This window comes from Salipiger mucosus DSM 16094 (genome assembly GCF_000442255.1).
GTDB lineage: Bacteria > Pseudomonadota > Alphaproteobacteria > Rhodobacterales > Rhodobacteraceae > Salipiger > Salipiger mucosus.
In genome coordinates this window covers 1-56,947 of the sequence record NZ_KE557287.1, presented here as the reverse complement: position 1 = coordinate 56,947, position 56,947 = coordinate 1, and the positions used below count along the sequence as shown (strand labels likewise).

49 protein-coding genes and 1 pseudogene (1 of these 50 cut by a window edge) are annotated in these 56,947 nt (G+C 69.0%); 37 read left to right on the top strand and 13 right to left on the bottom strand.

The features are described 5' to 3' along the window. Positions 1–1,006, bottom strand: partial view of an ABC transporter substrate-binding protein gene (locus SALMUC_RS25735; RefSeq protein ID WP_051156034.1) — the 5' portion only. The gene continues 530 nt to the left of window position 1, outside the view; the window shows 1,006 of its 1,536 coding nt (coding positions 1–1,006); its start codon is at positions 1,004–1,006; its stop codon lies off the left edge, out of view. Positions 1,007–1,211: 205 nt separating this feature from the next. On the opposite strand from SALMUC_RS25735, the gene SALMUC_RS28595 reads away from it, so the two are divergent. The 3 genes from SALMUC_RS28595 to SALMUC_RS25720 all read left to right on the top strand — a co-directional run bounded on the left by SALMUC_RS28595 (position 1,212) and on the right by SALMUC_RS25720 (position 4,542). Continuing rightward, positions 1,212–1,859: a GntR family transcriptional regulator gene (locus SALMUC_RS28595; RefSeq protein WP_020041185.1), complete on the top strand. Its 648-nt coding sequence runs from the start codon at positions 1,212–1,214 to the stop codon at positions 1,857–1,859. A gap of 389 nt (positions 1,860–2,248) precedes the next feature. Then, entirely contained in the window at positions 2,249–3,442 is a 1,194-nt protein-coding gene (locus SALMUC_RS25725) for a CaiB/BaiF CoA transferase family protein (RefSeq protein ID WP_020041186.1), read from the top strand. Continuing rightward, positions 3,439–4,542: an extracellular solute-binding protein gene (locus tag SALMUC_RS25720; protein WP_020041187.1), complete on the top strand. Its 1,104-nt coding sequence runs from the start codon at positions 3,439–3,441 to the stop codon at positions 4,540–4,542. Before SALMUC_RS25725 ends, SALMUC_RS25720 begins: the two co-directional genes overlap by 4 nt. 7 nt (positions 4,543–4,549) lie before the next feature. Here SALMUC_RS25720 and SALMUC_RS25715 read toward each other — a convergent pair whose 3' ends face one another. Together SALMUC_RS25715 and SALMUC_RS25710 are read right to left on the bottom strand one after the other, a co-directional pair. Further along, positions 4,550–5,395, bottom strand: coding sequence for an amidohydrolase family protein (locus SALMUC_RS25715; protein WP_020041188.1), 846 nt, complete (start codon positions 5,393–5,395; stop codon positions 4,550–4,552). 36 nt (positions 5,396–5,431) lie between these two features. Then, positions 5,432–6,229: an IclR family transcriptional regulator gene (locus SALMUC_RS25710; RefSeq protein WP_037372959.1), complete on the bottom strand. Its 798-nt coding sequence runs from the start codon at positions 6,227–6,229 to the stop codon at positions 5,432–5,434. A gap of 153 nt (positions 6,230–6,382) precedes the next feature. Between SALMUC_RS25710 and SALMUC_RS25705 the strand changes: the two genes are divergently transcribed. From SALMUC_RS25705 to SALMUC_RS25640, 14 genes are all read left to right on the top strand, one after another. Then, entirely contained in the window at positions 6,383–7,690 is a 1,308-nt protein-coding gene (locus SALMUC_RS25705; protein WP_020041190.1) for an ABC transporter substrate-binding protein, read from the top strand. A 68-nt stretch (positions 7,691–7,758) separates the two neighbouring features. Then, positions 7,759–8,655 (top strand): carbohydrate ABC transporter permease, encoded by an 897-nt coding sequence (locus SALMUC_RS25700; RefSeq protein ID WP_020041191.1) that lies wholly within the window; start codon positions 7,759–7,761, stop codon positions 8,653–8,655. Continuing rightward, on the top strand, positions 8,655–9,521 hold the full coding sequence (locus SALMUC_RS25695; RefSeq protein WP_020041192.1) for a carbohydrate ABC transporter permease: 867 nt from the start codon (positions 8,655–8,657) through the stop codon (positions 9,519–9,521). The genes SALMUC_RS25700 and SALMUC_RS25695 overlap by 1 nt, the downstream gene beginning before the upstream one ends. Before the next feature lie 3 nt (positions 9,522–9,524). Continuing rightward, positions 9,525–10,616, top strand: a complete 1,092-nt coding sequence (locus SALMUC_RS25690) for an ABC transporter ATP-binding protein (protein ID WP_020041193.1) — start codon at positions 9,525–9,527, stop codon at positions 10,614–10,616. Then, positions 10,616–11,737, top strand: a complete 1,122-nt coding sequence (locus tag SALMUC_RS25685; protein ID WP_020041194.1) for a mandelate racemase/muconate lactonizing enzyme family protein — start codon at positions 10,616–10,618, stop codon at positions 11,735–11,737. Before SALMUC_RS25690 ends, SALMUC_RS25685 begins: the two co-directional genes overlap by 1 nt. Then, positions 11,734–12,063, top strand: a complete 330-nt coding sequence (locus SALMUC_RS25680) for an L-rhamnose mutarotase (RefSeq protein WP_020041195.1) — start codon at positions 11,734–11,736, stop codon at positions 12,061–12,063. Before SALMUC_RS25685 ends, SALMUC_RS25680 begins: the two co-directional genes overlap by 4 nt. Then, positions 12,053–13,099, top strand: coding sequence for a Gfo/Idh/MocA family protein (locus SALMUC_RS25675; RefSeq protein WP_020041196.1), 1,047 nt, complete (start codon positions 12,053–12,055; stop codon positions 13,097–13,099). The genes SALMUC_RS25680 and SALMUC_RS25675 overlap by 11 nt, the downstream gene beginning before the upstream one ends. Further along, on the top strand, positions 13,100–13,552 hold the full coding sequence (locus SALMUC_RS25670; RefSeq protein WP_020041197.1) for a MaoC/PaaZ C-terminal domain-containing protein: 453 nt from the start codon (positions 13,100–13,102) through the stop codon (positions 13,550–13,552). It begins immediately after the preceding gene. Next, positions 13,549–14,271, top strand: coding sequence for an SDR family oxidoreductase (locus SALMUC_RS25665; protein ID WP_020041198.1), 723 nt, complete (start codon positions 13,549–13,551; stop codon positions 14,269–14,271). Before SALMUC_RS25670 ends, SALMUC_RS25665 begins: the two co-directional genes overlap by 4 nt. A 10-nt stretch (positions 14,272–14,281) precedes the next feature. Then, positions 14,282–15,127 (top strand): fumarylacetoacetate hydrolase family protein, encoded by an 846-nt coding sequence (locus tag SALMUC_RS25660; RefSeq protein ID WP_020041199.1) that lies wholly within the window; start codon positions 14,282–14,284, stop codon positions 15,125–15,127. Then, entirely contained in the window at positions 15,124–16,392 is a 1,269-nt protein-coding gene (locus SALMUC_RS25655; protein WP_020041200.1) for an enolase C-terminal domain-like protein, read from the top strand. The genes SALMUC_RS25660 and SALMUC_RS25655 overlap by 4 nt, the downstream gene beginning before the upstream one ends. A 283-nt stretch (positions 16,393–16,675) precedes the next feature. Then, complete coding sequence (locus tag SALMUC_RS25650) at positions 16,676–17,656, top strand: C4-dicarboxylate TRAP transporter substrate-binding protein (RefSeq protein WP_020041201.1); 981 nt, start codon at positions 16,676–16,678, stop codon at positions 17,654–17,656. Between the two features lie 80 nt (positions 17,657–17,736). Next, positions 17,737–18,264 (top strand): TRAP transporter small permease, encoded by a 528-nt coding sequence (locus SALMUC_RS25645; RefSeq protein ID WP_020041202.1) that lies wholly within the window; start codon positions 17,737–17,739, stop codon positions 18,262–18,264. Next, complete coding sequence (locus tag SALMUC_RS25640) at positions 18,255–19,538, top strand: TRAP transporter large permease (protein ID WP_020041203.1); 1,284 nt, start codon at positions 18,255–18,257, stop codon at positions 19,536–19,538. The genes SALMUC_RS25645 and SALMUC_RS25640 overlap by 10 nt, the downstream gene beginning before the upstream one ends. A 95-nt stretch (positions 19,539–19,633) precedes the next feature. Here the strand turns inward: SALMUC_RS25640 and SALMUC_RS25635 are convergent, their stop codons facing one another. Continuing rightward, positions 19,634–20,464 (bottom strand): phytanoyl-CoA dioxygenase family protein, encoded by an 831-nt coding sequence (locus SALMUC_RS25635; protein WP_020041204.1) that lies wholly within the window; start codon positions 20,462–20,464, stop codon positions 19,634–19,636. Positions 20,465–20,577: 113 nt separating this feature from the next. Here SALMUC_RS25635 and SALMUC_RS25630 point away from each other — a divergent pair, with 113 nt between their 5' ends. The 6 genes from SALMUC_RS25630 (at position 20,578) to SALMUC_RS25605 (ending at position 27,194) form a co-directional block, all read left to right on the top strand. After that, positions 20,578–21,462: a LysR family transcriptional regulator gene (locus SALMUC_RS25630; RefSeq protein ID WP_020041205.1), complete on the top strand. Its 885-nt coding sequence runs from the start codon at positions 20,578–20,580 to the stop codon at positions 21,460–21,462. A 139-nt stretch (positions 21,463–21,601) separates the two neighbouring features. Next, positions 21,602–22,561 (top strand): cytochrome c oxidase subunit II, encoded by a 960-nt coding sequence (gene coxB, locus SALMUC_RS25625; protein WP_020041206.1) that lies wholly within the window; start codon positions 21,602–21,604, stop codon positions 22,559–22,561. 7 nt (positions 22,562–22,568) lie between these two features. Continuing rightward, positions 22,569–25,127, top strand: coding sequence for a cytochrome c oxidase subunit I (ctaD, locus tag SALMUC_RS25620; RefSeq protein WP_020041207.1), 2,559 nt, complete (start codon positions 22,569–22,571; stop codon positions 25,125–25,127). Next, the gene (locus SALMUC_RS25615) at positions 25,124–25,546 is read left to right on the top strand and encodes a hypothetical protein (RefSeq protein WP_020041208.1); all 423 of its coding nucleotides are present in this window, start codon (positions 25,124–25,126) and stop codon (positions 25,544–25,546) included. The genes ctaD and SALMUC_RS25615 overlap by 4 nt, the downstream gene beginning before the upstream one ends. Continuing rightward, positions 25,540–26,118 (top strand): cytochrome c oxidase assembly protein, encoded by a 579-nt coding sequence (locus SALMUC_RS25610; RefSeq protein WP_020041209.1) that lies wholly within the window; start codon positions 25,540–25,542, stop codon positions 26,116–26,118. The genes SALMUC_RS25615 and SALMUC_RS25610 overlap by 7 nt, the downstream gene beginning before the upstream one ends. Further along, on the top strand, positions 26,115–27,194 hold the full coding sequence (locus tag SALMUC_RS25605) for a c-type cytochrome (protein ID WP_020041210.1): 1,080 nt from the start codon (positions 26,115–26,117) through the stop codon (positions 27,192–27,194). The genes SALMUC_RS25610 and SALMUC_RS25605 overlap by 4 nt, the downstream gene beginning before the upstream one ends. A 68-nt stretch (positions 27,195–27,262) precedes the next feature. Here SALMUC_RS25605 and SALMUC_RS25600 read toward each other — a convergent pair whose 3' ends face one another. Beyond that, a complete protein-coding gene (locus SALMUC_RS25600; RefSeq protein ID WP_020041211.1) occupies positions 27,263–28,216 on the bottom strand; it encodes an aldo/keto reductase in 954 nt (317 codons plus the stop codon). Positions 28,217–28,453: 237 nt separating this feature from the next. Between SALMUC_RS25600 and SALMUC_RS25595 the strand changes: the two genes are divergently transcribed. After that, the gene (locus SALMUC_RS25595; RefSeq protein ID WP_020041212.1) at positions 28,454–30,157 is read left to right on the top strand and encodes a dihydroxy-acid dehydratase; all 1,704 of its coding nucleotides are present in this window, start codon (positions 28,454–28,456) and stop codon (positions 30,155–30,157) included. Between the two features lie 26 nt (positions 30,158–30,183). On the opposite strand, the gene SALMUC_RS25590 is transcribed toward SALMUC_RS25595, so the two are convergent. The 5 genes from SALMUC_RS25590 to SALMUC_RS25570 all read right to left on the bottom strand — a co-directional run bounded on the left by SALMUC_RS25590 (position 30,184) and on the right by SALMUC_RS25570 (position 35,485). Then, positions 30,184–31,032 (bottom strand): shikimate dehydrogenase family protein, encoded by an 849-nt coding sequence (locus SALMUC_RS25590; protein WP_020041213.1) that lies wholly within the window; start codon positions 31,030–31,032, stop codon positions 30,184–30,186. Continuing rightward, on the bottom strand, positions 31,029–32,546 hold the full coding sequence (locus SALMUC_RS25585; RefSeq protein WP_020041214.1) for a tripartite tricarboxylate transporter permease: 1,518 nt from the start codon (positions 32,544–32,546) through the stop codon (positions 31,029–31,031). Before SALMUC_RS25585 ends, SALMUC_RS25590 begins: the two co-directional genes overlap by 4 nt. Next, positions 32,546–33,121: a tripartite tricarboxylate transporter TctB family protein gene (locus SALMUC_RS25580; RefSeq protein WP_020041215.1), complete on the bottom strand. Its 576-nt coding sequence runs from the start codon at positions 33,119–33,121 to the stop codon at positions 32,546–32,548. Before SALMUC_RS25580 ends, SALMUC_RS25585 begins: the two co-directional genes overlap by 1 nt. 299 nt (positions 33,122–33,420) lie before the next feature. Next, positions 33,421–34,425 (bottom strand): Bug family tripartite tricarboxylate transporter substrate binding protein, encoded by a 1,005-nt coding sequence (locus SALMUC_RS25575; RefSeq protein WP_020041216.1) that lies wholly within the window; start codon positions 34,423–34,425, stop codon positions 33,421–33,423. A gap of 118 nt (positions 34,426–34,543) precedes the next feature. After that, on the bottom strand, positions 34,544–35,485 hold the full coding sequence (locus SALMUC_RS25570; RefSeq protein WP_020041217.1) for a LysR family transcriptional regulator: 942 nt from the start codon (positions 35,483–35,485) through the stop codon (positions 34,544–34,546). A gap of 115 nt (positions 35,486–35,600) precedes the next feature. Here SALMUC_RS25570 and SALMUC_RS25565 point away from each other — a divergent pair, with 115 nt between their 5' ends. Beyond that, a complete protein-coding gene (locus SALMUC_RS25565) occupies positions 35,601–37,292 on the top strand; it encodes an FAD-dependent oxidoreductase (protein ID WP_020041218.1) in 1,692 nt (563 codons plus the stop codon). Further along, positions 37,289–38,095: a sugar phosphate isomerase/epimerase family protein gene (locus SALMUC_RS25560; RefSeq protein ID WP_020041219.1), complete on the top strand. Its 807-nt coding sequence runs from the start codon at positions 37,289–37,291 to the stop codon at positions 38,093–38,095. The genes SALMUC_RS25565 and SALMUC_RS25560 overlap by 4 nt, the downstream gene beginning before the upstream one ends. Positions 38,096–38,110: 15 nt before the next feature. Here the strand turns inward: SALMUC_RS25560 and SALMUC_RS25555 are convergent, their stop codons facing one another. Next, the gene (locus SALMUC_RS25555; RefSeq protein ID WP_020041220.1) at positions 38,111–38,863 is read right to left on the bottom strand and encodes an SDR family NAD(P)-dependent oxidoreductase; all 753 of its coding nucleotides are present in this window, start codon (positions 38,861–38,863) and stop codon (positions 38,111–38,113) included. 377 nt (positions 38,864–39,240) lie between these two features. Between SALMUC_RS25555 and SALMUC_RS31380 the strand changes: the two genes are divergently transcribed. The 3 genes from SALMUC_RS31380 (at position 39,241) to SALMUC_RS25540 (ending at position 40,754) form a co-directional block, all read left to right on the top strand. Then, positions 39,241–39,918 (top strand): hypothetical protein, encoded by a 678-nt coding sequence (locus SALMUC_RS31380; RefSeq protein ID WP_245584747.1) that lies wholly within the window; start codon positions 39,241–39,243, stop codon positions 39,916–39,918. Next, on the top strand, positions 39,893–40,291 hold the full coding sequence (locus SALMUC_RS25545; RefSeq protein WP_020041222.1) for a DUF2306 domain-containing protein: 399 nt from the start codon (positions 39,893–39,895) through the stop codon (positions 40,289–40,291). Before SALMUC_RS31380 ends, SALMUC_RS25545 begins: the two co-directional genes overlap by 26 nt. Before the next feature lie 244 nt (positions 40,292–40,535). Beyond that, complete coding sequence (locus SALMUC_RS25540) at positions 40,536–40,754, top strand: hypothetical protein (protein ID WP_020041223.1); 219 nt, start codon at positions 40,536–40,538, stop codon at positions 40,752–40,754. Between the two features lie 219 nt (positions 40,755–40,973). Here the strand turns inward: SALMUC_RS25540 and SALMUC_RS25535 are convergent, their stop codons facing one another. Then, complete coding sequence (locus SALMUC_RS25535; protein WP_020041224.1) at positions 40,974–42,599, bottom strand: acyl-CoA dehydrogenase family protein; 1,626 nt, start codon at positions 42,597–42,599, stop codon at positions 40,974–40,976. A 168-nt stretch (positions 42,600–42,767) separates the two neighbouring features. Here SALMUC_RS25535 and SALMUC_RS25530 point away from each other — a divergent pair, with 168 nt between their 5' ends. Together SALMUC_RS25530 and SALMUC_RS25525 are read left to right on the top strand one after the other, a co-directional pair. Next, a complete protein-coding gene (locus tag SALMUC_RS25530; RefSeq protein ID WP_020041225.1) occupies positions 42,768–43,532 on the top strand; it encodes an aspartate/glutamate racemase family protein in 765 nt (254 codons plus the stop codon). A gap of 109 nt (positions 43,533–43,641) precedes the next feature. Beyond that, a complete protein-coding gene (locus SALMUC_RS25525; RefSeq protein ID WP_020041226.1) occupies positions 43,642–45,336 on the top strand; it encodes a thiamine pyrophosphate-binding protein in 1,695 nt (564 codons plus the stop codon). Between the two features lie 258 nt (positions 45,337–45,594). Here the strand turns inward: SALMUC_RS25525 and SALMUC_RS25520 are convergent, their stop codons facing one another. Next, entirely contained in the window at positions 45,595–47,919 is a 2,325-nt protein-coding gene (locus SALMUC_RS25520; RefSeq protein WP_020041227.1) for a Tex family protein, read from the bottom strand. Between the two features lie 506 nt (positions 47,920–48,425). On the opposite strand from SALMUC_RS25520, the gene SALMUC_RS25515 reads away from it, so the two are divergent. From SALMUC_RS25515 to SALMUC_RS25495, 6 genes and pseudogenes are all read left to right on the top strand, one after another. Further along, the gene (locus tag SALMUC_RS25515) at positions 48,426–50,111 is read left to right on the top strand and encodes a glycine/sarcosine N-methyltransferase (protein WP_020041228.1); all 1,686 of its coding nucleotides are present in this window, start codon (positions 48,426–48,428) and stop codon (positions 50,109–50,111) included. Between the two features lie 79 nt (positions 50,112–50,190). Beyond that, complete coding sequence (gene metF / locus SALMUC_RS25510; protein WP_020041229.1) at positions 50,191–51,069, top strand: methylenetetrahydrofolate reductase [NAD(P)H]; 879 nt, start codon at positions 50,191–50,193, stop codon at positions 51,067–51,069. Between the two features lie 12 nt (positions 51,070–51,081). Then, on the top strand, positions 51,082–52,155 hold the full coding sequence (locus SALMUC_RS31930) for a homocysteine S-methyltransferase family protein (protein ID WP_020041230.1): 1,074 nt from the start codon (positions 51,082–51,084) through the stop codon (positions 52,153–52,155). Further along, positions 52,152–54,824: a methionine synthase gene (gene metH, locus SALMUC_RS25505; protein WP_020041231.1), complete on the top strand. Its 2,673-nt coding sequence runs from the start codon at positions 52,152–52,154 to the stop codon at positions 54,822–54,824. The genes SALMUC_RS31930 and metH overlap by 4 nt, the downstream gene beginning before the upstream one ends. 43 nt (positions 54,825–54,867) lie before the next feature. Next, positions 54,868–56,057: pseudogene (gene metK / locus SALMUC_RS25500) on the top strand (methionine adenosyltransferase). Between the two features lie 90 nt (positions 56,058–56,147). Next, a partial coding sequence (locus SALMUC_RS25495) for an adenosylhomocysteinase (RefSeq protein ID WP_037372951.1) occupies positions 56,148–56,947 on the top strand: 800 nt, incomplete at its 3' end.

Sequence of the window (56,947 nt, the reverse complement as noted above, 5' to 3'; positions counted from 1 at the left end):
CGTAGGGATGGGCCTCGAGGTCGGGGTTGTAGCCGAAGTAGTCCTCGGAAAGCGGCTGGCACCGGGCGACCTCGCCGTAGCCGTCCCAGAGGCTGTCGATGATCAGGTTCTTGTCGACCGCGTAGTTCATCGCGCGGCGCAGCATCGCGTTGCCCTGGAAGGGCTCGACCTTGCTGTTGAACCGCAGGAACATCGTGCGCGTGCTCGCCACCGCGTCACCCGAGGTTCCCTCGTTCTGGTTGGTGCGCTCGATCTCGGAGGTCGGGATGGAGGTCACGAAGTCCACCTCGCCCGCCAGCAGTGCCGAGATGCGGGTCGATTCCTCGGGGATGAAGCGGAAGGTCACCTCCTCGAACTCGGGCGCGGTGCCCCAGTAGTCCTCCTTGGCGGACAGGGTGATGAAATTCCCTTCCTGGAACTCGACCAGGTCATAGGGGCCGGTGCCCAAGGCCATGCGGTTGGTGTCGTTTTCCGCCGACCATTCCGGGGGCAGCAGGAAGAACATCGACAGCTGGTCGGGCAGCGCAGGATAGGGCGCGGAGGTGACGATATCGACGGTGGTCTTGTCGATCACGTTGACCTCGTCCACCAGCTCGAACCAGGGCTTGATCCGGGCGCTGGTCTCGTCGGCCAGCACCCGTTCGATGTTCCACTTGACCGCCTCGGCGTCCAGTGCCTCGCCGTTGGGGAAGGTGACGCCGGGATGCAGCTGGAAGCGCCAGGTGGTGTCGGCGGTGGCGGTCCACTCCTCGGCCGCGTCGGGGGCGAGCTCGAGGTCCGGGCCGCGCGTGACAAGCGCGCTGTAGAGGTGGCTCGCGATGTTGAGGTCGGTGAACACGGTCGCCGACATGTGCGGGTCGAGCGTCACGACGGTTCCGGGCAGCCCGACGGTGAGGTCCCTGGCACTCGCCGCGCTCGCGGTGAGGGTGAGAGCCGTGGAAACGAGCAGGCCGAACATCGCCTTGCCGGCCGTGGCTTTCATCGTCTTCATAGTGTGCATTTTCATGCGCCTCTCCTGCTTGCCATTTATGTCGCCTTTGATGGCGCCATTTTTGCAAGCTCATTTCGCGCCATCGTTGACATCACGTCAAGGCCCACGTTAGGAATCTCGAAACAAAAGCACGCGCCGCCTCAGGATGAGGCATTCCGCGAGGATGAGCACAGTGTCGAACACACGCCCGAAAAAGGGTAGTCGGGCAGGTCAGAACCAGATGCTGGTCGCCCAGATCGAACGGGACATCAGCTCCGGCGAGCTCCATCCCGGTGGCTGGCTGAAGCAGAACGAACTTCAGGAAAAATACAATACCACCCGGCTGGCGATCCGTCAGGCGCTCGATCACCTCACGGTGTCCGGCAGCATCGTGCACCGGCCGAACCGGGGCTATCAGGTGCAGGTCTACGACGAGAAGCGGATCCGCGATATCTCCTTGGTCCGGGCCGCGCTGGAAGTCGCGACGCTGGACGACATCATCAGGAACATCACCGATGAGTCGATGGAGCGCCTCAAGGTCCTGGCCGAGGAGTTCCGCGTCGCCACGGTGCAGGGGACCGCGAGCGACCGCATCGAGGCGAATTCCCGCTATCACGCCGAGCTGATGTCGAACTGCGACAATACCGAGCTCGTCGAGCTTGCCTTGTCATACCGTTCGAAGCTGCCGACCTCGGTGCAGGAAAAGAAGAACACGCCGCTGCTCATGGCCAAGAGCGCCGACGAGCATTTCAAGCTGATCGACTCCCTGAAGGCGCGGAACCTCGACGAGGCCAAGCGTCTTCTGTGGGTCCACATCATGGGCTTCTATACCGACGGGGACGAAGCGTCCTCGGAGCAGGCGAAGCCGAAGAGCGCCGGCCCCGGCTAGGACCGACGGCGGGCGCAACCGCGCGCGGCCTCCGGACAAGGGCTCAAGCGCCACGCTCAAAAGCATTGACCGGGGCGCGCAGGCCGCGAGGGCAGCTGTCCCGCGCGAATTGGTGCATCGCTGACGGCGGCGGGCGGCCCGCCCGCATCCGTTTCGATCCGCACCGTCTTGCTCCTCCGTCCTTTCAGTGCTCGGTCCCGACCCGAGCCCACGAGGCCGCCGGTGCCCGGTTGCCGCTGTGATCCTCGATCAGGAGACCCGCGAGTCCTGCCTTGGCCGGGGGCAGGCAACCCGGTCCTTCCCTGACGATCTTGAGCATGGGGCTTGACGACAGGCAGGCAAACAGATCATTCATATGTAAGAAGGCCATTCACAGAAGAATACACCATATGACCAGACCAGCCGACGCCGCAGCCCAAACGCCACCGGACGCGACGCCGCCCGAGCGACCGCTCGAGGGACTGCTGGTGCTCGACCTCAGCCAGTTCCTGTCGGGCCCCTACTGCTCGCTCCGGCTGGCCGATCTGGGGGCGCGGGTCATCAAGGTGGAGCGCGCCGGCGCCGGCGACCTGTCCCGGCAGCTCTACCTGTCGGACACCGAGCTGGGTGGCGATTCCACGATTTTCCACGCCATCAACCGCGGCAAGGAGAGCCTCGCGCTCGACCTCAAGGACCCCGAGGACCTCGCGGCCCTGCACCGGCTCGTGGCGCAGGCCGACGTGATGATCCAGAACTTCCGCCCCGGCGTCGCCGAGCGCATCGGCATCGGCTGGGAGGAGATGCACGCGCTGAACCCGGGGCTCGTCTACGGCTCGATCTCGGGCTACGGCGATGACGGCCCCTGGGTGAAGCTGCCGGGCCAGGACCTGCTGGCGCAGGCCCGCTCGGGGCTGATGTGGCTGACCGGCGACGCGCCGCAGGGGCCGGTGCCCATGGGCCTTGCCGTGGGCGACATGTTCGCGGGCGTGGCCCTCAGCCAGGGCATCCTCGCCGCGCTGGTGCGGCGCGGCATCGACGGCATCGGGCGGCACGTGCAGACCAGCCTGCTCGAGGCGCTCGTCGACCTGCAGTTCGAGGTCCTGACCACCTGGCTCAACGACGGCCGCCGCCTGCCGCAGCGCTCGCAGGCGAATGGCGCCCACGCCTATCTCGGGGCGCCCTATGGCGTCTACGCGGCCAGCGACGGCTACCTCGCGCTGGCGATGACCCCGCTCGACAAGCTGGCAGCGCTCATGGACCTGCCCGAGCTGGCCGGCCGCGATCCCGGCGACGCCTTCCGCGACCGCGACGGGATCAAGGCCCGGCTGGCCGAGCGCGTCGCCGAACGCAGCGTCGAGGACTGGCTCGCCATCCTGCAACCCGCCGACATCTGGTGCTCGGAGGTGCTGAACTGGTCCGAGCTGGTCGACACCGAGGCCTTCCAGCGGCTCGACCTGCTGCAGACCGTCTGTCGTGGCGACGGCGTGCGCATCGACACCACGCGCGCGCCGCTGACCATCGACGGACGGCGGCCCGCCACGCCCCGCGCGGCGCCGCGCGTGGGTGAACACAGCGCCGCCATTCGCAAGGAGTTCGAGCTATGATCACCCTCAAGGGCATGACCTGGGACCACCCGCGCGGCTACGACCCGCTTGCCGCCCTGTCCCGCGACTGGGAGGCCGAGCACGGCGTCTCTATCACATGGGACCGCCGCTCGCTGCAGGATTTCGAGAGCTACCCGGTGCTCGAACTGGCGAAGTCCTACGATCTCATCATCATCGACCACCCGCACGTCGGCCAGATCACCGGCGAGGCCTGCCTGCATCCCCTGCCCGAGGCGCCCGAGATCGCGCAGGGCTCGCTCGGCCGCTCCTTCGAGAGCTACACCTGGGACGGCAAGCAATGGGCCTGGCCGGTCGATGCGGCGGCACAGGTGCAGGCCTCGCGGCCCGACCTGGTTGCGCCGGCGAAGGACTGGCTGGGGGTCATGCGCCTGGCCCGCGAGGGGAAGGTCATGATCCCGCTGCGCCCGCCGCACGTGCTGATGAGCTTCTACACGCTCTGCGCCAACCTCGGGCATCCCTGCCGCGTCGGACCAGAGGGGCCCTTCGTCGACCGCGACGGCGGGCGTCCCGCCCTCGAGATGCTGCAGGCGCTGGCGCAGCAGGTGGACCCGGCCTGCTTCGGCATGGACCCGATCGCCGTGCTCGAGGCCATGGCCGACACAGACGACATCGCCTGTTCGCCGCTGATCTACGGCTACATCAGCTATTCGCTGCCCGATACCGCGCGCCGGCGGGTGACCTTCCACGACATCCCCGAGGCCGCGCCGGGCGCGGGGCCGCGCGGCAGCGCGCTTGGCGGAACGGGGCTCGCGGTCTCGGCCTTCTCGAAGCACCCCGACGAGGCCGCCGCCTTTGCCCGGCACGCCGCCGGCCCCGAGGTGCAGGCCGGGCCCTGGGCCGAGGCGGGCGGCCAGGCCGGGCACCGCACCGCCTGGACCACGCCGAAGACCGACGCGGCGGCCGGCCACTTCTATTCCGGCACGCTGGCGACGCTCGACGCGGCGTGGATGCGGCCGCGCCACGACGGCTACATGCCCTTCCAGCAGGAGGCCTCCGAGCGTCTCAACGCCGCGCTGAAGGACGGCGGGTTCGAGGCCGCGATGGACGACCTCGACCGCATGTTCGCGGCGACCTTCTGAGGCCGCCTCAGAGCTTCCAGATCCGCTCGGCCGTGCCGCCGTAAAGGGCGGCGCGGTCGGCCGCGCTCCAGTCCGCGACAATCGCCCGCGTGGCCGCCATCCAGGTCGACAGCCCGCCGCCCAGCGTGCAGACCGGCCAGTCGCCGCCCCAGCAGATCCGCTCGGGGCCGAAGGCTTCGGCCGTGTGCATGACCCAGCGCGTCAGCTGGTCCAGCGTCCAGTCCTCGCCGCCGTAGGCGATCACGCCCGAGATCTTGGCGCTCACGTTGGGCCGTCTGGCCAGCTCGGTGATGTCACGCGCCCAGCTGTCCCAGCCTCCGCCCGCGATGTCGGGCACGCCGCAATGGTCCAGCACGAAGCGCACCTCGGGCGCGGCGTCGGCCAGCTCGATCGCCAGCGGCAGCTGCCGGGCCAGCACGCAGAGGTCAAAGGGCAGGTCCGGCCCCGCCAGCCGCCGCAGGTTGGCGCGGAAGATATCGCCGCGCGACAGCTCGTCGGGCACCACGTGCAGCGGTCGGCGAAAGCCCACGACGATGTCGCGTCCCACGGCGCGTTCGAGAAAGGCCTCGAAGTCCGGCGACTCGGGCCGGCAGGCGGCGATGGCCCCCCGGATCGGAAAGACGCCGGAGGCTGCCAGCTCCTCGATCCAGCCGGTCTCGGCCTCGATCAGCGGGTCGGCGACGTCGACCTCCATATGCAGCGCACCCCCGATGCCGAGGCGCCGCGCCTCGCGCGCGTAGTCCTCGAGCGTCCAGTCGCGGTCGAGCGGCGGCGCGCCCGACAGCCACGGGTAGTCGAGCCGCCCGCGGTCCACGAGGTGCAGGTGCGTGTCCAGGATCGGTGTATCCGTCATGTCGTCCTCCCTGAGTGAAATTCACCCGAGAATGGATCATTCAGATACGAATGTCTCCCCCTCGCTGGAGCACCCGCCGAATTCCGACAGCGCCGTGGTCGTCTCGACCAGCGCCGCGGCGGCCTCGTCCATGCTTGGGGCACCCTCGCTGTCGACCAGCGGCAGGTAGGGGATCGTGACCGCCGCCAGCGGCTCGCCATCGGCGGAGAGCACCGGCGCCGAGATGTTCGTCACGCCGACCGTCTGTGCCGAGGGCATGGCCTCGTATCCCCGCGCGCGGATCTCGTCGAAGCGCGCCTCCAGCGCGGGCGGGATGTCGCGGGCCGGCGCCCCGGTGTCGCGGTTCTCGGCCACCATCATCTGCCGCCGCTCGGGGCTTGAGAAGGCCAGCAGCACGTGACCCGAGCCCGTGTCAAAGAGCCCGATGTGGCTGCCCACGCGGATCGAGATGCCCCAGTAGCCGGGCGCCTCCTGCTGCGCGATCACCACGGCGTTCCCGCGGTCGAAGACCACCAGCTGGTTGGCCTGGCGCGTGCGCTGCGACAGCTCGCGCAGAAGCGGCGTCGCCAGCGAGGCCAGCCGCCGCGTCGGCGCGTGGAACTGCGCCAGCCCGAACATCTTGAGCGTCAGCGCGTAGCGGTCGCCGTCGACCCGCGTGACGTAGCCGCGCCGCGCGAGGCGGTCGAGCATGCGGTAGAATTCGTTCGGAGACCGCCCGAGCGCCTTGGCGATCTCGGACTGGGTCAGGCCGCCCTCAATGCCCGCGAGCAGCTCGAGAATGTCGAGCCCCTTGTCGAGCGCCGGCGCGCGGTATCGGTCTGTGGTGTCGGTCATATGATCCTCGATGAAGCGCGCCATTCATCAACGAATACGACATGCAAATCCAGCGGAAATTCTTGACAGCGACGGCATGTCAGTATTCTTTTATGAATAGAGTATCCATATTTGAGGGCAATTCGACCCTCGGGGAACTTCAGGGAGGAAAACATGAAACTTCTGACGACCGTATCGTCGGCCGCGCTCGCGCTCGCCTCGGTGGCTGCCGCGCAGGACCTGCCCGGCAGCTTCGAGGGCGTGACCATCGAGGCCAAGCTCATCGGCGGGCAACAGTACGAGCCGCTCTATGCCCGCATCGCCGAGTGGGAGGAGGCCACCGGCGCAACCGTCGACGTGATCTCGAAGAAGAACCACTTCGAGCTGGACCGCGAGATCAAGTCCGACATCGCCATCGGCCAGCTGGACTGGTGCGTCGGCTCGAACCACTCGTCCTTCGCCCCGCAGTATCCTGGCATCTACGTCGACCTGCGCGACTACCTCCCCGAGGAGGCGCTCTCCGACTTCGTGCCCGGCAACATCGAATCGGCCACGCTGAACGACCGGCTGGTGATGCTGCCGCGCGCCCAGTTCGACGTCTCGGCGCTCTACTACCAGAAGAGCCTCTACGAAGACGAAGACAACAAGACCGCCTTCGAGGAAGAATACGGCTACCCGCTCGCGGTGCCGGACACCTGGGACCAGGTGGCCGACCAGGCGAAGTTCTTCGCCGACGCGCCCAACTTCTACGGCACGCAGTATGCCGGCAAGGAAGAGGCCATCGCCGGCCGCTTCTACGAGATCCTCGTCGCCAACGGCGGCGAATTCCTGAACGAGGACGGCGAGCCCGCATTCAACTCCGAGGCCGGCGTCGAGGCGCTGAACTGGTTCGTCGACCTCTACCAGGCCGAGGCCGTGCCGGCGGGCGTGCCCAACTACCTGTGGGACGATCTCGGCCAGGGCTTCGCCTCGGGCACCGTGGCGCTGAACCTCGACTGGCCGGGCTGGGCCGGCTTCTTCAACGACCCCGACTCCTCGAAGGTCGCGGGCGACGTTGGCGTCGCGCCCCCGCCCAAGGGCTCGGCCGGGGTCCGCTCGGGCTGGTCCGGCTTCCACGGCTTCAGCGTGACCGAGGACTGCGCCAACCCCGAGGCGGCCGCCTCGCTGGTCTGGTTCCTCACCAACGCCGACAGCCAGAAGCTGGAAAGCGCCGCGGGCCCCCTGCCCTCGCGCCAGTCGGTCTGGGACCACGTCATCGCCGAGGCCGAGGGAGACGCCTACCGCACCGACGTGCTCGAGACCTTCCAGGTCGCGGCAGAGGGCGCCTTCCCGGTGCCGCAGACGCCCGCCTGGATCGAGATCACCAACGTGCTCTACCCCGAGCTTCAGGCCGCGATCCTTGGCGATGCCACCCCGCAGGAGGCACTCGACACCGCCGCCGAAGAGGCGACCTACGTCCTCGAGGACGCGGGCGAGCTCTGATCTCTCCCGCCACCGGCCGGGCCGCCCCCGCGCGGCCCGGCGCCGTCTTTCCGACAGGAGCCCCCCCGATGAAGGCCACGCGCCTGCCCCCTCATGTCATGCTGCTGCTGCCCGCGGTGATCGTGCTCGCCGCGGTCGTCGTGCTGCCGCTGCTGCTGTCGCTGTGGTCGAGCTTCACGCCCTTCCGCCTGACGCGGCCGGACTCGATCTACAACTTCGTCGGCCTGCGCAACTACGAGCGCATCTTCATCGACACCGATTTCTGGATCGCCTTCGGGCGCACCGTGCTGCTGCTGACCGTGGCGCTGAACCTCGAGATGCTGCTGGGCCTCGGCCTCGCGCTGCTGGTCGACCGGCAGACCCGCGGCCAGCGCGCCCTGCGCACGATCCTGATGTTCCCGATGATGTTCTCGCCAATCCTCGTGGGCTTCCAGTTCAAGTTCATGTTCAACGACAACGTGGGCCTCATCAACAACGCGCTGCAGTCGCTGGGCGTGACCGACCAGGCGATCCCCTGGCTGATCGACGGCGCGCTGGCCTTCACGGCGATCACCGCCGCCGAGGTCTGGTCCTCGACCGCGGTCTTCGCGATCTTCATCCTCGCGGGCCTCATGGCCATGCCGCGCGAGCCGCAGGAGGCCGCCCGCGTCGACGGCTGCACGCCCTGGCAGACGTTCCGCTACGTGACCTGGCCCTTCCTGATGCCCTTCGCCTTCATCGCCATGACGATCCGCAGCCTCGACGTGGCGCGGGCCTACGACATCATCAAGATCATGACCGACGGCGGCCCCGCCGGCCGGACCGAGGTGCTCTGGACGCTGATCGCGCGCACCGCCTACTCGGACGCGCGCATGGGGCTGGCCAACGCCATGGCCTATGTCGCCATCCTGCTCTCGGTCGCCTTCACGGCCTTCTTCTTCTCACAGCTCGGCAAGGCCCGGGCCCAGGTCGCGGGAGACTGGTGATGGACGCGAACAAGACCGCACGCGTCAGGAAACGCGCCTCGGCCTGGGCGCTGAACGTGACGCTCTTCATCGCCATGGCGATCATCTGCCTGCCGGGCCTGTGGATCGTGCTCAACTCGCTGCGCCCCACGGTCGAGATCATGGCCAAGCCGCCGATCTGGATTCCGCGCGAGCTGTCGCTGCAGGCCTATGTCGACATGTTCTCGGGCGTCGGACAGGGCGGCATCCCGGTGCTGGAATACTTCCGCAATTCGGTCATCATCGCCGTGACCTCGACCGTCATCTCGCTGGCGGTGGGCATGTCGGGCGGCTACGCCTTCGCGCGCTACCGCTTCCGCGCCAAGTCGGGCTGGTTCCTCGGCCTCATGCTGACGCGAACGGTCCCGGGCATCGCGCTCTCGCTGCCGCTCTTTTTCCTCTACGCGCGGGTCGGGCTGATCGACACCCACGCGGGCATGATCCTGGCCTATACCGCGCTCAACGTGCCCTTCACGATCTGGCTGATCGACGGCTTCTTCCGGCAGGTCCCGCGCGACCTCGCCGAGGCGGCGCAGATCGACGGCTGCACGCGCTGGCAGGCCTTCTGGCAGGTGGAATTCCCGCTCGCCCGCCCCGGCATCGCGAGCGCCGGCATCTTCGCCTTCCTCACCTCGTGGAACGAGTTCGCGCTGGCCAGCCAGCTCACCCGCTCGACCGACAGCAAGACGCTGCCCGTGGGGCTGCTCGACTACACCGCCGAGTTCACCATCGACTGGCGCGGCATGTGCGCGCTTGCCGTGGTGATGATCATTCCGGCGCTTCTTCTGACTTACGCGGTGCAAAAGCACCTCGTCTCGGGCCTGACCTCGGGCGCGATCAAGGGATAAGGCATGGCCACGCTCACTCTTTCCACCCTCGACAAGAACTACGGCGCCTTCCACGCGGTGAAGGGCATCGACCTGGCCGTGAACGACGGCGAATTCGTCGCCCTCGTCGGCCCCTCGGGCTGCGGCAAGTCCACGACGCTGCGCATGATCGCGGGGCTCGAGGACATCACCGGCGGGGACATCCGCATCGGCGACCGGGTCGTCAACGACCTGCCGCCGCGCGACCGCAACATCTCGATGGTGTTCCAGTCCTACGCGCTCTACCCGCACATGACGGTGGCCGAGAACATGGGCTTCTCGCTCAAGATCGCGGGCCGCGACACCGCCACCATCGAGGCCGCCGTGCAGGAGGCCGCCCGCGTGCTCGACATCGAGCCGCTGCTGGAACGGCGCCCGGCGCAGCTCTCGGGCGGGCAGCGCCAGCGGGTCGCCATGGGCCGCGCGATCGTGCGCGACCCGGACGTGTTCCTCTTCGACGAGCCGCTGTCGAACCTCGACGCCAAGCTGCGCGGCCAGATGCGGACCGAGATCAAGCAGCTGCACGCCCGTCTGGGCGCCACGGTGGTCTACGTCACCCACGACCAGATCGAGGCCATGACGCTGGCCGACCGCATCGTCATCATGAAGGACGGCCTGATCGAGCAGGTCGGCACCCCGGACGAGGTCTTCAATCGCCCCGCCTCGCGTTTCGTCGCCAGTTTCATCGGCTCGCCGCCGATGAACATGACCGAGGCCACCGTCACCGGCGGCGCGCTGCAGCTTGACGACGGCACCACGCTGCCCCTGCCGCCAGGCTTCTCGCCCGCCGAGGGGCGCCGCGTGGTCCTGGGCCTGCGGCCCGACGACATCTACCCCGAGGGCCACGGCATCCACAGCGAGGACGGCCACGCCGTCGACATCCGCGAACTTCCCGTGAACCTCTCCGAGCCGCTGGGCAACGAGACGCTGCTCTTCACCGAGCTGGGCGGCCAGAGCTGGACCGCCCGCATGCTCAACCCGCGCAACCTGCGCCGGGGCGAGGTGCTGCGCTTTCACATCGACCTGTCACGCGCGCATCTCTTCGATGCCGGCACCGGCCACACGCTGAGGTCCTGATGGCGCGCATCGAACAGATCACCCTTCGCATGGTCGACCTGGCCCCCAAGGTGCCGCGGACCGATGCGATCCAGTCCTTCGTCAGCCAGGAGACGCCCGTCGTCACCGTGACCGACAGCGATGGCGCCACGGGACAGGGCTATTCCTACACCATCGGCACGGGCGGCTCCTCGGTCATGGCGCTGCTGGCCGATCACCTCGCGCCACGGCTCGTCGGCCGCGAGGCCGAGGAGGTCGAGGCGATCTGGAACGACCTCGAGTTCGCGACCCACGCCACCACCGTGGGCGCGATCACCTCCATCGCGCTGGCCGCCATCGACACCGCGCTGTGGGACCTGCGCTGCCGGCGCGCGGGTCTGCCGCTGTGGCGCCTGGCGGGCGGGGCCAAGCCCTCGGCCCCCTGCTACACGACCGAGGGCGGCTGGCTGCACCTGCCCACCGGGCACCTCGTCGAGGATGCGCTGGCGGCCAGGGAACAGGGCTTCCGCGGCTCCAAGGTCAAGATCGGCAAGCCCACCGCGGCCGAGGACCACGCCCGGCTGTCCGCCCTGCGCGACGCGGTCGGGCCGGACTACGAGATCATGACCGACGCCAACCAGGGCTTCCGCCGCGACGCGGCCCGGCGCCGGGCGCTTGCGCTGGCCGACTGCGACCTCGCCTGGATCGAGGAGCCGCTCGCCGCCGACGACGTCGAGGGCCACGCCGAGCTGGCGCGCATCGCGCCGATGCCGGTGGCGGTGGGCGAGTCGCTCTACTCGATCCGCCATTTCGCGGACTATGTGGCACGCGGCGCGGCCAGCGTCATCCAGGTGGACGCGGGCCGCATCGGCGGCATCACGCCCTGGCTGAAGGTCGCCCACATGGCCGAATGTCACGGCCTCGCCGTCGCGCCGCATTTCCTGATGGAGCTGCACGCCTCGCTGGTCTGCGCCGTCCGCAACGGCGCCTGGGTCGAATACATCCCGCAGCTGGACGAGATCACCGGCACCGGACTGAGGATCGAGAACGGCGCGGCCCTTGCACCCGAGACGCCCGGCATCGGCATCGACTGGGACGACACCGAGATCGACCGCCGGGCCGAGGCGCAGTTCACCACGACGATCAGGGAGGGCATCGAATGATCCGCATGGGTCAGATCATCGGCGTGAAGCCGGAGGAGATCGAGGAATACAAGCGTCTGCACGCCGAGGTCTGGCCCGGCGTGCTGGAGAAGATCCGCGACTGCGGCATCCGCAACTACACGATCTTCCTGCGCGAGCCGGAGAACCTGCTCTTCGCCTACATGGAATACCACGGCGACGACTGGGACGCCGACCAGGCGAAGATGGCCGCCGACCCAGAGACGCAGCGCTGGTGGGAGATCAACAAGCCCAAGCAGGCACCGCTCGACACCCGGGCCGAGGGCGACTGGTGGTCCCCGCTCGAAGAGGTCTTCCATGTCGACTGATCTGAAACAGGACTGGGAGGCGCCCGCGACGCGCCGGCCCGTGGTGATCTTCGGCGCGGGCTCGATCGTGCGCGACGCGCACCTGCCCGCCTGGGCCGCCGGTGGCTACGAGGTGGCGGGCCTCACCGACCCGGACCGCGCCAAGGCCGAGGCGCTGGCCGAGGCCCACGGCACCCGCGCGCTGACGCAGGACGAGGCGCTGGCGGTGCCCGGCGCGGTCTTCGACCTCGCCACCCCGCCGGACGTGCACGCCAGCATCCTCGCCCGCCTGCCCGGGGGCGCGCCGGTGCTGGTGCAGAAGCCGATGGGCAGCGACCTCGACGCCGCGCGCGAGATCCTGCGCATCTGCCGCGAACGGCGCCTTCTGGCGGCGATGAACTTCCAGCTGCGCTTTGCCCCGATGGCCGTGGCGCTCAAGGATGCCATCGACCGCGGCCTGCTGGGACAGGTCACAGACATCGAGATGCACGGCGTGCTCGCCACGCCCTGGGGCCTGTGGAAATTCCTCGCGGGGCTGCCCCGGATCGAGATCGCCATGCACTCGATCCACTACCTCGACCTGATCCGCCACCTCGCGGGCGACCCCCGGGGCGTGGCGGCGCGCACGCTGGGCCATCCCGCCCATGCGGTCGCCCAGACGCGCACGGCGGCGATCCTCGACTACGGGTCCGACCTGCGCTGCGTGCTCTCGGTCAACCACGACTGGGACTACGGCCGCCCGCACCAGGCCTGCGAGATGCGCGTCGCGGGCACCAGGGGCGCCGCCTTCATGAAGATGGGCGTGAACCTCGACTACCCGCACGGCGAGCCGGACGTGCTCGAGCTGAACACCGGCGAGGGCTGGCAGGCGGTGCCGCTCACCGGCTCGTGGTTCACCGAGAGTTTCACCGCCCGCATGCACAACCTCCAGCGCGCCGCCGCCGGCGAGGAGAGGCTGATCGCGCCGGTCGAGGACGGCTGGCGCACCATGGCGCTGGTCGAGGCCTGCTACGCCTCCTCCGCCGCGCCCCTGACCCCGATCGAGGATACCCCCTGAATGGAACGCCCCCGCTACCTTGAAGAGATCGAGATCGGCGAGAGCCGGGAAACCAACGGCCGCACGATCACCGAGACCGATTTCGTCGTCCACGCCGGCCACACCGGCGACTTCTTCCCGCATCACATGGACGCCGAGTTCATGGCCAAGAGCGAGTTCGGCGGCCGCATCGCCCACGGCACGATGATCTTCGCCATCGGCATCGGCCTCACCGCGACCGAGATCAACCCGCTGGCCTTTTCCTACGGCTACGACCGGCTGCGCTTTGTCCGGCCGGTCTTCATCGGAGACACCATCCGCACCCGCTGCACCATGGCCCGCAAGGAGGACGACCCCAAGCGGCCGGGCTCGGGCCGGCTCTTCGAGACGGTCGAGGTGCTGAACCAGCGCGACGAGGTCGTGCTGGCCTGCGAACACATCTACGTCGTCCAGAAGAAAGAGACCCCCGCATGAGCGACCTGACCGGACAAACCGTCGTCATCACCGCCGCTGCCCAGGGCATCGGCCGCGCCTCCGCGCTGGCCTTTGCCCGCGCCGGCGCCCGCGTGATCGCGACCGACATCAACGCGGACGCGCTCGCCGGGCTCGAGGGCTGCGAGACGCACCGCCTCGACGTGCTCGACGCCGCTGGCGTGGCCGCCTTCGCCAAGACGATCGGCCCGGTCGACGTGCTCTTCAACTGCGCGGGCGTGGTCCACGGCGGCACCATCCTCGAGGCCACGGACGCGGACCTCGACTTCGCGCTCGACCTCAACCTCAAGGCCATGGTGCGCACGATCCGCGCCGTTCTTCCGGGGATGCTGGAGCGCGGCGCGGGCTGCATCGTCAACATGAGCTCGGTCGCCTCCAGCGTGAAGGGCGTGCCCAACCGCTTCGCCTATACCGCCAGCAAGGCGGCGGTGCTGGGGCTGACGAAATCCGTGGCCGCCGACTACGTCACGCAGGGCATCCGCTGCAACGCGATCTGCCCCGGCACCGTGCAGTCGCCCTCGCTCGACGACCGGCTCGCCGCAACCGGCGATTACGACAAGGCCCGCGCCGATTTCATCGCGCGCCAACCCATGGGCCGCATCGGCGCGGCCGACGAGATCGCCGATCTCGCCGTCTACCTCGCCGGCGCGACCTACACCACCGGCCAGGCCGTCTGCATCGACGGCGGCTGGACGATCTGAAGGACCCGACATGAAACTGCTTCGTCACGGCGCCCGCGGCGCCGAGAAACCCGGCCTGCTGCACAGCGACGGCACGATCCGCGACCTCTCGGGCCTGGTCCCGGACCTCGCCGGAGAGACGCTCCACCCCGAGGGCATCGCGAAGATCGCGGCGCTCGACCCCGATGGCCTGCCCGTGGTCGAGGGCAACCCGCGCCTCGGCCCGCCCATCGCGGGCACCGGCAAGTTCATCTGCATCGGCCTCAACTACTCGGACCACGCCGCCGAGACCGGCGCGACCGTGCCCCCCGAGCCGATCATCTTCATGAAGGCCAGCAGCGCCATCTGCGGGCCGAACGACCCCATCGTGATCCCGCGCGGCTCGGAAAAGACCGACTGGGAGGTCGAGCTTGCCGTCGTGATCGGCAAGCCCGCCAAGTACGTCTCCGAGGACGAGGCGATGGACCACGTCGCGGGCTATGCGATCACCAACGACGTCAGCGAGCGCGCCTTCCAGGCCGAGCGCGCCGGCCAGTGGACCAAGGGCAAGAGCTGCGACAACTTCGGCCAGATCGGCCCCTGGCTGGTCACCCCCGACGAGGTGCCGGACCCGCAGGCCCTCAAGATGTGGCTGACCGTCGACGGCGAGACCATGCAGGACGGCTCGACCGAAACCATGGTCTACGGCGTGCGCTTCCTCGTGAGCTACCTGTCGCAGTTCATGACCCTGCACCCGGGCGACGTGATCTCGACCGGCACGCCGCCGGGGGTGGGCCTGGGGATGAGCCCGCAGCGGTTCCTCAAGCCGGGCGAGGTCGTCGAACTGGGCATCGAGGGTCTGGGCCGCCAGCGCCAGGACGTGGTGGCCGACGCATGAGCCGGATCACGGGCCTTCGCACCCACGACCTGCGCTTTCCCTCGGAGGGCGCGCTCGACGGGTCGGACGCGATGAACGCCGACCCGGTCTACTCGGCCGCCTACATCGTGCTCGAGACCGACGGCGGGCACGAGGGGCATGGCCTGACCTTCACCATCGGTCGCGGCAACGAGCTGTGCGTTGCCGCGATCGAGGCGCTGCGCGATCTTGTCGTCGGGCGCGACACCGACGACATCCGCGCCGACCCCGGCGCCTTCTGGCGGGCCATGACCGGCGACAGCCAGCTGCGCTGGGTGGGGCCCGAGAAGGGCGTCATCCATCTTGCCACGGGCGCGGTGGTCAACGCCGCCTGGGATCTCATGGCGCGCGAGGCCGGGCTGCCGGTCTGGCGGCTGGTGGCCAACATGGCGCCGGAGGATCTCGTGAAGATCCCGGACTTCCGCTACATGACCGATTACCTCGACCCCGGCGCGGCGCTGGAGCTGCTGCAGGAGGCCGACCGCGGCAAGCCCGACCGGATCGAGGCCCTGCGGGCCGAGGGCTATCCCTGCTACACCACATCGGCGGGCTGGCTGGGCTACCCCGACGACAAGCTGCGCCGTCTCTGCCGAGAGGTGCGCGCGCAGGGCTTCAGCCACGTCAAGATGAAGGTCGGCCGCGACCTTGCGGACGACATCCGCCGCCTGGCCATCGCCCGCGAGGAACTGGGGCCGCGCGTCACGCTGATGATCGACGCCAACCAGGTCTGGGAGGTCGGGCAAGCCATCGACTGGGTGAAGAAGCTCGCCTTCGCCGAGCCCTGGTTCATCGAGGAGCCGACCAGCCCCGACGACATCCTCGGGCACAAGGCGATCCGCGAGGCGGTGGCCCCGGTGCGCGTGGCGACCGGCGAGATGTGCCAGAACCGGGTGATGTTCAAGCAGTTCATCGCCGCCGGCGCCATCGACGTGGTGCAGATCGACGCCTGCCGCCTGGGCGGTCTGAACGAGGTCTTCGCCGTCCAGCTCATGGCCGCCAAGGCGGGGCTGCCGGTCTGGCCGCACGCCGGGGGCGTCGGGCTTTGCGAATACGTCCAGCACCTCGGCATGATCGACTACGCCGTGATCTCTGGGCGCAAGGACGACCGCCGGCTCGAGTACGTCGACCACCTGCACGAGCACTTTACCGACCCCTGCATCCTGCGCGACGGCGCCTACCTCGCGCCCGACGCGCCGGGCTTCTCGATCCGGATCAGAGACGAGACTCGCCAGGCCTTCGCGGTCTAGCGATCGCCCCGGGCGCCTTGCGCCCGGATGCGGCAGGCAAGCCCGACCCCGGCCCGACAGGGACCGGGGTCGGAGGCGTTTCTCCAGCAAGGCTCTGTATTTGAATGGAAAGTTCTGCGCGAGCACGCGCCGAAAGCTCCTGGCAGAACTTTTGAGAAGGTCCCGCCAGGACGTGGTCACGGGGCTGTTGACTCGGCATTTTATTATATGTGAAGACTCTCTTCATATAAAAAGTGCGGCATGCGGGAGGTGTGCCGGCTTCATCATTCGGGAGGAGACCGTCATGAAGAGATTCACGAGCGCAGTGCTGATTGCCACGGGCATCGCGGGCGCCACGCCGCTCATGGCCGCCGACTACACGATCCGGCTCGCCAACTCGCTCTCGCCGCAGGAGCCCACCAACCAGGCGGCGACCTTCTTTGCCGAGGAAGTGGCCAAGCGCACTGACGGCCGCGTCGAGATCCAGGTCTTCCCGGCCCAGCAGCTGGGCAGCGAGAAGGACGTGAACCAGATGATGCGCCAGGGCGCGCCGATGATCTCGGTCACCTCCTCGGGCTACCTGTCCGACTTCGTGCCCGACATCGGCGTGCTGGAAGGGCCCTACCTGCTGGACGATCCGTCCCAGTTCGACGCGCTGGTCGACTCCGAGTGGTTCGACGGCATCAAGGCCGAGTTCGAGCAGGAAGGCATCACCTTCCTCGTGGACAACGCCCTCTTCGGCGGCCGCAACATGCTCTCGGACGAGCCGGTCCGCGCGCCAGCCGACGTCGAGGGCATGACCGTCCGGGTGCCGCCGAACACCGTCTTCATCAAGACCTTCGAGGCGATGGGCGCCCGTCCCACCACGGTCGAATGGGCCGAGGTCTACAGCGCGCTGCAGCAGAACGTCGTCGAGGCCGCCGAGGCGCCGCTGGGCTCGCTCTGGGGCTCCAAGCTGCACGAGACCCGCGACACGATCTCGATGACCACGCACTTCACCGCCTTCACCTTCTGGGTCATCAACGCCGACTACTTCTCGGGCCTGCCCGAGGACATCCAGCAGGTCATGACAGAGGTCGGCGCCGAGGCCGGCGAGCTGGCGACCGAGCTCACCCTCGAGCGCGAGGAAGAATACAAGCAGCAGTTCAGCGACGCGGGCGTCACCATCGTCGAGGACGTGGACATCGCCGCCTTCCGCGAGAAGACCGCAAGCGTCTACGAGTCCTTCCCCGAGTGGACGCCCGGCCTCTACGACACGATTCGTGGCATCCTCGACGCCGAGTGACCGCACCTGCGCCGGCGGCCCCCAAGGGTCGCCGGCGTTTTCGAGTCCCGCGACATGCTTTTCCCCGGGAGCCAGCACCGATGACGACCCCGCCACGCAGGCGCAAGGCCCACCCCCTGCTCGCACATGCCGAAGAGTTCGTGGCGGGCGCCGCATTGGTCGTGCTCGTCGCGACCGTCTGCTGGGGGGTGCTGACGCGCTACGTCACCGCAACCCCCGCCGCCTGGACCGGAGACATCTCGTCGGTGGCCTTCGCCTGGCTGATCTTCATGGGCGGCGCCGCGGCCTTCAAGCACGGCATGCACATGAGCATCGACATCCTCTGGGTGCGGCTGCCCGCCCCCGTCCGGCGCTGGTTGGGGGCCGCGGTCGACGCGCTGGTGCTGGCCTTCCTCGGCTATGTCACCTGGCTGGGCGTCGGCTTCTGCCTCGAGTCGATGGACGACCCGCTGCCGATCCTGCGCTGGCCCCGCGCGATCCTCTACGCCGCCGTGGTGGCGGGCTTTGCCTGCATGCTGCTGCGCTACCTCGGCATCGCGCTGCGCCGGTTCCGGGGCCGGCCGGAGCCCGGCGACGCCGCGGGAGAAGGAGATGCCGGATGGGCCTGACACCGATCGCGATCATGCTGGGGCTCTTCCTGCTGAACGTCCCCATCGCGCTGGCCATCGCCATGGCCTCGCTGAGCTTCTTCCTCATGGGCGCCGGGCTGCCGATCAACGCCTTCGTGCAGAAGATCGCCGCCTCGACCGAATCCTTTCCGCTGCTGGCCGTGCCCTTCTTCATCTGCGCCGGCACGATCATGAACCACGCCGGCATCACCCGGCGCCTGCTCGGCTTCGCCGATGCGCTGGTCGGGCACACCGTCGGCGGCCTGGCCCAGTCCAACGTGGTGCTCTCGGCGCTGATGGGCGGTCTCTCGGCCTCGGCCAACGCGGACGCGGCGATGCAGGCCAAGATGCTGGGCTCCGAGATGGTGCGGCGCGGCTACTCGCCGGGCTTCACCGCAGCGGTCTGCACCTGTTCGTCGGTCATCACGCCGATCATCCCGCCGGGCATCGGGCTGATCCTCTACGGCTTCCTCGGCGATGTCTCGGTCGGGCGGCTGTTCATCGGCGGCGTCCTGCCCGGCGTGGTCATCACCGTGACGCTGATGCTGGTCGTGCGCGTGCTGGCGCGCCGCCGCAACTATCGCCCGACCCGCGCCGAACGCGCGACCCCGCCCGAGGTCGGCCGTGCCTTCGTCGAGGCGCTCGGCGCGCTCTCGATCATCGCCTTCATCCTGATCGGCATCCGGCAGGGGATCTTCACCCCGACCGAGGCCGGCGCGATGACCGTGGTCTACGCCTCGCTCATCGGGCTCTTCTGGCACCGCGAACTGAAGCTCTCGGCCCTGCCCGCGATCATCCGCGAGACGGTGCTGGCCACGGCGGTGGTGATGCTCATCATCTGCGCCGCCGGCGCCTTCGGCTTCTACATGACCTGGGAGCAGATCCCCTCGCGCGGCGCGGCGCTGCTGCTGAGCGTCACCGAGAACCCGCTCCTGCTGCTGCTGCTCATCAACGCGCTGCTGCTCTTCATCGGCATGCTGATCGAGGGCACGGCGGCGCTGATCCTGCTGACGCCGATCCTTGTTCCGGCGGTGACGCAGGTGGGCATCGACCCGCTGCACTTCGGTATCGTGATGGTCGTGAACCTGACCATCGGCGGCGTCACCCCGCCGGTCGGCACGCTGATGTTCACCTCCTGCTCGATCCTCGGCGTCAGCGTCGGCACCTTCGCGCGCGAGGCCTGGCCGTTCTTCGTCTCGCTGCTGGCGGTGCTCCTGCTGCTGGTGCTCGTGCCGGGGATCGTGACCTTTCTGCCCGACCTGCTGATGGGCTAGGCTCCGGCCTCGCGGCGCGCGGGGTGCGCGCGCCGCTCCCGGTTGCCTGCGTGGCCGCCTTTCCCAAGGCGGCCACCAATATTGCCCGGATGGGCTCAGACCTTCATCTCGGTGCCTTTCATCTGCACCTCGCGCTTGGCGCGCAGCGCGGCGGTGTGCCGGGCCAGATCCGCAGGATCGAACAGCCCCGACGGCTCGGGCATCAGGTCGAAATACCCGTAGGCGTCGGTGCCGCGCACCAGCTTGGCCGTCTGCCGCACGTCGCTGGTCTGCCGCATCGAGGTCCGGATGTAGCGGACCGCAAGACCGATCCGCCGGTCGTCGGTGGTGTTCGGGTTCGAGGCGTGGATCGTCAGTCCGTGGTGCAGCGACATCTGGCCGGGGCGCAGCGCGGCCTCGACGGCATCGGCCTCGTCCACGTCCACCTCGATCTCCTGGCCGCGGCTGAGCAGGTTGCGCTCGTCGAAGGTGTCGCGGTGCGAGACCTTGCTCTTGTGGCTGCCCTTGGCAAAGCGCATGCATCCGGCCTCGACCGGCGCCGGCGACAGGGCAATCCAGGCGGTCACTTCCTCGCTCTCGTCGAGACCCCAGTAATGCAGGTCCTGGTGCCAGCTGATGTAGGACGGGGAGCGGGGCTCCTTGACGAAGAAACTGCAGCCCCAGGCCAGGATGTCCGGCCCCATCACGGATTCCACGGCATCGACCACGCGCGGGTCGGTGACGATCCGGTGCACGAGCGGCACGGAGATGAAGCCATCGTCGCGCAGCGCCGCCTTGGTTTCCGGGTCTGTCGCGGCCTGTGCCTCGATCTTTTCGTATTCACGGCGCAGCTCCGCAGCCTCTTGTGCGGAAAACACGTCGACGGGACAAACAAAACCGTCGCGCTCGTAGGCCTGGACCTGGCGGTCGCTCAGTTGGTTCGACATCTGGGTTATCCTCCTCCTTGTCATGGTTCATTGGATAGGACATCGAATTCGCGACCCGCAAACGCGAAAATTGTGGCGTCAGGCCAACCTTTCGTTAGCCTGCGATCATGCCCATGTCCCGCATCCCTTCGTTGAACTGGATCCGCGCCTTCGATGCGGCTGGTCAGCACGAAAGCTTTGCCCGCGCCGCTGCCGCGCTGAATGTCTCGCCCGCCGCGCTGAGCAAGCAGATCGCGGCTCTCGAGACCCACCTGGGCGCACGCCTCTTCGACCGGGGCCCGCACAGCGTGACACTGACGGCCGCCGGGCGCGCGTTCCTGCCCGTCGTGCGCGAGTCGCTCATGGCCCTCGAGGGATCGGCCCTGTCGCTGTTCGGGACACGGCAGAACCGGCCGGTCATCCTCCGGGCGCCCTTCGTGTTCAATGCGTCCTGGCTTGCCAGCCACCTGCAGGACTTCCGGGCCGACAATCCCGATGTCCGGCTGCACATCGTCTCGGGTGCCGCGCAGGAGGAGACCCCGGACGAGGCGGACGTCATCGAGATCAGCTTTGCACGCGTGCCGCCGCCGGACGCGATGATGTTGTTCGGCGAAAGGATCACGCCGGTCGCACGCGCCGAGATCGCCGACCGGATCGGCACGCCCGGCGATCTCATATCCGAAACGCTGATCGAGATCGGCTTTCACCGCACCGGGTGGCAGACCCTGCTGGCGCGGGAGGGACTGGACTTTCGGCTGGCGCGCGCGATCCACACGGAGTCGACCCAGATGGCGCTGTCGCTGGCCTCCGGCGGCGCGGGCATCGCGCTGGCACGCAGGCCGGTCTCCGACTTCCTTCAGGGCTCGCTTGGACTGGTGCCCTGCCTCGAGGATTGCGATCTCGCGGGGACGCAGTCGTTCTACCTGGAGGACCCGTTCCGGAAACGCTCCGAGCCGGCGCAGAAAACCTGCGACTGGATCATCGCCAGAGCCGCGGCAGAGGTTACCGGCGGCGCCTGAGCGGCCCGGCTCCGAAGCTGGCACGCGAGTCCGCACCGGCGCCACATGGCACCAGACATTTGCGCAAGTGCAGTCTTGCCGGAACGCTTCACGCACTCGCGAGTTGTGCGTCAGATCGAGCTCCGGACAGGGCGGAAACTTGCGGTTTTCCATCTACCTCACACTTCCGCTGTTCCTGGCCGGTTGCTCGGGACGCCACAACTGGCTGGCCTCCGCCGGGGCCGAGGCCGATCGCGTCGAAGGGCTGTTCTGGGTCCTGCTGATCGGTGCGGCCGTGATCTGGTGCCTCGTGATCGGCGCGGCGGTCTATGCCCACCGTCGGCAGGTCGATCCGTCCCTCGAAACCCAGGCGCGGCGCTTCATCATCTGGGGCGGCGCGGTGTTTCCCTCGGTGCTCGTCGGCACGCTGCTGGTCTGGGGCCTTGTCATCCTGCGCGACATCACCGCCGACGAGGGCGACCTGACCGTCAGGGTGGACGGCGAGCGATGGTGGTGGCGGGTGATCTACGAAACGTCCGAAGGCGACGTCGTCACCGCGAACGAGATCCGGCTGCCGGTCGACCGGACGGCCCTGTTCCGGCTCACCGCCGACGACGTGATCCACAGCTTCTGGGTGCCCGCGCTCGGCGGCAAGATGGACATGATCCCCGGCCGCGAGACCCGGCTGACGCTGACGCCGGTGAAGACCGGCAACTGGGGCGGGCTCTGCGCCGAATACTGCGGCGGCGCCCATGCGCTCATGCGGTTCGATGCCATCGTGATGGAGCAAGCCGATTTCGAGGCATGGCTCGCGCATGAGGCCGAGCCGGCGCAGGTCGCGGCCGGGGATCCCGGCTACACGGTCTTTGCCGAGGAAGGCTGCGGCGCCTGCCACACCATCCGCGGCACGGAGGCTGCGGGCCCGGTCGGGCCGGACCTGACCCACCTGGCCGCGCGCGAAAAGCTTGGCGCGGGCATCTACGAGATGACGCCAGGGAACATGGCGCGGTGGATCACCGAGACCCACGAGATGAAGCCCGACATCGACATGCCTCCCTACCCCGACCTCTCCGGCGCGCGGCTCGACCGGCTCGTCGCCTTCCTGATGAGCCTGGACTGACGCGCCCATGACCGACGAGATCGACCTCTCCCGCCTGCCGCCGCCCGAGCCCTACGACGAGGCCCGCGACAAGGCGCAGCGCAAACGGCTCCTGGACGTCTGGCGCGCGCCGCCCGGCTGGAAGATCATCTCGGCGGTCAACAACGACTACATCGGCAAGTGGTACCTGCTGACCTCCTTCGCCTTCTTCACCTTCGCCGGCATCCTCGCGCTTCTGATCCGCGTGCAGCTCGCGGTGCCGAACAACGAGCTCTTCAGCCAGAGCCTCTACAACCAGCTCTTCACGCTGCACGGCACGGCGATGATGTTCCTCTTCGCGGTGCCGATCTTCGAGGCGGTGGCGATCCTCGTGCTGCCCGAGATCCTCGGCGCGCGCGACCTGCCCTTCCCGCGGCTCTCGGCCTTCGGCTTCTGGTGCTTCATCATCGGCGGCGTCTTCGTCTGCGGCTCGATCTTCTTCGGCGTGGCGCCCGACGGCGGCTGGTTCATGTACACGCCGCTCTCCTCGAACCCGGACTATTCCGGCCTCGGCGCCGACATCTGGCTGCTGGGTCTGTCCTTCATCGAGGTCAGCTCCATCGCCGCCGCTGTCGAGCTGATCGTCGGCGTGCTGAAGTCGCGCCCGCCGGGGATGCGGCTGAACCTCATGCCGCTCTATTGCTGGTACGTGCTGGTCGTGGCGGGGATGATCCTCTTCGCCTTCCCGCCGCTGATCGCGGGCGACCTGCTGCTCGAGATGGAGCGCGCCTTCGGCTGGGCCTTCTTCGACCCCGACCGGGGCGGCGACCCGCTGCTGTGGCAGCACCTGTTCTGGATCTTCGGCCACCCCGAGGTCTACATCATCTTCCTGCCCTCGATCGCGCTCATCGCGACCATGCTGCCGACCTTCGCGGGCCGGCCCATGGTGGGACACTCCTGGATCGTGCTGAGCGCCGTCGGGGTCGCCTTCCTGAGCTTCGGGCTCTGGGTGCACCACATGTTCACCACGGGCCTGCCAGAGATCTCGCTGAGCTTCTTCTCGGCCGCGTCCGAGGCGGTCGCCGTGCCCACCGGCATCCAGATCTTCTGCTTCATCGCGACGATGCTCGTCTCCAAGGTCCGCCCCTCGGTGCCGATGCTCTTCGCGGGCGGGGCGCTGGCGATCTTCGTCTTCGGCGGGCTGACCGGCGTGATGGTGGCGCTGGTGCCCTTCGACTGGCAGGCGCATGACAGCTACTTCGTCGTGGCACACCTGCATTACACGCTGATCGGCGGCATGCTCTTCCCGCTCTTCGCCGGCATCCACTACTGGTATCCCTTCACCACGCAGCGCAAGATGAACGACCGCGCGGGCACCTGGAGCTTCTGGCTCATGTTCGGCGGCTTCAACCTCGCCTTCCTGCCGATGCACTGGACCGGCGTCATGGGGATGCCCCGCCGGGTCTGGACCTACGACCTCACCGACGGCTGGGCGGTGCTCAACATGGTCTCGACCCTGGGCGCCTTCGTCTTCGCGGCGGGCTTCGCGGTGCTGGCGGTGAACGTGCTCTGGCCGCGCGGCAAGCAGCCCCCCGTGGCGCGCAACATCTGGAACGCGGGCACGATGGAGTGGTCGGCCGAGGTGCCGGACAAGCCGTGGGGCATTCGCTCGATCCCCTACATCCACACCCGTTACCCGCTGTGGGAGCAGGAGGACCTCATGGGCCAGGTCGACCGCGGCGAGTGGTTCCTGCCCGACGCACAGGAGGGCAAGCGCGAGCTCATCGTGACCGACATCCTCGACGCCCGCCCGCTCTTCGTGCAGCGCGTGGGCGGTCCGACCTTCCTCACCCTCGGCGCGGCATTCTGCCTTGGCGCGGCCTTCATCCTCGCGACCTTCCACCTCTGGACGATCACGCTGATCTTCGGCGCGGGCTTCGCGGGCTTCACGCTCTGGTGGCTCTGGACGGGCACGTCACGCATTCCCGAAACGCCCGAGAAATACGCCGGGCGCGGCCTGACCCTGCCGACATACGCGCAGGGCAACCGGTCCCCCGGCTGGTGGGCCGTCTTCATCACGATGACGGGCGACATGACCGCCTTCATGGGGCTGGTCTTCTCCTACTTCTTCTACTGGACCGCGCTGCCCGGTTTCCTGCCCTCGGCCGACCGCCTGCCGGGCTTCGGCTGGCTGCTGGCGGGCCTCGCGCTGCTGTTCGGGTCCTGGGCGATGACCGTCGCCGCGCGCGGGACGCTGGGACGCGGCCAGCGCGGGCTGGCCATGGCGCTGCTCGTCGGCGCACTGCCCATCGGCGCGCTCGGGATCGGCGCTTGGATCTGGGCGGCGTGGACGCAGGGCCTCGACCCCACGGCGCAGAGCTTTGACGCCATGGTCTGGATGCTGATCCTGTGGATGGGGCTGCACCTGCTGCTCAACTGGGTGATGCATCTCTACGTCGCGGCGCGGGTGAAGTTCGGCCACTGCACGCCCGAGTATCGCGCGGACCTGATGAACCTCACGCTGTTCACGCATTTCCTTGCGCTGACGGCCGTGACGACCTTCGCCCTGCTCGCGGTCTTCCCGCTGCTGATGGGGGTCGGCCCATGAGACACGGCTCCGACGAACAGCCGCGCCACGTCACCCCGCCCGGAGACGCGCCTCGCGTCGTCGACCAGGGGTCTGTCTGGATCCTCGTCGCGGTGCCCTCGATCTGGGCGGCGCATTTCCTGCTCAGCTACTGGGTCGCCGCGATCTGGTGCGCCAAGGCCGCGCCCATGGCCTCGCTGGTCGAACCGCGCTGGATCATCGTCGGGCTCGGGGTGATCGGCGCGGCGGCGATCGCATGGCTCGGCCGGATCGCGGTGCGGCGCTACGGCGGGGTTTTCGTGATCTTCGAGGAAATCACCGAAAGCTCCGAACGTGGCCGGGACCGCTTCATCGGCCACGTCACGCTGCTGCTCTGCGTGCTCTCCGTGGTGGCGATCATCTTCACGGTGATCCCCGGACTGGTCTTCGCCACATGCTGAGCGCGCGCCGCCTCCTCGCGCTGGCTCTGCTCGCCGCGCTCTGGCTGTCGCCCCTGCCGGGGCTCGCGACCGGCTCCATGGTGCTGCACATGGTGCTGCACCTCGGCGTCACGGCGCTGGTGCCCGCGCTCTACGCCCCCCGGCTGCCCCTGCCTTCGGGCGCCATGGCGCTGACGCTTGGCGCCGTGGTCGAGATGCTGGCGGTCTGGGCATGGCACCTGCCCTCGCTGCATCTCTGGGCCCGGCTGACGACGACCGGCTTCGTGCTCGAACAGGCGAGCTTTCTCGGCGCGGGCGTGCTGCTCTGGGCCACGGTGCGGGCCGCCGGAGGCTTCGGCGGCGCGGTGGTGCTGCTTGCCACGACCATGCACATGACGCTGCTCGGCGCGCTGATCGGGCTCTCGCCGCGCGATCTCTACGGCGACATCTGCGCCGGGCACCTGGGCCTGAGCGCCCTGCAGGAACAGCAGGTCGCCGGCGCGATGATGGCCGGGGCCGGCGGCGCCATCTACCTCGCTGCGGCGCTGCGCCGGCTGGGGCAGGCGCTGAAACTGACGGAGGCCCCCGCATGAGGCGCTATATCCTCGGAGCTCTTGCCGCCGTGGCCCTGGCCGGCGGCGCGTTCTACTTCGTCGCCCCCTACAACATCGCCGCCTCGGTGCCGCACCTGCCGGGGGTGGCCAACGTCCTGCACGGCTACCTCGGCAACGCCGTCGCCGTGCGCGCCCGCTCGGTGGAAATTCCGCCGCATGTCGATCTCGAGAACCCGGGCCTGATCCGCCTCGGCGCCGGACATTTCGCCACCGGCTGCCTGACCTGCCACGGCGGCCCCGGCATTGACCGCAATCCCGTCGCGCAGGGGATGCGCCCCGCGCCGCCGAAGCTCACCTCCGAGGACTTCGACGCCAAGGAGTTCTGGTGGATCGCCCGCCACGGCTTCAAGTACACCGGCATGCCGGCATGGCCCGGGAAGAGCCGCGACGACGAGCCCTGGGCCATGGCTGCCTTCCTCGCGCGCTACGACAGCTTCGACCGCGCCGGGTTCGAGGAGGCGGCCTTCGGCCGGGCCGGGGTCTACGAGCCCGAGGGCGTTCCCTTCGGAGCCGCTCCGGCGCCGATCCCTCAGGAGGTGACCTGCGCCCGATGCCACGGCGAGGACGGACTGGGCCGTGACGGCACCGCGCCGAAGCTCGCAGGCCAGTCCGGGGCATGGCTGGCCCGGGTGCTGGGCGCCTATTCCGCCGGCCATCGCGAGAGCGGGTTCATGGAGCCCGTCGCCGCCCCCCTCGGCGACGAAGCCATCGGGAGAATCGCCGCCCGCTACGCCGGCATGGACGCGACGTGGCGCGGCACCCCCTTCCCCCTGGGCGATGCCGAACGGGGCGAAGAGCTTGCGACGCAGGGCAGCGAACATGACGACATCGCCAGCTGCGTCTCCTGCCACGGCAGCGGCGCCGAGGGGCCGAAACGCGACGACACGCCGAAGATCGCCGGGCAGGACGGCTACTGGCTGGTCAACTGGCTGCACATGTATCGCGACGGCCCGGTCCCGGAGACGCCCCGCGCGCATCTCATGGCAGCCGCCGCACGCACCTTGAGCGACAGCGACATCCACGACTTGGCCGCGTACTTCTCGCGCGGCCCGTAGAGACCGGGTGCCTTCAGGCCAAGGCGTCCCATCGGCCATGATGGAGGCGGCACGCCGCTTTCCCGGTCTCAGGCCCCGGCGCCTGATAGCCGCGAGAGGTCTTCCCCGGACAGCTTCAGCGTCGCCGCCGTCGCGAAGCGCTCGACCTGGCTCACGCTCGTGGCGCTTGCAATGGGGGCGGTCACGCCTTTCTGCGCCATGAGCCAGGCGAGCGAGACCTCGGCCGCGCCGACGCCATGCGCCGCGGCAATCTCTTCCAGCGCGTCCAGCAGGCGCATCCCGCGTTCGGTCATGTATTTCCCGACCATGCCCGCGCGCTTGCGGCCCTCAAGATCCGCCTCCGAGCGGTACTTGCCCGTCAGGAAGCCGGCGGCGAGCGAGAAATAGGTGACGACGCCGATGTCCTTCTCGACGCAGAGATCCTGCAGCGGCCCCTCGAAGCTGCCCCGGTCGTAGAGATTGTACTCGGGCTGCACGACCTTGTAGGCGGGCAGCCCCTCGGCCTCGGCAGTGTCGAGCGCGCCTTTCAGCAGCGTGGCGTCGTAGTTCGAGGCGCCGATGGCGCGCACCCTGCCGGCCTTCAGCAGCTTGTCGTAGGCGCCCAGTGTCTCGGCGTGCGAGGTGTCGGGGTCCGGCCAGTGCGAGAAGTAGAGGTCGATGGTCTCGACCTGCAGCCGGTCCAGCGACCTGTCGACCGCCTTCAGGATCCAGTCCTCCGAGAGGCCCTTCTCGCCCGGACCGCCCATGTCCGAGCCGACCTTGGTGAAGAGCTTCACCCGGTCGCGCATGCCCGGGCGCGCGGCGAACCACTTGCCCAGCACGGTCTCGGATTCGCCGCCCGAGTGGCCCTCGGCCCAGGCGGAATAGATGTCGGCGGTGTCGATGGTGTCGAAGCCGTGGTCGATGAAGGCGTCGAGCACGCGAAAGCTCTCCGCCTCGTCGGTCGTCCAGCCCAGCACGTTGCCGCCGAAGACGATGGGCGCGATCTCGAAGCCGGTGGTGCCAAGGGGTCTGCGTTGCATTGGTCTGTCCTTTGCTCTGGTGATCTGTCTCGAGGCGATGGGTCCGTGGCCGCCCCGCGCGTCCGGGGGCGGCCCGCCGGCAGCTGGCGCGGGGCTCTGCGCGACCAACGCATCAAACGCGACCCGGCTCCATCCCCTTCGGCAAGTTGCGGAAGATCCGGGCGGCCGGCTCGGGATCCTTGACGAGCGCGAGCCGAAAAACGTGAACTGCCGCGACAGCCGAGCAGGGAGAGACTGATGAGCAAGGACAAGGCGCAGGGCATCGCCCGCGGTCTGACGAATTACGGCGACGCGGCCTTCTCGAAGTACCTCCGGCGGTCCTTCGCCAGCTCGATGGGCTACAGCCGCGAGATGCTCGACCGGCCCATCGTGGGGATCGCCCACGCGGCCTCGGGCTTCAACAACTGCCACCGGCATTTCCCCGAGATGATCGAGGCCGTGAAACGCGGCGTCCTCGCGGCGGGCGCGCTGCCGCTCGAATTCCCCACGATCTCGCTGGGCGAGGTCTTTCTCTCGCCGACCTCGCTGAAGTTCCGCAACCTCATGTCGATGGACGTGGAGGAGATGGTGCGCGCGCAGCCGATGGACTCGGTCGTGCTGCTGGGCGGCTGCGACAAGACGGTGCCTGCGCAGCTCATGGGCGCGATGTCGGCCAATCTGCCGGCGGTGCAGCTGGTGGCGGGGCCGATGTCGACCGGCCGCCACAAGGAGCACCGCCTGGGCGCCTGCACCGACTGCCGCCGCTTCTGGCAGCAGTTCCGGTCGGGCCAGATCGACCAGGAGGAGATCGACACCGTCGAGCGCAAGCTCGCCTCCACCGCCGGCACCTGCGCGGTGATGGGCACCGCCTCGACCATGGCGAGCCTGACCGAGGCCATGGGCATGATGCCCGCCCACTCCGCCGCGATCCCCGCCGTCAGCGCCGACCGCCTGCGCATGGCCGAGGAGACCGGCCGCCTCGCCGTCGAACTGATCGGCACCGAGCGCAGGCCGCGCGCGATCCTGACGCAAAAGGCGCTGGAAAACGCCGTGACCGTGCTGCTGGCGCTTGGCGGCTCGACCAACGCGGTGCTGCACCTCGCGGCCATCGCCGGGCGCGTGGGCCTGCCGCTGGACCTGCGGCGACTGAACGAGATCTCCGAGCGCACCCCCGTGCTGGTCGATCTCAAGCCCACCGGCGAGCACTACATGGAGGACCTGCACTACGCCGGCGGCATCCCCGCCGTGATGCGCGAGCTGCGCGACATCCTGCATCTCGACGCGCCGACGGTGACCGGCGAGACCATCGGCGCGCGGATCGAGGCGGCGGACCCCTGGGTCGACCGCAACGTGATCTCGCCCGCCTCGGAGCCCGTGCGCGAGACCGGCGGCCTCGTGGCGCTCTACGGCAACCTCGCGCCCAAAGGGGCGATCCTCAAGCGCTCGGCGGCCAACCCCGACCTCTTCGAGACCGAGGCCCGCGCGGTGGTCTTCTCCTCGCTCGAGGATCTCGCCGCGCGCATCGACGATCCCGATCTCGACGTGACGGCCGACGACATCCTGCTGCTGCGGAACGCGGGGCCCACCAGCCCCTCGGCCATGCCCGAGGCGGGCTACCTGCCGATCCCGAAGAAGCTGGCGCGGCAGGGCGTGTCGGACATGATCCGCATCTCGGACGCGCGGATGAGCGGCACCGCCTACGGCACCATCGTGCTGCACGTCTCGCCCGACGCCGCCTCGGGCGGCACCATCGGACTGGTCCGCAACGGCGACCGCATCCGCATGAGCGTCGCGACCCGCAGCCTCGAGCTGCTGGTCTCCGACGCCGAGCTCGAGACCCGCCGCGCGGAGGCGCCGCCCGTCAAGCCCGAGCCGAAGCGGGGCTACGACTGGCTCTACGACCGGCACATCCTGCAGGCCGAGGACGGCTGCGACTTCGACTTCCTGGTCGAGCGGGACTGAGTCCCCGCGCGCGCCCGCGCGCGGACTCAGCTGTCGGAGTTTGCAGCCTTCAGCCCGGCCTCGAGCGCGGCGTGGTCCAGCGGCGTGCCCGAGAAGAGGTCCCAGGCGTGCACGCCCTGGAAGAAGAACAGCTCCCACCCCGAGATGATGTCGAGGCCCTGCGCCTCGGCATCGGTCAGGAACTGCGTGTCGACCGGCGTGTAGACCGCGTCGAAGGCCCACTCGGCGCCGCGCATCGCCTCCTTCGGCAGCGGCGTGCCCTCGTAGCCCACCATGCCGACCGGCGTGCAGTTGATGACGCCCTGCACGCCCGCCGCCGCCTCGGCCGCATCGGTGTGAACCGACACGGAAAGCATCGGCGCGGCGGCGCGCAGCGCCCCGGCCAGCACCTCGGCCTTGGCCGTGTCGCGGTCGACCAGCCGGATCTCCGAGGCGCCCAGCCCGACGAGGCCGAAGGCTACCGCGCGGCCCACGCCCCCGGTGCCGATCATCAGCACCGCGCCGGGCGCCGCATCGCCCCGCACCTTGCGGTAGCCCTCCATGAAGCCCGAGTAGTCGGTGTTGGCCCCGCGCGGGCCACCGGGCTCGAAGAGCACGGTGTTCACCGCGCCCACCGCTTGCACCAGCGGGTCCTCGACCGTCACCTTGTCGAAGGCGCGCTCCTTGTAGGGATAGGTCACGTTGATCCCCCGGCAGTGTTCGGCCGCGTGGGCGAAGACCCCGTCGAAGTCGAGCCCCATCTCGCGCGGCACGAGGCGGTCGTAGGTGACCGCGATGCCGTTCTGCTCGCCCGCGAGCCGGTGCAGCACCGGCGCGCGCGACTTGGCGATGTTGTCGCCGATCAGCCCCAGTTTCAGCGTTTTCGCTTCGGTCATTTGCCGGACTCCCCGGTCTGGCCGCCCTTGCGGCGGAAGATCATGCGCCAGAGCGGCGTCTGCGAGACGAAGATCAGCACCACCGCCACGAAGAGCACCAACGACAGCGGGCTGGTGAAGATGCCCTCGAAGAAACGGCCCAGGTCCTCGCGCTCCGAGATGATCGCGCGGCGCCAGTTGTCGTCCAGCAGCCGCGACAGGATCACGCCCAGGATCACCGGCCCCAGCGGGTAGCCGTAGTGCCGCATGAAGTAGCCGAAGACCCCGAAGCCCAGCATCCAGTAGACATCCGTGACCGAGTTGTTGACCGCGTAGGCGCCGACCACCGACAGCAGCATGATGAGCGGGATCAGGACCGAGCGCGGCATCTCGACGATCTTGGTGAAGAGCTTGATGCCCGTCAGGCCGCAGATCAGGATGAACATGTTGGCGGTCAGCAGGGCGCCGACGATGAACCAGAACATGTCCGGCTGGTCGACCATGAGCATCGGCCCGGGGTTCAGCCCGTGGATGAAGAGCGCCCCGATGATGATCGCGGTCACCGCGTCGCCGGGAATGCCCAGCGTCATCATCGGCACGAAGGCCCCGCCCACGGCGGCGTTGTTCGCCGTCTCGGGCGCCACCAGCCCCTCCATCGCGCCGGTGCCGAAGGGCCGCGTGGGCTTTTTCGTCACACGCTTGGCGTGGTCGTAGGCCATGAGCGCCGCGATGTCGCCGCCGGTGCCCGGCAGGGCGCCGATGATCACGCCGATCGACGAGGTCTGCAGCGAAAGCGGCAGGTACTTCCGCACGGTGCCCCAGGAGGGCACGATGCGGTCGATCTGCTGGCGGATCGCATCGGTGCCGACGTGGTGCAGCTGCAGCAGCGCCTCCGAGATGCCGAACATGCCGATCATCACCGCGATGAACGAGATGCCGCCCTCCATGATCTGCAGATCGAAGGTGAAGCGCTCGGCGAAGGTCAGCGGGTCGCGGCCCACCGCGCCGATGGCGATGCCGAAGGCGCCGGCGAAGATGCCCTTGACCAGGCTCCCCGAGGACAGCGAGCCCACCAGCAGGATGCCCAGCACCGCCAGCAGCATGTAGTCGCGCGGCTGGAAGGTCAGCGCGAACTCGGCCACGAAGGGCGCGGCCAGCGCCAGCACCGCGACGCCCACGAGCCCGCCGAAGAAGGACATGACCGTGGTGACGCCGATGGCCTCGCCCGCCTCGCCGCGCTGCGCCATGGGGTAGCCGTCCATGGCCGTGGCGATGGCCGATGGCGCGCCGGGGATGTTCAGCAGGATCGCCGTGCGCGAACCGCCGTAGACCCCGCCCATGTAGATGCCCACCATGAGCGAGATCGCCGGGTAGACGTCCCAGGAGAAGGTGAAGGAAATGAGGATCGACACCGCCATGGTGACCGACAGCCCCGGGATCGCGCCGATGTAGACGCCCAGGAAGGTGCCGAGCCCCACCAGCAGCAGAAGCTGCGGCTGGGTGAAGACCGTGAGAATGGCCATGAGCGTGTCCATCACTCGGCCCCCCCGTTGCCCAGGTTGCGGAAGAATTGCAGCAGCTCTGCCTCCGGCACGATGCCGGCGGGCATCAGCACGGTAAAGACGATGCGGAAGATCACCCAGATCACCAGCAGGCTGCCCAGCGAGACCGCCAGGGTGAAGCCCCAGCCACGCCCGGAGAGATACTTGATCGCCACCACGAGGAAGAGCGCGGCGGTCGGCAGGAAGCCCAGCGGCACCAGCAGCAGGCCGAAGCCCAGCAGCAGCACGCCGAAGAGGATCACCTTGAGCGGCAGGATGTCCCGCGCCACGCTCTCGGTCGCGACCTTCGGCAGCCGCGCGGTGCGCAGCACCACGATCAGCGCCGAGATCACCATCGCCGCGGTCGTCGCCATGGGCACCGCCCCGGGCGAGGACAGCGCCTCGAAGCCCGCGATGCCGTAGGCGTCCCACAGCAGGTAGAGGCTGGCCGCGAGCAGGAACAGCGCGAAGGCCAGTTCCCCGGGCCGCCGCTGCCCGGCATAGCCGCCGGGCGTGGCATCGGAGGTGCCGTCGTGGTGGTCGCTGTCGCCACGAAAGTCTGGGTCCATGAGGTATCCTCCCAGGTGGTGGATCTGTCGGGCCGGGGGCCGCTGTGCCGGGGCTGGCGTTTCATCGAGCGCAGGCCCGAGCCCGCAATCAAGCGCTTCGCGCGCCCGTCCGTCCTCTCGGGCGCCCTCGAGACGCCGGCCTGCCATTTCGAACGAAGGCAAATGGCCGATGGATGACGTGCCGGGGTCTCTGCCGGCAGGAACGCCCAGCTTCGGTCGGGCGCCGGCCCTCCCGGCAGATGGCGCAAGGCCGGTGCGCCGGGCGGGCGGCCATCGGACCGCCCGCCCGCGTCACGTCGTCACTCGCCGGGACGGGCGATGCCGAAATCCTCGGGCGAGTTCTTGGTCAGGCCCGCGTCCTGCAGCAGCCAGGTCGTGCCCTGCTGCCAGTCGGTCAGGAACTGCTCGGCCTCGTCGCCGCTGATTGCCATGATGCTGTAGCCGCGGCTGTCCATGAGCTCGGTGAACTCGGGGTTCTGCGCCGCCTCGTTGTAAGCGTTGGACAGCTTCTCGACCACGTCCTCGGGCGTGCCCTCGGGCACGAAGACACCGAAGAACGGCCCCCAGGGCAGGTAGGTGTTGTAGTCCTCGTTGAACGAGGTCACCGCCGGCACGTCGGGCAGCTTGTCGTTGGCCTGCGTGTCGAAGACCGCCAGCGGCTTCATGTTGCCCGCGCGGATGCCCTCGATCGAGGCGCCCAGCACGGCGGGCATCACGTCGATGGCCCCGCCCTGCAGCGCGGTCAGCGCCGGGCCGTCGCCGTCGTAGGGCACCGAGATCACGTCCAGACCGCCCTCGACCGACTCGATCATGCCGGTGATGACGGAGGGCAGGCCGCCCGGACCCGTGGCGCCGAAGCGGACCTCGCCGGGGTTCTCGGCGATGTAGTCCATCATGCCGGCGTAGTCGTCGAAGGGCGCCTCGGTGTTGGCCACGAGGATCGGCGTGCCGCGCGCCAGGATGCTCACCGGGGTGAAGGCGCTGTAGTCACGCTCGCCCAGGCCCATGACCTTGTAGAGCAGCGGGTTCTCGGCGCCCATCAGCAGGGTGTAGCCGTCGGCCGCGCTGTCGGCGACGTGGTTGAGCGCGATGGCGCCCACCGCGCCGGTCATGTTCTGCAGCACGACGGTGCCGCCGAGGATCTCCTCGGCATGCGGCGTGACCGAGCGCATCACCGTGTCGGTCGAGCCGCCGGCACCCCACTGGATGATCCCCTGGATCTCCTTGGTGGGATAGTCCTGCGCCAGCGCGCCACTCGCGCCCAGGACAAGCGCCGAGGCGGCGCCCAGAATGAAGCGTTTCATGAGATGTCCTCCCGTTTTGGCATTGGCCGTGACCTCCCGTCGCGACCATTGCACGATACGCTCGGTCATCGAGGGGCATAACGTCAAGGATCAAGGCTGTCGATTCATGAACCTTATGTTAATCGTCGTGGGAGGGCGGCCCGGAGGCGCCGGGTTCCCAGTGGCGCGCGGCCTCGGCCAGCTCGCGGCGGAAGCGGCGGATGGCGAAATCCGCGAAGGTCGACAGCACCCGCCCCTTCTTGCGCGAGACGTAGATCGTCACCTCGCCGTGCTCGACCAGCGGCCGGCGCAGCAGGCCGGGCATGTAGACCTCCGAGACCGAGAACTCGTCGATCACCGCCACGCCCAGCCCGTGCCGCACGAGGCTCACGACGGTCTGGGCGAAACGGCCCCGCACGCTCTGGCGCATCTCGATGCCGGCGTCGCGGAAGGGCCGCGCGACGATGGCGCCATAGGGGTCCGAGCGCGGCACCCCGATCAGCGGCTCGCGGGCGAGATCATGCAGCGACACCGCCTCCTGCGCGCCCAGCGGGTGGTCCTCGGGCAGGATGGCGACCAGCCGGCCGGTGGCGATTTCCTCGTTCTCGATGCCGGGATTCTGGACCGGCGAACTCATGATGACGAACTCGCCGCGCTCGAGCAGCAGGTAGTCGGCCGTCTCCTCGATCTTGAGGATGTTGAGGTCGATGAAAAGGTCCGGGTAGCGCTGGCGCAGCGACCGGATCGCGCGCGCGGCGATGAACTGCGCCACCGAGGGCGCCGAGGCGAAGGACAGCTGCACGTCCTCGCCCTTGTGCAGGGCACCGATGGCGGTCTGCAGGTTCTCGACCCCGCGGTAGACCTCGCGGATCTGGTCGAAGACCGGCTCGGCCTCGAGCGCGGGCACGAAAAGCCCCGCGCGCCGCTCGAAGAGCCGCAGGCCCAGCGAGTCCTCGGTATGCTTGATGAGCCGGCTGATCCCCGGCGCCGAAACGCCGAGATGCTCGGCCGCGCCGCTGATCGTCCCGCGCAGCATGACCGCGCGGATCACCTCGATCTGGCGCAGCGTGATCTCTCGCATGCTTGAGCCCTCCCCGACCCAGCGATTAACATGAGGTTACGATTTCCGCAAAACGGATAATTGACGTTAACGCTCGCGGCCCGGCAGGCTTGCGCCCGACCCGGAGGAGAGCACAGTGACCGACGCCCCTGCAACGCATCCCGAGACCGACCTGATCGTCGTGGGCTCCGGCGCCGCCGGTCTGTCGGCCGCCGTGACCGCCGCCGCGCGGGGCCTGCGCGTGACCGTGATCGAGAAGGCGCCGGTTCTGGGCGGCACCACCGCCTGGTCCGGCGGCTGGATCTGGGCGCCGCGCAACCCGGTCGTGCGCCGCGCCGGCATCGAGGAGCCCGAGGATGCCCCCCGCCGCTACGTGCAGTCGGTGCTGGGCAACCACTTCGACCCCGACCGCGTCGACGCCTTCCTTGCCGCCGCGCCCGAGATGGTGGGCTTTTTCGAGGAGCACACCGCGCTGCGGTTCGAGGGCGGGCTGGCGATCCCCGACACCTACGGCGACAGGCCCGGGGCGGGCACCGGCGGGCGCTCGGTCATCGCGGCGCCCTACGACGCGCGCGGCCTCGGCGAGGCCGTCAAGCTGCTGCGCGAGCCGGTGCGCGAGACCACCTTCTTCGGCATGACGATACAGGCCGGGCCCGACCTGCGCGCCTTCATGACCATGACGCGCTCGCCCCGGGCACTCGTTTACGCCACGCGCCGCGTGCTGCGCCACCTGCGCGACCTCGCCTTTCATGGCCGGGGAATGGACCTGCGCAACGGCGCCGCTCTGGTCGGCCGCCTGCTGCGCTCGGCGCTCGACCTTGGCGTCACGCTGCGGCCGGGCTGCGCCGTGACCGACCTTGTCGTCGAGCAGGGCCGCGTCATGGGCGTGACGCTGGAGAGCGGCGAGACCCTGCGCGCCGCGCGCGGCGTGGTGCTGGCCTCGGGCGGCTTCCCGCATGACGCGGCGCGTCGGGCGGGGCTCTTCCCGCGCGATGCCGAGCACCGGACGCTGGCCGTGCCCTCGGCCTCGGGCGACGGGGCGCGGCTGGCCGAGGGGGCGGGCGGGCATGTCGATGCCACGCAGGCGCGGCCCGCGGCCTTCTGCCCGGTCTCGACGGTGCGCTGGCCCGACGGCCGGGTCGCGCAGTTCCCGCATATCATCGACCGCGGCAAGCCGGGCGTGATCGGCGTGCTTTCGGACGGCGAGCGCTTCTGCAACGAGGGGCTGGGCTACCACGACTACGTCGAGGCCATGCTGCGCACCCTGCCCGACGACGCCCCCGCGCGGTCCTGGCTGGTCTGCGATCACCGTTTCCTGCGCCGCTACGGCCTGGGCGTGGTGCGCCCGCAGCCGGTGCCCTGGCGCCAGTGGACGAAGCGCGGCTACCTCAGGACCGCGCGTAGTATCGAGGGGCAGGCCCGCCAATGCGGCATCGACCCCGCCGGGCTGGCGCGGACCGTGACCGACTGGAACCGCCACGCCGCACAGGGCGAGGACCCGGAATTTCACCGCGGAACAACGCCTTACATGCGGCTTCAGGGGGACCCTGAGCAAAAGCCCAACCCCAACGTGGCGCCCATCGTCAAGCCGCCCTTTCACGCGGTCGAGGTGGTGCCGGGCAGCTTCGGCACCTTCTCGGGCATCGCCACCGACGGGCAGGCCCGCGCGCTCGATGCGCAGGGAGCGCCGATCCCGGGGCTCTACGCGGCGGGCACCGACGCGGCGACCATCTTCGGCGGCTTCTACCCGGCGGGCGGCATCGCGCTGGGGCCCGCGCTGACCTTCGGCTTCATAGCCGGGCGCCACGCGGCGGAGGGCGGGGCATGAGCCGCACCCTCTCGGTCGCGCATCTGACCGCCATCGACCTCGCCCCGCCCGCCTTCATCGAAGCGGCGGCCGAGGCAGGCTTCGACGCGGTGGGGCTGCGCCTGCTGCGGGTGACCGAGGACAGCCCGGGCTATCCGCTGATGGAGGATCCCGCCGCGATGCGCGCGACCCGCGCGGCGCTCCGTACGTTTGGGCTGTACGTGTCGGACGTGGAATTCGTACGGCTCACGCCCGAGACCGAAATCGCGCCGCTGCTGCCGCTGCTCGACGCCGGGGCGGAGCTGGGCGCCCGCCACGTCATCACCGCGCCCTACGATCCCGATCCCGCGCGGCTCGCCGATACGCTCGGCGCGCTGCACGAGGCCGCCGCCGCGCGGGGCCTTGGCGCGGTGTTGGAATTCTTTACCTGGACCCCGGTGCCCGACCTCGCCACCTGCCGGAGCGTGGTCGAGCAGGCGGGGCCGGACGTGGGGATGCTGGTCGACAGCCTGCACTTCGACCGCTCGGGCTCGACGCTCGCGCAGCTGGCCGAGGTGCCGCCCCACCGGCTGCCCTTCGCCCACCTCTGCGACGCGCGGGTGCATCCGCCCTACACGACCGAACAGCTGCTCGAGACCGCGCGGGCCGAGCGGCTGCCGCCGGGCGAGGGCGAGATCGATCTCGCGGGCGTCCTGGAGGCCCTGCCGCCGGACACGCCGCTGGGGCTGGAGGTGCCGATGGCGGGTCTTGCCGCGCGCGAGGGTCCGGCGGCGGTGCTGGCCCGCGTGGCGCAGGCGGCGCGGCGGCTGACCGGGGACGGGTGACGCCCCCGGAAGCGCTCACATCATCGAGGAGCCGCCGTTCACGTCGATGGTGGCGCCGGTGATGTAGCCCGCATCCTCGGAGGCAAGGAACGCGACCGTGGCCGCCACGTCCGAGGGCTCGCCGATGCGGCCCACGACCGTGCGGGCCGCGCGCCGGGCGATGCCCTCCTCGCCTTCGCGACTGGTCAGCGGCGTGCGCACCGAGCCCGGGGCGATGCAGTTGGCGGTGATCCCGTTCGGCCCCTCGATACCGGCGGTCTGCCGCGTCAGGGCGATGACCCCCGCCTTGGCCGTGGCATAGGCGATGGAGGCAGTGCCGGTGTAGGTCCGCCCGGTGCGCGACGACATGTTGACGATGCGGCCCCAGCCGCCCCGGCGCATCAGGGGAAGCGCCGCCTTGGTGACGATGAACATGCCCGTCAGGTTGATCTGCAGCAGCCGCTGCCAGTCCTCGAGGCTGACGGAATCGAACTGCGCGATATCCTCGACCGAACCGTAGGGGTGGATGCCCGCGTTGTTCACGAGGATGTCGAGCCGCCCGCACTCCTGCTCGACCCGCGCGATGGCCGCCGCGATCCCGGCCTCGTCGCTCACGTCGGCGCGCAGCCCCATCGCCCCGCCCGGTAGCGAGGCCGCGACCTCGGCCACCTCGGGGTGCATGTCGAGGAGAACGCAGCGCGCGTGCCGCGACAACCGCTCGGCGATGGCAAGGCCCAGCCCCTGCGCGCCCCCCGTGATCAGCGCGACCCTCGTGTCCGTCGATGCCATGATGTACCCTCCCCCCGATGTTCTGCGCAGGACGGTAGGGGGATCAGCCGCGCAGGCGCAATTTGGGCAGGGCCTGCCATAGCTTCCCGCTATGCAGCCCATCGTCCCCTGCCGGGCAAGGCAGCGGCGCGAGGGGGGGTGTCCGGCGGCCCTCGCCTGCCGAGCGGCCGGGTCAAAAGGATCTGCCTCTCACGGGCCGCGCCGCGCTCGCCAGCGCCCGAAACGACCGTTCATGCGGCGCGCGGCGAACGGCGGGACGGAGCCCATAACGACGGAAGCCGCGGATCGTATGAACGTCTGTTGTCGTGAAACAAGTCGAAGATGTGCCGAAATGAATCCGGGTCTGCCAAGTGTCGTAGCATCGCATGTGCCCACACATGCAATCGCTGCGCCCGCTTGAGGATACCAAGATCGTTTGCCAACCTATTGCCCTCTTCGGACAGGCATTCGCCTTGTCTTGTGCTCTTTGGCAACGGGTGCGTTGTCAAACACACCTGCGTCGCGCGATCCGGATCGGAGCGCCGCCACTGAAAAATCCGCATCACGGCATTTCTTGCCAGGAGGAACATATCACCTACGCGAAGCTATCGAGAGCCGCCCTTGGCGGTGCCGTTGCAATCGTCATGTCCAACATCGTCAGCAACATCCTTTTCTTTCAGCTCGGCCGACCGCTTCTATTTGAGAACGAAGCTCAAAGCGCGAAGGTCGTCGCGGTTCTGTTCGAGATGGAGCCACTTCCCCTCATGTTCACCAATGGGCCGCTATACATGGCCATCGCCGCCCTGATCGGTGTGATACACGGTCTGGTGTTCTATTGGATCGAGCCTGCCTTGCCGCGTGGGATCGTCGCGCGTGGACTGGCCTTCGGCGCTATCCTTTGGGCGCTGATGGCGCTCTATTTCGAGTTCCACACTCCTTTTAACATGTTCGGTGAACCGGTCGCGCTTGTTGCGGTCGAGCTCGTGTTCTGGATCGCGGTTGTGGCCGTGCAAGGACTTGTCCTGTCCATCATCTACGGGAGGAGTCGGGATGAACTGGCAAGCCCTGTGGAATGACGGTGCGATCATCACGATCCACGCATTCGTTGCGCTTATCGCAATGGGGGCTGGGGCCTTTCAGCTTGCAGCACCCAAAGGAACTGCACTGCACAAAGCGCTCGGCTATTTCTGGGTCGGCGCGATGGCCATTGTCGCGGCAACGAGCTTCTGGATACACGAATTCCGATGGTTCGGACCATTCTCCATCATACACGTCCTTTCGATCCTCGTCCTCACGACGTTGGTATACTCCGTCAGCGCGATCCGCCAAGGACGTGTTGCAGCACACCGGAACTCGATGATCCAGCTATACGCTTTGGCCCTGTTGCTGACCGGAGCTTTCACGCTCATACCGGGGCGGACGATGCATACCGTCTTCTTCGGTGGATGATCGAACCGTACGAAGATCGAGCGCATCAATGCGCCCCGAACCAGTGTTTTTTGCCAAACTGTCGAAAGTGGGCATCGGAGCCACCGCTACGAGGGACCGCTCCGTCCGCGGTGCCGCCGCTTCCGCTTCGCCGGGACGAAGAGGCGGGCCGGCATGGACCTGGCGCTAAATGTTTGATAGCAAAGATCTACATTGACTCCGCGAGCTCGTTGCCAGCAACCGTCAGCAGTGGAGCCGAACGCACATGCCGCACAATGGAAATCACCGCGAGTTCCGTCAGGCCATCGCATTCGGCGTGATCCTCGCCACGGTCATTGTCGGAAACGGAGCGTTCCTGGGCTTCAGACACCACGGCTCCGTCAGCCAGGTCGGCTGGCTGGGCCTGGCGACGATCTGGGTCTTTTCCTGTGCTGCATTTGCGTGGTTCAAATATCGGTTCATGTCTTGGCCCGGTGACCGGTGACCGCTGGAGCGATCGCAAGACATGCTCATCGTGGTTGATTTCCACAGACTGATCGTGGCCGATCGCCCTTCTCCCGAACGCTGTTGTGACATGCCCACGCCCTGCGTCTGGGCCGTCCGTCGACGGGGCGCATTCGGCACGCGTGGCGAAAGCCCGTTTCCCCATGGACAGCCCGGCCCGTGGCGCCGCATCTGACGACAAGGCCAGAACCGTGCGGTGCTATCCACCCAGCCGCGCGAGCAGTGGCGCCGGGTCGACCGCGGGCAGCGCGCCCGGCACGCGGCCGCGCCGGTCCGTGAGGCGGCTGCGGACAAAGGCTCCCGCGACCGCGTCGGAGGCGCCCCGGCAGAGCACCGAGGCCGAGAGCATCAGCGCCGTGTGCTCGGTGAAGGCGCGGGCCTGCGCGGGCTCGGGCAGCGCGGGCCAGGCGGCGCGGTAGTCGCTCAAGGCGACGTCATAGGCCGGATCGGCGCCCGCGGCGGCGTCGAGCTCGGAGGCCAGCACGCCCCCCGCGAGGGGATCGCGCGCGAGCGAGCGCAGCACGTCGAGGCAGATCACGTTGCCCGATCCCTCCCAGATGCCGTTGAGCGGGGCCTCGCGGTAGAGCATGGGCAGCGGGCCATCCTCGACGTAGCCCGCGCCGCCCAGCACCTCCATCGCCTCGCCCACCACCACCGGGCAGAGCTTGTTCGAGAGGAACTTGGCCAGCGCCACGCCGATGCGCCCGAAGGCGCGGGCCGCGTCATCCATCCCGTCGAAGGCGCGCGCGACGTGCAGCCCCAGCGCGAGGCTGCCCTCGAGGTCGAGCGCGAGGTCGGCCAGCAGGCAGCGCATCAGCGGCTGGTCGATCAGCCGCGCCTGGAAGGCGCTGCGGTGGGCGACCCAGTGGTGCGCCTCGCAGAGCGCCGCGCGCATCAGGCCGGCGGGGGCGAGGGCGGTGTCGAGCCGGGTGTGGTGGATCATGCGGACGATGGTGCGCACGCCGTCGCCCTCCTCGCCCAGCTGCCATGCCAGCGCGCGGGCATACTCGATCTCGGCCGAGGCGTTGGAGCGGTTGCCCAGCTTGTCCTTGAGCCGCGCGATCCGGATGTGATTGCGCCCCTCCTCGAGCCAGCGGGGCACGAGGAAGCAAGTCAGCCCGCCCGGCGCCTGCGCGAGCGTGAGGAAGGCGTCGGACATGGGCGCCGAGCAGAACCACTTGTGCCCGGTGAGCCGCCAGCCCGCGCCGTCGCGCTCGGCCCGCGTGGTGTTGGCCCGCACGTCCGAGCCGCCCTGCTTTTCGGTCAGCGCCATGCCCAGCGTCACGCCGGGCTTGTCGTCGATGGGGCGCGGGTCGGGATCGTAGTCGCGCGAGAGAGCCTTGTCGCGCCAGTGCGCGAAGGGCGCCCCGCCCGCCGCCAGCGCGGGCACGGCGGCATAGGTCATGGTGAGCGGGCAGCAATGGCCGGGCTCGACCTGGCTCGCGAGGTAGACCATCGCGGCATGGGCGCGGTGGCCGCCCGCACCGCCCTCCCAGGCGACCGAGGCGTAGCCCGCGGCGCAGGAGGTTCGCATGAAGGCGTGGTAGGCGGGATGAAAACGGACCTCGTCCAGCCGCCGCCCCGCGCGGTCGAAGAGATGCGCCTCGGGCGCGTGCCGGTTGGCGTCGCGCGCGGCCTCGCGCATGCCGGTCGTGCCGATGGTCGCGGCATAGTCCGCCAGCGCGGCGCGGCGGGGGGCGCCGAGATCCGACAGCGCCTCGCGCAGGGCGGGGTCGGTCTCCATCAGCGAGAGATCGCCGCGCGGCGGCGGCTGGTTCTCGACCCGGTGGGTTCCCAGCTCGGTCTCGGGCTCCATCTCGCGCATGTGGGCCTCCTCTCTCCCTGGGCGCGATCCTAGCACGTCCGGGCAAGGCGCGCGCGCAGGGCGCGACGTCACGCGCGCGGCGGGCGCGGGGAAATCCGCGGCCCGGGGCCTTGCGCCCGACCGCGCGCCGCGCCAAGGCTGAGACAGCACGCGAAAGGCCCGACCGACATGACCCACGACGCCCCCTCCCCCTCCGTCATCGCCAGCGGCGGCAAGGCCGTCTACGGCGCGCCGCTCGGCATCCTGATGCTCGAGGCGCGCTTTGCCCGCATTCCGGGCGACATGGGCCATGCCGAGACCTGGCCCTTCCCGGTGCTCTACCGCGTGATCCGGGGCGCCGATCCGGGGACCGTGGTGCTGAACAAGGCCGCCGGGCTGCGCGAGGCCTTTCTGGAGGGCGCGCGCGAGCTGGTGGAACTGGGCGCCGAGGCGATCACCACCAACTGCGGTTTCCTGTCGATCCTGCAACCGGACCTGGCCGAGGCGCTCGGCGTGCCGGTGGCGACTTCCTCGCTGATGCAGGTGCCCTGGGTGCAGGCCATGCTGCCGCCCGGCAAGCGCCCCGGCGTGGTGACGATCAGCTCGGGCAGCCTGACCCCCGCGCACCTCGAGGGCGTGGGCGTGCCGCAGGACACGCCGGTCGAGGGCACGGACACCGACGGCGAATTCTTCCGCGTCATCATCGGCGCCGAGAAGGACGACCTCGACGTGATCCGCGCGCGCGACGACGTGATCTCGGCCGCGCAGCGGCTGGTGCGGCGCCACCCCGAGGTGGGCGCGCTGGTGCTGGAGTGCACCAACATGGCGCCCTATGCCGCCGATGTCTCGGCCGCGACGGGGCTGCCGGTCTTCGACATCCACTCGCTGGTGCGCTGGCTTCAGCTGGGCGTTCGGCCGCAGCATTTCCCCATGCCGCGCGGCGGACGGCTCTAGGGTCGCAGAACGGCCTTGAAGGCTCCGGGCGAACCTTGTATTTTTCTTTGTATACAATTTTTGGCGCCGCCGGAGGTCCGGCCCCGCGCCCGAGCGTGAAGGAACCGGGATGCTGGACAACAAACTGAACGGCGCGGAAGCCATGGTGCGGATGCTGGAAGCGCATGGCGTGACGCACATCTTCGGGCTCTGCGGCGACACCACCCTGCCCTTCTACGACGCGATGCACCTGCTCGACCACGAGATCTCGCACGTGCTGACGCGCGACGAGCGCAGCGCGGCCTACATGGCCGACGGCTATTCGCGGGTGACCGGGCGGCCGGGCGTCTGCGAGGGGCCCTCGGGCGGCGGCGCGACCTACATCCTGCCGGGGCTGATCGAAAGCTCGGAAAGCTCCTACGCGACGCTGGCGATCACCTCGGACATCTCGGTGGCCTCCTACGGCAAGTATCCCCTGACCGAGGTCGACCAGGAGGCGCTGATGCGCCCGCTGACCAAGTGGAACACCGTCATCAAGCGGGCCGAGCACATCCCGCGCATGGTGCGCACCGCCTTCCGCGCCATGACGACCGGGCGCTCGGGGTCGACGCACCTCGGGCTGCCCTACGACATCCAGTACGACCCGGTGGACCCGGCCGACATCTGGGCCGACCCCGCGCTCGCGACCTACCCGGCCTATCGCACCGGCCCCGAAGAGGCCGCCGTCGAAGCGGCGCTCGACGCGATCCTCTCGGCGAAGAAACCGCTCATCGTCTGCGGCGGCGGCGTGGTGATCTCGGGCGCCATGGCCGAGCTCGACCGGCTGGCGACGCGGCTCGACATCGCGGTGGCCTCCTCGATCTCGGGCCAGGGCTCGCTGGCCGACACGCACCCGAACGCGCTTGGCGTGGTCGGCTCGAACGGCGGCACCGACCAGACCTGGGAGATGATGGAGGCCGCCGACCTCGTGGTCTTCATGGGCTGCCGGGCGGGCTCGACCACCACCGCGCGGTGGGAGGCGCCCAGCGTCGGCACCCGCATCGTGCATTTCGACTCCGACCCGATGGTGATCGGGGCCAACCTGCCGACCGAGGTCGGCGTCGCGGGCGACCTGCGGCTCTCGCTGGGGATGCTGAACGCGGCGCTCGACAAGCGCGGCCAGGGCGCGGGCACCTTCGGCGGCGCGGCGGCGGTGGCCGACATCAAGCGGCGCAAGTTCGAGATCTTCGACCGCATCGCGGCCGGGGGCGACCAGCCGATCCGCCCCGAGCGGGTCATCGCGGACCTGATGAAGGTGCTGCCCGAGGATGCCACCGTGGTCTCGGACCCGGGCACCTCCTGCCCCTATGCCTCGGCCTACTACCAGCAGCAGCTGGCGGGGCGCTACTTCGTGACCAACCGCGCGCACGGGGCGCTGGGGTATTCGCTCGCGGCCTCGCTGGGGGCCTGGTACGGGCGGCCGGCCTCGAAGACCGTGGCGCTGATGGGCGACGGCTCCTTCGGCTTCACCTGCGGCGAGCTGGAAACCGTCTGCCGCTCGCGCGCGCCGATCACCTTCGTGGTGTTCTCGAACGCCAGCTACGGCTGGATCAAGGCGAGCCAGAAGGACGACAAGGGTGCGCGCTACTACAACGTGGATTTCAACCGCGTCGATCAGGCGGCGGTGGCGGCTGCCTACGGCGTCAAGTCCTGGCGGGTCGAGGACCCGGCCGAGCTGGAGGGCGTGCTGCGGCAGGCGGTGGCGCACGACGGCCCGACGCTGGTGGACGTGGTGACCCAGCCGCTTGAGGAATCCAACGCCCCGGTCCGGCGGTGGATGGGGTGATTTCCGGGTCGCGCCCATAGGGCGCGACAATCGCTCCGGGGGAGCGATTGAGGAAATCACGGGCGGAGCCCCGGGCCTGACCGCGCCCATAAGGCGCGGCAAACACTCCGGCAGACCACTTCAGGAAATCACGGGCGCGGCCATAAGACTGGCCGCGCCGGAGACCATCCCCCGGCTGCCTCCGATGACCGTCACCTCTGCTGCGGCGACGGCCACGCGGCGCAACCGGAAGAGGTGACGCACGGACCCGAGGCCGCGCTATTTCTTCTTCATCGCGTCCGCCAGCGCCGCGCCGAGGGCGCCCTGCCCCGAGGGTTCGCGCGACTTGCCGCCCTTGGGGCCGCCGCCTCCGCCACCGCCGCGCCGGCCCTTGGGCGGGGGTGCGCCGCGGTCCTTGCCCCGGCCGCCGCCCGAGCCGCCGCCGCCGTCCTTGCGCATCGACAGGCCGATGCGCTTGCGGGGGACGTCGACCTCGGTGACGCGGACCCGGACCACGTCGCCCGCCTTGACCACCTCGTGCGGGTCCTTGACGAAGCGGTCGGCCAGCTGGCTCACGTGCACGAGCCCGTCCTGGTGCACGCCGATGTCGACGAAGGCGCCGAAGGCCGCGACGTTGGTCACCGTGCCCTCCAGCGACATGCCGGGTTTCAGATCCTTGATGTCCTCGACCCCCTCGGCGAAGGTCGCCGTCCTGAAGCTGGGGCGCGGGTCGCGGCCGGGCTTTTCCAGCTCCGACAGGATGTCGCGCACCGTGGGCAGGCCAAAGCTCTCGTCCACGAAATCCTCGGCCCGCAGGCCCTTCAGCGCCTCGGGGTGGCCCATGATCTGGCGGATGTCGCGGCCGCAGGCGCCGACGATGCGGCGGGCGACCTCGTAGGCCTCGGGGTGGACCGAGGAGGCGTCGAGCGGCTCGTCACCCTCGCGGATGCGCAGGAAGCCCGCGCTCTGCTCGAAGGCGCGGGGGCCGACGCCCGAGACCTTCATCAGCGCCTTGCGCGAGGCGAAGGCGCCGTTGGCGTCGCGGTGCGCGACGATGGATTGCGCCAGCGAGGGCCCCAGCCCCGCGACATGCGCCAGCAGCGGCGCCGAGGCGGTGTTGAGATCGACGCCAACGGCGTTCACAGCGTCCTCGACCACGGCCTCGAGCGCCTTGGCCAGCTGCCGCTGGTCCACGTCGTGCTGGTACTGGCCGACGCCGATGCTCTCGGGCGAGATCTTGACGAGCTCGGCCAGCGGGTCCTGCAGGCGCCGCGCGATCGACACCGCGCCGCGCAGCGAGACGTCCAGATCCGGGAACTCCTGCGCCGCCAGCTCGGAGGCGGAATAGACCGAGGCGCCGGCCTCGGAGACGACGACCTTGGTGGGCGCGGGCCCCTCGAGCCGCTTGAGCGTGTCGGCGACGAAGCGCTCGGTCTCGCGGCTGGCGGTGCCGTTGCCGATGGCGACGAGGGCGACGCCGTGGCGCTTGACCATGCGCAGCACGGCCTCCTCGGCGCCGCGCAGGTCGCGCTTGGGCTGGAAGGGGTAGAGCGTCGCGGTTTCCAGCACCTTGCCGGTGGCGTCGACCACGGCGGCCTTGACCCCGGTGCGGATGCCCGGATCGAGCCCCAGCGTCGCCTTGCTGCCGGCGGGCGCGGCGAGCAGCAGGTCGCGCAGGTTGCGGGCGAAGACGCGGATCGCTTCTTCATGGGCGCGGCGGCGCAGCTCGGTCATGAGGTCGACATACATCGACAGGCTCAGCTTGACCCGCCAGGTCCAGCCCGCCGCGGTGCGCAGCCAGGCATCGCCCGGCGCGTCGCCCGGGATGCCGATGGCCTGCGCCACGATGCCCACGGCGCGGGCGGCGCCCTCCTCGGGCTCGGGGGCGATGGAGACGGTGACGATCTCCTCCTTCGAGGCGCGCAGGATCGCGAGCGCCCGGTGCGCGGGGATGTCGGCCCATTTCTCGCGGTGGTCGAAGTAGTCCGAGAACTTGGCGCCGGCCTCTTCCTTGCCGGGTTGGACCGTGGCGGAGATCAGCGCCTCCTCGCGCATGAAGCTCCGCAGGCGGCCCAGCAGGTCGGCGTTCTCGCTCAGCTCCTCGGCGAGGATGTCGCGCGCGCCCTCGAGCGCGGCCTTGACCGTTTCGACGTTTTCGCCGGTGTAGCTCTCGGCCAGTGTCTGCGGATCAGCGGCGCGGTCCTCCATGATGGCGCGCAACAGCGGCTCGAGCCCGTTCTCGCGCGCGATCATCGCCTTGGTGCGGCGCTTGGGCTTGTAGGGCAGGTAGATGTCCTCGAGCGCGGCCTTGCTGTCGGCGCCCGCGATGCGCCTCGCCAGGTCGTCGGTCAGCTTGTCCTGCCCCTTGATCGACTCGAGAATCGCGGCGCGCCGCGCCTCCATCTCGCGCAGGTAGGTCAGCCGGTCGCCCAGCGTCCGCAGCTGGGTGTCGTCGAGGCCCCCGGTCGCCTCCTTCCGGTAGCGGGCGATGAAGGGCACGGTGGCGCCCCCGTCCAGCAGCTCGACCGCGGCGGCGACCTGTTTGGGGCTCGCGGCGATCTCGGTGGCGATGGTGCGGGCGATGCGCTCGGCGGTCTGGTCCAAGGCGGGCTCCTCTGGTCTCGGGTGGACCGTCATAGCCCCCTGCCCGCCCGGCGCCAAGGGCCCCGGCACCCTGCCGGCAGCGCCGACTCGCGTGGATTCGCCGGTTCGCGACGGGTTCTCCCGCGCGTCCTGAACGCTCCTGGCCTCCGCGAACTGCTCGAGGCGTGCGCGAAAATGATTAGTTTGTAAGCCAAAACAAAAAGTCTTCATGACAAGGCGCCACAGGACTTGAAGTGTCGCAATTAAACTGCAGAGTGTCCGCCACGCGTCACAGCGACGTGACACTGCTTCGCAGACGCTAAGGAAATGCGTGGAGGCGACCGCCACGGCGCGGAAATGCTTCGAACATGCGAGGGGCTCGCCGGTCACGGCAGAGCCCGCGACACAAACAAGCGAACGCCCGGGATCGGCGCGACGGCGAAAGACCGCGCCCGGCCTCGGAATGTCCAGTGGAACGGTCGTCCCGTTCCAGCCGGGACGATGCGGCCTTAAGGAGGGGTAAACACATGACGGATTACAGCACGGACAACGCCGAGCTCACGATGACCGACCAGGTCTACGGCGACGACCCGCTGGCAGACCGTGAAACGGACCACTACCGCAAGGAGTATGTCTCGACCTTCGTCGACAAGTGGGACGAGCTGATCGACTGGGACGGCCGCGCCACCAGCGAGGGCCAGTTCTTCATCGACATCCTGCGCGCCCGCGGCAAGGAACGCGTGCTCGACGTGGCCTGCGGCACCGGCTTCCACTCGGTGCGCCTGACCGAGGCCGGCTTCGACGTGACCGCCGCCGACGGCTCGGCCGCGATGGTCGCCAAGGCCTTCCAGAACGGCCAGGCGCGCGGCCTGATCCTCAAGACGACGCAGGCCGACTGGCGCTGGCTGAACCGCGACATCGCGGGCAAGTACGACGCGATCATCTGCCTCGGCAACTCCTTCACCCACCTGCACGAGGAAAAGGACCGCCGCCGCGCGCTGGCCGAGTTCTATGCCGCGCTGAAGCACGACGGCATCCTCATTCTCGATCAGCGCAACTACGACGCGATGATCGACAACGGCTATTCGACCAAGCACAAGTTCTACTACTGCGGCGACCAGGTGACGGCCGAGCCGGACCACGTCGACGAGGGCCTGTGCCGCATGCGCTACACCTTCCCCGACGGCGCCTCCTACACGCTGAACATGTGCCCGATCCGCAAGAACTACATGCGTCGGCTGCTCACCGAGGCAGGCTTCGAGCGCGTCCGCACCTACGGCGACTTCCAGGAAACCTACGCCGAGGACGACCCGGACTTCTTCATCCACGTGGCCGAGAAATCCTCGCTGCACATGAAGCGCTGGGGCGGCACCAGCACCGAGGACGAGCAGGACATCCGCGACGTCACCGAAGACTACTACGACAGTGACGACGCCGACACCTTCTACTCGACCATCTGGGGCGGCGAAGACCTGCACATCGGCCTCTACGACGAGACGAAGAACATCCGCGAGGCCAGCGACAAGACCATCGCCGCGATGATCGACAAGCTGCCGAAGCTGGGCGCCGACAGCCGTGTGCTGGACATGGGCGCGGGCTATGGCGGCGCGATGCGCACGCTGGTCAAGCAGACGGGCGCCGAGGCGATCTGTGTCAACATTTCGAGCACGCAGAACGACTACAACCGCCAGAAGATCCGCCAGGCCGGCCTGGGCGACAAGATCGAGGTGCGCCACGGCGTCTTCGAGGACCTGCCGCAGGACGACGCCAGCGTCGACGTGGCCTGGAGCCAGGATGCCTTCCTGCACTCGGACCAGCGCGACAAGGTCATCGCCGAGGCGTACCGCGTGCTCAAGCCGGGCGGTCACCTGATCTTCACCGACCCGATGCAGGCCGACGACGTGCCGCAGGGCGTGCTTCAGCCGGTCTACGACCGCCTGCAGCTGAACAGCCTGGGCTCGATCCGCTACTACCGCGAAGTGGCCGAGGCGCTCGGCTTCGAGACGGTGGAGCTGGACGAGATGACCAACCAGCTGCGCAACCACTACGCACGGGTCCGCGAGGAACTGCTGGCGAACTACGACAAGCTGCGTGAAGGCGGCTCGTCGGCCGAGTACCTCGACAAGATGGCCGTCGGTCTCGAGAACTGGGTCAAGGCGGCCGACGACGGCTACCTCGCCTGGGGCATCCTGACCTTCCGCAAGCCGGCGTAAGACCGGACACCCCGGCCCGCGCCAGCCGCGCGGGCCGGGCACCAACCAGACAGACGATCCCAACGACGGAGAGACCTTCATGACCGGGCAGACACCCGAACGGGACATCTCGGTGTCCTTCGAGCTCTTCCCGCCCAAGACCGAGGCGGGGATCGAGAAACTCGGGCACACCGTTGACCGGCTGGCCGAGGCCGGACCGGCCTATTTCTCTGTGACCTACGGTGCTGGCGGCTCGACCCGCGAGCGCACCCGCCAGGTGGTCGACGCCGTGGCGTCCCGCTCGGGCCTGCCCGTGGCGCAGCACCTGACCTGCGTTGGCGCCAGCCGCGCCGAGATCGACCGCCAGGCCCAGGGCCTCTGGGACGCCGGCATCCGCCGCATCGTCGCGCTGCGCGGCGACCTGCCCGAGGGCGAGACGCTGGCCGAGGACGGCTACCACGACGGCGCCGAACTGGTCGAAGGCCTGCGCCGCATAGGCGATTTCGATATCTCGGTCGCCGCCTATCCCGAGGTGCACCCCGAGGCCGCGAGCGACCAGGGCGACCTCGATCACCTCAAGCGCAAGATCGACGCCGGGGCCAACCGGGCGATCACGCAATATGCGTTCGACACCGACACCGTGCTGCGCTTCGTCGATCGTGCCCGGAAGGCAGGCATTTCCGCCCCGATCGTGCCCGGCATCATGCCGGTTGCCAACTTCGCGAGCCTCAAGCGCTTTTCGTCCGGCTGCGGTGCCTCTATTCCCACCTGGATGGAAGAGATGTTCGCCGGACTCGACGAAACGCCCGACCTGCGTTCGATGGTCGCCACCAGCGTGGCGGTCGAACAATGCCGCCGGTTCGTTGCCGAGGGGCTGACGGAGTTCCATATCTATACGCTGAACAAGCCGGACGTCACGCTCGCGATCTGCCGCGCGCTGGGACTGCCGGCGACGATCCGCGCCGACCGCGCGGCCTGAAGGGAAATACCTATGACCGATACCACTGACATTGCCGCGCATGCGGCCCGGAAGATCCTCGTGCTGGACGGGGCGATGGGCACGATGATCCAGCAGGCGAAACCCGACGAGGCGTTCTATCGCGGCTCGCGGTTCGCGGACCATTCGGGCGATGTCGGGGGCAACAACGAATTGCTGAGCCTGACCCAGCCCGACCTGATCCGCGACATCCACGCCGACTTCCTCGAGGCCGGCGCGGACATCCTGTGCACCAACACCTTCGGGGCCAACTCGGTCAGCCAGGCCGACTACAACATGCAGCACCTCGTCGGCGAGATGAACGCCGAGAGCGTGCGGCTGGCGCGCGAGGCGGCCGATGCCGCCTCGACGCCGGACCGGCCGCGCTGGGTCGCGGGCGGCATCGGGCCGACCAACCAGACCGCCAGCATCAGCCCCGACGTGAACGACCCCGGCTTCCGCGCCGTGACCTTCGACGATCTCGCCAAGGCCTACGGCGAGGCCGCGCGCGGCCTGATCGAGGCCGGCGCCGACCTGCTGCTGATCGAGACCATCTTCGACACGCTCAACGCCAAGGCCGCGCTCTTTGCCATCGACTCGCTCAAGGACGAGGGGCTGGACGTGCCGCCGCTGATGATCTCGGGCACCATCACCGACCGCTCGGGCCGCACGCTCACCGGGCAGACGCCCGAGGCCTTCTGGGTCTCGATGAGCCACGCGCGTCCCTTCTCGATCGGGCTCAACTGCGCGCTTGGCGCGGGCGAGATGCGCCAGCACGTGCGCACCCTCTCCGAGGTGGCGGACACCCGCGTCAGCGCCTACCCCAACGCCGGCCTGCCGAACGAGATGGGCGGCTACGACGAGACGCCGGAAGAGACCGCCGCGCACCTCGCGGAATGGGCCGACAGCGGTCTCGTGAACATCGTCGGCGGCTGCTGCGGCACCACGCCGGACCACATCCGGGCCATCGCCAAGGCCGTCGAGGGCAAGACTCCCCGCAAGATCCCGCAGAAGGTGCGCCAGATGCGCCTGAGCGGACTGGAGATGTTCGAAGCCCCGGCCGCGACCGCAAAGGAGGGCGCAGCATGACCAGCGTTGCCAATTTCATCAACATCGGCGAGCGGACGAACGTCACCGGCTCGGCCAAGTTCAAGAAGCTGATCATGGACGGCGACTATGCCGCCGCGCTCGACGTGGCGCGGCAGCAGGTCGAGAACGGCGCCCAGATCATCGACGTGAACATGGACGAGGGCCTGCTCGACTCCCAGGAGGCGATGCGCACCTTCCTCAACCTGATCGCCTCGGAGCCCGACATCAGCCGCGTGCCGGTCATGGTCGACAGCTCGAAGTTCGAGGTGATCGAAGAGGGTCTCAAGTGCATCCAGGGCCGCGCGGTGGTGAACTCCATCTCGCTCAAGGAAGGCGAGGACGCCTTCCTTGAGCAGGCGCGCATCGTGCGCCGCTACGGCGCCGCCGTGGTGGTCATGGCCTTCGACGAGAACGGCCAGGCCGAGACCGCGCAGCACAAGTACGAGATCTGCCGCCGCTCCTATGACCTGCTGACGCAGAAGGCGGGCTTCGAGCCCTGGGACATCATCTTCGATCCCAACATCTTTGCCGTCGCCACCGGCATCGAGGAGCACAACGACTACGCCAACGCCTTCTTCGAGGCGATCCGGCTCATCAAGGCCGACATGCCCGACACCCACATCTCGGGCGGCCTGTCGAACGTCTCGTTCAGCTTCCGCGGCAACAACGCCGTGCGCGAGGCGATGCACTCGGCGTTCCTCTACCACGCGATCCCGCTGGGCATGGACATGGCCATCGTGAACGCGGGCCAGATCACCGTCTACGACGACATCCCCGACGAGCTGCGCGAGCGGGTCGAGGACGTGCTGCTCAACCGCCGCGACGACGCGACCGAGCGGCTGCTGGACATCGCCGACAAGTACAAGGGCACCGGCGAGGCCTCGAAGAAGGAAGACCCCAAGTGGCGCGAGCAGGCCGTCGAGAAGCGGCTGGAGCACGCGCTGGTGCACGGGATCACCGACTTCGTGGTCGACGACACCGAGGAGTGCCGCCAGCGCGCGGAACGCCCGCTCGACGTGATCGAGGGGCCGCTCATGGACGGCATGAACGTGGTCGGCGACCTCTTCGGCGAGGGCAAGATGTTCCTGCCGCAGGTCGTGAAGTCGGCCCGCGTGATGAAGGCCGCCGTGGCGCACCTGCTGCCCTACATGGAAGAGGAAAAGCGCCTCTCGGGCGACACCTCGGCCAAGGGCAAGGTGCTGATGGCGACCGTCAAGGGTGACGTGCACGACATCGGCAAGAACATCGTGGGCGTCGTCCTGCAGTGCAACAACTACGACGTCGTCGACATGGGCGTCATGGTGCCGACCGAGGACATCCTGGCCAAGGCCAAGGAAGAGAACGCCGACGTGATCGGCCTGTCCGGCCTCATCACGCCCTCGCTCGACCGCATGGTCGAGGTGGCCGCCGAGATGACCCGGCAGGGCTTCGAGGTGCCGCTGATGATCGGCGGCGCGACCACCTCGAAGAAGCACACCGCGCTCAAGGTGGCGCCCGAGTACGACAACGGCGTGATCCACGTCGACGACGCCTCCAAGGCCGTCGGCGTCGTCTCGCGGCTGCTGTCCAAGACCGCGGCGCCCGCCTATCTCGAGGGCATCGCCGAAGAGCAGGAGAAGATGCGCGAGAGCTCGGCCAAGACGGGCGACCGCCCGACGACGCCGCTGGCCGAGGCGCGTGCGAATGCCTTCAACACGGACTGGGACAGCGCCAACCCGCCCGCGCCGCAAAGCCCGGGCCTGTCGCCGATCGACGACATGCCGCTGTCGAAGCTGCGCGAGTACATCGACTGGACGCCCTTCTTCGCGACCTGGGAGATGCGCGGCCGCTTCCCCGACATCCTGGACGATCCCGACAAGGGCCCGACCGCGCGCGAACTCTATGACAACGCGCAGGCGATGCTCGACCGGATCATCGAGGAAGAGTGGTTCAAGCCGCGCGGCGTGGTGGGCCTGTGGCCCGCGAACGCCGAGGGCGACGACGTGATCGTCTGGACCGGCGAGGACCGCAAGACCGAGGCGGCGCGCTTCCCGCAGCTGCGCCAGCAGGGCAAGAAGTCGGGCGACAAGGCGCACATGTGCCTGTCGGACTTCATCGCGCCCGTCGGCACGCCCGACTGGGTCGGCGGCTTCGCCGTCACCGCGGGCCCCGAGGTCCACGCCATCTCGGACCGCTTCAAGGCCGAGAACAACGACTACGACTCGATCCTCGTGCAGGCCCTGGGCGACCGCTTCGCCGAGGCCTTTGCCGAGGCTCTGCACGAGCGCGTGCGCCGCAGCCTCTGGGGCTACGCCGCCGACGAGTCGATGGCCAACGAGGACCTGATCGCCGAGAAGTATCGCGGCATCCGCCCTGCCCCGGGGTATCCGGCCTGCCCGGATCACACCGAGAAGCGGACCCTGTTCGAGATGCTGGACGCCACGGCGCATACCGGCCTCGAGCTGACCGAATCCTGCGCGATGTGGCCTGCCGCGGCGGTGGCCGGCCTCTACTTCGCGCATCCCGACGCGCGCTACTTCGGCGTGGGCCGGATCGGCCCCGACCAGGTCGCCGACTACGCCGAGCGCAAGGGAATGAGCATTTCCGAGGTCGAGACATGGCTCGCGCCGAGCCTCGGATACACGCCGGGACGGAGCACCGGCGAAGAGAAGGCCCGCAACGTCGCCTGAGGCGTGCGGGCACCAATCCCAGAACTAAGAGGGGGAACCCAAAATGGGTGACAAAACCTGGCTGTTCACCAGTGAATCGGTGTCGGAAGGCCATCCGGACAAGGTCTGCGACCGCATCTCGGACTCGGTCCTCGACGCCTACCTGGCCGAGGAGCCCGAGGCCCGGGTCGCCTGCGAGACGCTTGCCACCACCGACCACCTGACCATCGCCGGCGAAGTCCGCGGCCCCGAGTCCGTGCTGCGCCGCGTCGAGGAGATCGCCCGCGAGGCGGTCAAGGAAATCGGTTACGACCAGCCCGGCTTCTCCTGGAAGACTGTCGAGATCGTCAACCGCCTGCACGCGCAGTCCTCGGACATCGCGATGGGCGTCGACGAGGGCGACAAGGGCGAAGAAGGTGCCGGCGACCAGGGCATCATGTTCGGCTACGCCTGCAACGAGACCGAAGAGCTGATGCCGGCGCCGATCCAGTTCGCGCACCGGATCCTGCGCCTCATGGCCGAGGACCGCAAATCCGGCAAGACGCCGGAATTCGGCCCCGACGCCAAGTCGCAGGTCACGCTCAAGTACCAGGGCGGCAAGCCCGTCGGCGTCGACACCGTCGTCGTCTCGACGCAGCACCTCGAGGGCGTCAGCCAGGACAAGGTCCGCGAGCTGGTGAAGCCCTACATCGAGGGCGTCTTCAAGGACGAGGGCTGGGACCTGCCGGCCGACGACAAGCTGATCGTGAACCCCACGGGCAACTTCGTGATCGGCGGCCCCGACGGTGACGCCGGCCTCACCGGCCGCAAGATCATCGTCGACACCTACGGCGGCGCGGCGCCCCACGGCGGCGGTGCCTTCTCGGGCAAGGACCCGACCAAGGTGGACCGCTCGGCGGCCTATGCCGCGCGCTACCTGGCCAAGAACGTCGTGGCCGCGGGCCTCGCCGACAAGTGCCAGATCCAGCTGGCCTATGCCATCGGCGTGCCGGACCCCGTCGCCGCTACGTCGAGACCTTCGGCACCGGCAAGGTCGACGAGGAGAAGCTCGGCGCGACCCTGCGCAAGATGGTCCGCCTCACGCCGCGCGGCCTGCGCGAGACGATGGGCCTGCTCAAGCCGGTCTACGCGCGCACCGCGGCCTACGGCCACTTCGGTCGCCCGGTGGACGCCGACGGCGGCTTCGGCTGGGAGCGCACGGACCTCGCCAAGGACCTCGCGGCCGAGTTCGGCCACAAGATCGCGGCCGAGTAACCGGCCCGCCAAGCAATGCACCTGCCGCCGGGCACCCTGCCCGGCGGCATCGTTTCATCGGATAAAGGACAAGACATGCCTGCAGAAGACATGCCCCACGTGGCGAGCGACTACGTCGTCAAGGACATCGCGCTGGCCGGCTACGGCCGCAAGGAGCTGGACATCGCCGAGACCGAGATGCCGGGCCTCATGGCCCTGCGCGAGGAATACGGCGCCAGCCAGCCGCTCAAGGGCGCCAGGATCGCCGGCTCGCTGCACATGACGATCCAGACCGCCTGCCTGATCGAGACCCTCGTGGCGCTCGGCGCCGAGGTCCGCTGGGCGTCCTGCAACATCTTCTCGACCCAGGACCACGCCGCGGCCGTGATCGCCGAAGGCGGCACGCCGGTCTTCGCCGTGAAGGGCGAGACGCTGGTCGACTACTGGGACTACTGCGACCGCATCTTCCACTTCGACGGTGACGGCCAGGGCGGATCGAACATGATCCTCGACGACGGCGGCGACGCGACCATGTACATCCTGCTCGGCGCCCGCGTGGAAGCCGGCGAGGAAGACCTGATCGCGAACCCCGGCTCGGAAGAGGAAGAGGCGCTCTTCGCCCAGATCCGCAAGCGGATGAAGGAAACGCCCGGCTTCTTCAAGAAGCAGCGCGACATGCTCAAGGGCGTCTCGGAAGAGACCACCACCGGCGTGCACCGTCTCTACGAGCTGTCCAAGGGCGGCCAGCTGCCCTTCCCGGCGATCAACGTGAACGACAGCGTCACGAAGTCGAAGTTCGACAACAAGTACGGCTGCAAGGAATCGCTCGTCGACGGCATCCGCCGCGCGACCGACACCATGATGGCCGGCAAGGTCGCCGTGGTCTGCGGCTACGGTGACGTGGGCAAGGG

Bases quoted from the DNA above. Each gene is read 5' to 3' on its own strand.
- SALMUC_RS28595 (WP_020041185.1), top strand. From the start codon at position 1,212: ATGCTGGTCGCCCAGATCGAACGGGACATCAGCTCCGGCGAGCTCCAT.
- SALMUC_RS25725 (WP_020041186.1), top strand. From the start codon at position 2,249: ATGACCAGACCAGCCGACGCCGCAGCCCAAACGCCACCGGACGCGACG.
- SALMUC_RS25720 (WP_020041187.1), top strand. From the start codon at position 3,439: ATGATCACCCTCAAGGGCATGACCTGGGACCACCCGCGCGGCTACGAC.
- SALMUC_RS25715 (WP_020041188.1), bottom strand. From the start codon at position 5,395: ATGACGGATACACCGATCCTGGACACGCACCTGCACCTCGTGGACCGC.
- SALMUC_RS25710 (WP_037372959.1), bottom strand. From the start codon at position 6,229: ATGACCGACACCACAGACCGATACCGCGCGCCGGCGCTCGACAAGGGG.
- SALMUC_RS25705 (WP_020041190.1), top strand. From the start codon at position 6,383: ATGAAACTTCTGACGACCGTATCGTCGGCCGCGCTCGCGCTCGCCTCG.
- SALMUC_RS25700 (WP_020041191.1), top strand. From the start codon at position 7,759: ATGAAGGCCACGCGCCTGCCCCCTCATGTCATGCTGCTGCTGCCCGCG.
- SALMUC_RS25695 (WP_020041192.1), top strand. From the start codon at position 8,655: ATGGACGCGAACAAGACCGCACGCGTCAGGAAACGCGCCTCGGCCTGG.
- SALMUC_RS25690 (WP_020041193.1), top strand. From the start codon at position 9,525: ATGGCCACGCTCACTCTTTCCACCCTCGACAAGAACTACGGCGCCTTC.
- SALMUC_RS25685 (WP_020041194.1), top strand. From the start codon at position 10,616: ATGGCGCGCATCGAACAGATCACCCTTCGCATGGTCGACCTGGCCCCC.
- SALMUC_RS25680 (WP_020041195.1), top strand. From the start codon at position 11,734: ATGATCCGCATGGGTCAGATCATCGGCGTGAAGCCGGAGGAGATCGAG.
- SALMUC_RS25675 (WP_020041196.1), top strand. From the start codon at position 12,053: ATGTCGACTGATCTGAAACAGGACTGGGAGGCGCCCGCGACGCGCCGG.
- SALMUC_RS25670 (WP_020041197.1), top strand. From the start codon at position 13,100: ATGGAACGCCCCCGCTACCTTGAAGAGATCGAGATCGGCGAGAGCCGG.
- SALMUC_RS25665 (WP_020041198.1), top strand. From the start codon at position 13,549: ATGAGCGACCTGACCGGACAAACCGTCGTCATCACCGCCGCTGCCCAG.
- SALMUC_RS25660 (WP_020041199.1), top strand. From the start codon at position 14,282: ATGAAACTGCTTCGTCACGGCGCCCGCGGCGCCGAGAAACCCGGCCTG.
- SALMUC_RS25655 (WP_020041200.1), top strand. From the start codon at position 15,124: ATGAGCCGGATCACGGGCCTTCGCACCCACGACCTGCGCTTTCCCTCG.
- SALMUC_RS25650 (WP_020041201.1), top strand. From the start codon at position 16,676: ATGAAGAGATTCACGAGCGCAGTGCTGATTGCCACGGGCATCGCGGGC.
- SALMUC_RS25645 (WP_020041202.1), top strand. From the start codon at position 17,737: ATGACGACCCCGCCACGCAGGCGCAAGGCCCACCCCCTGCTCGCACAT.
- SALMUC_RS25640 (WP_020041203.1), top strand. From the start codon at position 18,255: ATGGGCCTGACACCGATCGCGATCATGCTGGGGCTCTTCCTGCTGAAC.
- SALMUC_RS25635 (WP_020041204.1), bottom strand. From the start codon at position 20,464: ATGTCGAACCAACTGAGCGACCGCCAGGTCCAGGCCTACGAGCGCGAC.
- SALMUC_RS25630 (WP_020041205.1), top strand. From the start codon at position 20,578: ATGTCCCGCATCCCTTCGTTGAACTGGATCCGCGCCTTCGATGCGGCT.
- ctaD (WP_020041207.1), top strand. From the start codon at position 22,569: ATGACCGACGAGATCGACCTCTCCCGCCTGCCGCCGCCCGAGCCCTAC.
- SALMUC_RS25615 (WP_020041208.1), top strand. From the start codon at position 25,124: ATGAGACACGGCTCCGACGAACAGCCGCGCCACGTCACCCCGCCCGGA.
- SALMUC_RS25610 (WP_020041209.1), top strand. From the start codon at position 25,540: ATGCTGAGCGCGCGCCGCCTCCTCGCGCTGGCTCTGCTCGCCGCGCTC.
- SALMUC_RS25605 (WP_020041210.1), top strand. From the start codon at position 26,115: ATGAGGCGCTATATCCTCGGAGCTCTTGCCGCCGTGGCCCTGGCCGGC.
- SALMUC_RS25600 (WP_020041211.1), bottom strand. From the start codon at position 28,216: ATGCAACGCAGACCCCTTGGCACCACCGGCTTCGAGATCGCGCCCATC.
- SALMUC_RS25595 (WP_020041212.1), top strand. From the start codon at position 28,454: ATGAGCAAGGACAAGGCGCAGGGCATCGCCCGCGGTCTGACGAATTAC.
- SALMUC_RS25590 (WP_020041213.1), bottom strand. From the start codon at position 31,032: ATGACCGAAGCGAAAACGCTGAAACTGGGGCTGATCGGCGACAACATC.
- SALMUC_RS25585 (WP_020041214.1), bottom strand. From the start codon at position 32,546: ATGGACACGCTCATGGCCATTCTCACGGTCTTCACCCAGCCGCAGCTT.
- SALMUC_RS25580 (WP_020041215.1), bottom strand. From the start codon at position 33,121: ATGGACCCAGACTTTCGTGGCGACAGCGACCACCACGACGGCACCTCC.
- SALMUC_RS25575 (WP_020041216.1), bottom strand. From the start codon at position 34,425: ATGAAACGCTTCATTCTGGGCGCCGCCTCGGCGCTTGTCCTGGGCGCG.
- SALMUC_RS25570 (WP_020041217.1), bottom strand. From the start codon at position 35,485: ATGCGAGAGATCACGCTGCGCCAGATCGAGGTGATCCGCGCGGTCATG.
- SALMUC_RS25560 (WP_020041219.1), top strand. From the start codon at position 37,289: ATGAGCCGCACCCTCTCGGTCGCGCATCTGACCGCCATCGACCTCGCC.
- SALMUC_RS25555 (WP_020041220.1), bottom strand. From the start codon at position 38,863: ATGGCATCGACGGACACGAGGGTCGCGCTGATCACGGGGGGCGCGCAG.
- SALMUC_RS31380 (WP_245584747.1), top strand. From the start codon at position 39,241: ATGCAATCGCTGCGCCCGCTTGAGGATACCAAGATCGTTTGCCAACCT.
- SALMUC_RS25545 (WP_020041222.1), top strand. From the start codon at position 39,893: ATGAACTGGCAAGCCCTGTGGAATGACGGTGCGATCATCACGATCCAC.
- SALMUC_RS25540 (WP_020041223.1), top strand. From the start codon at position 40,536: ATGCCGCACAATGGAAATCACCGCGAGTTCCGTCAGGCCATCGCATTC.
- SALMUC_RS25535 (WP_020041224.1), bottom strand. From the start codon at position 42,599: ATGCGCGAGATGGAGCCCGAGACCGAGCTGGGAACCCACCGGGTCGAG.
- SALMUC_RS25530 (WP_020041225.1), top strand. From the start codon at position 42,768: ATGACCCACGACGCCCCCTCCCCCTCCGTCATCGCCAGCGGCGGCAAG.
- SALMUC_RS25525 (WP_020041226.1), top strand. From the start codon at position 43,642: ATGCTGGACAACAAACTGAACGGCGCGGAAGCCATGGTGCGGATGCTG.
- SALMUC_RS25515 (WP_020041228.1), top strand. From the start codon at position 48,426: ATGACGGATTACAGCACGGACAACGCCGAGCTCACGATGACCGACCAG.
- metF (WP_020041229.1), top strand. From the start codon at position 50,191: ATGACCGGGCAGACACCCGAACGGGACATCTCGGTGTCCTTCGAGCTC.
- SALMUC_RS31930 (WP_020041230.1), top strand. From the start codon at position 51,082: ATGACCGATACCACTGACATTGCCGCGCATGCGGCCCGGAAGATCCTC.
- metH (WP_020041231.1), top strand. From the start codon at position 52,152: ATGACCAGCGTTGCCAATTTCATCAACATCGGCGAGCGGACGAACGTC.